We start from the raw sequence: 55,525 nt of genomic DNA, 5'->3' as shown, positions 1-55,525 counted from the left end.
GGCTGGCTCAGCAGCTCTGGACTGATGCCCAGCTGCTGCAGAAGCGGCCCGTAATCGTAGCCGCGACGACGTGCACCGCCTAAGGCGGCACGGGCAAAGTGGCTGGCGATGGTGCGTTCGCGCATGAAGGCTGGTCCGTCCATTGAGTGGCGGATGTTAGCCAGCCCCCTATGAGGGAACAAGGCGGATATCCGCCAAATTGTAGGACGAGACTCGGTGAATGGGCGGAAATCCGCCAGTGGCGCCGGGTGCAGTGGAAGCCAATATCGGCCTGTCCCCCTGATGTCTAAAGGCCTGTAGGGCTTTTTTACAAGGTGGCACGGGCTTTGCGATAGAGCCGGAAGATCTGCCAGCACGCAGTTCGACACAACAAATCCCTCCAGCGCAGGAGGGTTCGCACTTTAGGCACCGCATGCATCGACGGAAGCTGTATGCCGGGGCTCTTGAGGAACTTTGCAATGACGACTCGTCAGCCACTGTATAAATCCCTGTATTTCCAGGTGATCGTTGCCATCGCCATCGGCATCCTGCTCGGTCACTTCTATCCTCAGACCGGCGTGGCCCTCAAGCCCCTGGGTGATGGGTTCATCAAACTGATCAAGATGGTCATTGCGCCGATCATTTTCTGCACCGTGGTGAGTGGTATCGCCGGCATGCAGAACATGAAATCGGTGGGCAAGACTGGCGGCTACGCGCTGCTGTACTTCGAAATCGTTTCCACCATTGCCCTGCTGATCGGCCTGATCGTGGTCAATGTGGTGCAGCCGGGTGCTGGCATGCACATCGACGCCTCGACCCTGGATGCTTCAAAAGTCGCAGCCTATGTGACTGCGGGCAATGACCAGAGCATTGTCGGCTTTATCCTCAACGTGATCCCGTCGACCATCGTGGGTGCCTTCGCCAACGGCGACATCCTGCAAGTGCTGATGTTCTCGGTGATCTTCGGTTTCGCCCTGCATCGCCTGGGTGCCTACGGCAAGCCGGTGCTGGACTTCATCGACCGCTTCGCCCACGTGATGTTCAACATCATCAACATGATCATGAAGCTGGCGCCCCTGGGTGCGCTGGGTGCCATGGCCTTCACCATCGGTGCCTACGGCGTCGGCTCCCTGGTGCAACTGGGCCAGTTGATGATCTGCTTCTACATCACTTGCGTGGTATTCGTGCTGGTGATCCTGGGGGGCATCTGCCGCGCCCACGGCTTCAGCGTGATCAAGCTGATCCGCTACATCCGCGAAGAGCTGCTGATCGTGCTGGGTACCTCGTCCTCGGAATCGGCCCTGCCACGCATGCTGATCAAGATGGAGCGCCTGGGTGCCAAGAAGTCGGTGGTCGGCCTGGTGATTCCTACCGGTTACTCCTTCAACCTGGACGGCACCTCGATCTACCTGACCATGGCGGCGGTGTTCATTGCCCAGGCAACTGACACCCACATGGACATCACTCACCAGATCACCCTGCTGCTGGTGCTGCTGCTGTCCTCCAAAGGTGCTGCTGGTGTGACTGGCAGTGGCTTCATCGTTCTGGCCGCCACCCTGTCGGCTGTGGGTCACCTGCCGGTGGCCGGTCTGGCGCTGATTCTGGGTATCGACCGCTTCATGTCCGAAGCCCGTGCCCTGACCAACCTGGTGGGCAACGCCGTGGCTACCCTGGTCGTTGCCAAGTGGGTCAAGGAACTGGATGAAGACAAACTGCAGGTCGAGCTGGCGTCTGGTGGTCGTGCGATCATCGACACCCGTGAAACCGACGATCTGGGTGTGGCTGAAGGCCCGGCACCGAGCATCAAGTAAGTCTTGCTGAATATAAGAAACCCGCTACGGCGGGTTTTTTATTGCCTGGAGATTGAGCACAACGGTCAGTCCGGCTGACCGTTGTGGTAATTGTTGCGCTGCTCGCGGCTGCCTACTCTGAAGCAATCGATCAAGAGGAGAGGGCACATGCAAGGGCCGTTGGCGTCACTCAAGGTACTGGATTTCTCCACCCTGTTGCCGGGGCCGTTCGCCTCGCTGCTGCTGGCGGACATGGGGGCCGAGGTATTGCGCATCGAGTCGCCAACCCGCATGGACCTGCTGCGGGTGCTGCCACCCCACGACCACGGTGTGTCCGCCAGTCACGCCTATCTCAACCGCAACAAGCGCAGCCTGGCCCTGGACCTCAAGCGGCCCGAGGCGCTGGAGGTGATCCGGCAACTGCTGCAGGACCACGACATCGTTCTCGAACAGTTTCGACCGGGCGTGATGGAGCGCCTGGGGTTGGGGTACGAGGCCTTGAAGGCGATCAACCCGCGGCTGATCTACGTCTCCATTACCGGTTATGGCCAGACCGGACCCTACAAGGACCGCGCCGGGCACGATATCAACTACCTGGCCCTGGCCGGGCTCGCCAGCCAGACCGGACGCCGCGACCAGGGGCCGTTGCCTCTGGGCATCCAGGCGGCGGATATTGCCGGGGGCTCGCTGCACGGTGTGATCGGCCTGCTGGCGGCAGTGATCGCCCGGCAGCATAGCGGCCAGGGCCAGCACCTGGATATCAGCATGACCGATTGCGTGTTCAGCCTGAACGCCATGGCCGGAGCCGGTTACCTGGCCTGCGGGGTAGAGCCGGGGATGGAACAGCAGGTGCTCAATGGCGGGAGCTTCTACGACTACTACCGCAGCCGTGATGGTCGTTGGCTATCGGTGGGCAGCCTGGAACCGGTGTTCATGCAGCAGCTGTGTCAGGCCCTGGGGCGGCCAGAACTGGCGGCCCAGAGTTTGTCCCCCTTGCCCGAGCAGCAAAGGGCCCTCAAGCAGGCCTTGCAGATCGAGTTCGAGAAACATGACTTTGCCCAGCTGTGCCAGTTGTTCGCCGGGCTCGACGCTTGTGTCGAACCAGTGCTCAGCCTGGCCGAGGCGGTGGAGCACCCCCAATTGCAGGCTCGGCAACTGCTGAGCCAGGTCCCCCGGGAAGACGGTAGCCTCCAGACCCAGATGGCATGTCCGCTGAAATTCTCCGACGGTTTGCCCGAACCGCGGCATATCGGCGCCAGGCTGGGCGCCCATTCCGATCAGGTGCTGGCGGAGCTTGGCTACAGCGCTGAACGTATCGAGGAACTGCGACGCAGCCAGGTCATTGCCTAGGCGTCGGCCTGCCGGCGAAGCGCGTTGACGCCATCACTCGACCCGGGTTTCGCCGCTGTACACCAGGGTGTGCCGACAGCGTCGGCACAGGTAGCGACGTCCCTGGGCCACCAGCTTGTGGCGTTGCGCTGAAAACGGAAAATCGCTCTCGGCGCAGGGGCAGCGGTAGATGTAGCGGGTCACGCTGCGGCGTTTGACTTCATAAGTGTGGCAACGATTGGGCGGCAGTTCATACACCCCGCGCATGATCAGTTGCCACTCCTCGCCGTGGGGCTGAATGCGTTCGCCAAACAACTGATGAGCGATCAGGTGCGCGACTTCGTGGGCCACGGTCTGCTTGAGAAAGTCTTCGCTGTTTTCCCGGTACAGCTGGGGATTGAAGCGCAGCAGGTTTTCGTGCAAGTGGGCAACGCCGGCTTTCTGGCCTCGTAATTTGAGGCTGACCACCGGGCGTTTGAAAGGACGTTTGAAAAAGGATTCAGCGAGTAGGAAACAGTCTTCGACGCGGGTATTGAGTTGCTCGGGCATGCTTAACGGCTCTCCAGAGCGGCTGAGTATGCCGCAAAGAGCGGCTAATCCGAATCGCCCAGGCGCCGAATGGTCGCAGGAGCGCCCATTAAGAAGGCCGCCTTGCGGCGGCCTGTGTTGGCAGATGGAGGATTATTATTGGTGCGGCGTCAGTTGGTGTACACGGGGCCGACGCCCAGGCCCCAGACAATCACGGTGAAGGCCATGATCGCTACCAGCACCACCAGTCCTACCGCCAGGACCGAGCTGGAAAACAGGAATCCTTCGTCCGATGGGATGTTCATGAAGGTCGGTAGCCCGACGTAGAGCAGGTACACCGTGTAGCAGATCGCCGCCGTGCCGACGATCATCCCCAGCCACATATGCGGATACAGCGCCGCCAGGCCGCCGACGAACAGCGGTGTTGCGGTGTAGGTGGCAAAGGCGACGCAGCGCGCCAGGCTCGGGTTGGCGTCATAGGTCCGGGCCATCCAGTGGATGAAAGCACCCATCACCGCCACGCCGCCAAGCATGGCCAGGTAAGACATGATGGTCATCCACAGGGCGCTTTCCATGGTCAGCATCACCGGCGCGCGGTTGCCAATGACCCAGCCGACCTGGGTGGTGCCGATAAAGGCCGAGATAGCGGGGATCGCCGCCAGAATCAGCGTGTGGGTCAGGTACATGTGGCTGATGCTTTCTTCTGCATCGCCACGGATTTCTCGCCATTCCTGATCGGGGTGGGTGAAGAGTCCTACGACATGATGAATCATGGTCAGTCACTCCTTTCATTGTTGCCATCGCCCCCCAACGGAGCGCTTACAGCCAAGTGGCACAGTCAGTATAGGTCTATATATGCATGCGACCTTATGTCGCAGTATAGGGAGGAGTTTTCGTCAGATGTGCGCACCTTTAGAGCAAATCGCGCTGTAAAACCCCAGGGTAATCGCTGTCCTGTCTGTCAGCGCGGCCCCGGGGGGCGCTACGTTTCGACGCTTTCAAGGGGACGGGGTTTTTGCGTAAAATATTCGGCTTTTCGTCACATACCTCGCGGATTCCAAGCGCCATGGGCACTCTTACGGTCAACCAGAACAAACTGCAGAAACGCCTTCGCCGACTGGCGGGCGAAGCGGTCGCCGATTTCAACATGATCGAAGAGGGCGACAAGGTCATGGTCTGCCTGTCCGGCGGCAAGGACAGCTACACCATGCTCGACGTGCTGTTGCACCTGCAGAAGGTGGCGCCGATCAAGTTCGAGATCGTCGCGGTGAACATGGACCAGAAGCAACCCGGTTTTCCCGAGCATGTACTGCCGGCCTACCTCAAGGAATTGGGGATCGAGTACCACATCGTCGAGAAGGACACTTACTCGGTGGTCAAGGAGCTGATCCCGGAAGGCAAGACCACCTGCTCGCTGTGCTCGCGCCTGCGTCGTGGCACCCTGTACACCTTCGCCGACGAGATCGGCGCCACCAAGATGGCCCTCGGTCACCATCGTGACGACATCGTCGAGACCTTCTTCCTCAACATGTTCTACAACGGTTCGCTCAAGGCCATGCCGCCCAAGCTGCTGGCCGATGACGGGCGCAATGTGGTGATCCGCCCGCTGGCCTACTGCAGCGAGAAGGACATTCAGGCCTACTCCGATCTCAAGCAATTCCCGATCATTCCCTGCAACCTCTGTGGTTCCCAGGAGAACCTGCAGCGTCAGGTGGTCAAGGAGATGCTCCAGGACTGGGAGCGCAAGAGCCCGGGGCGTACTGAGAGCATTTTCCGCGGCCTGCAGAACGTGATCCCTTCGCAACTGGCGGATCGCAATCTGTTCGACTTCGCCAGCCTGCGCATTGACGACAGCGCCACGCCGCGTTTCGTCAACGTGGTCAATCTCTGATCCGCACTCGCTGAGTCTTTATCGTCATGCCGGTTGCTATCCGGCGTGGCGAGGGGGGCTTCAGTCCCCGAGAGCCTGAGGAATGAAAGCAACACTGCCCTCGGCTTTTCTTTTCGCCAGCCGTTCACCGTTGGTCGGCAGTGTGCGCACCAGTTGATGATCCTTGCCCAGGTAGCCGAGCATCAACGGTTCATTCTCACGCTGTTGCACCAGGATCAGCGTGCGCTGGGGGTCCCAATGCTGGCCGCTGGTCCTGTCCAGCCAGGCCATGAAGTCTGCGCTGGTGCCAGAGCGCGGGAAGTCCTGGGTTTCGGCGACGTAGTAGAAGGGCGCTCCCTGATTCTGCAGGTACAGCGGCACTTTGTTATCCACCTCGACCATCACCATCCGCCATTGATGCCAGGGGGCAATCCGGCTTGCTTCGGCCCTGACCTGCGTGCCGAACTGGATGACACCGCCTCCGCCGTTGCTCCAGGGGTAGGCCACCCCCAGCACCAGCAGCAGAACCACCGCTGCGCTGGCAAAGCCTATGGCCCAGCCGCGTTCGCTGGGCTTGCCGCTGGCGCGTCGTTGGAGCAGGTGGCGGTTCAGCCACCAGGCCCCTAACAGCTGGGCGAACGGCACCAGAGGCAGGACGTAATAGCTGCGCCGACTGCCACTGGCAGTGAAGAACAGGAACAACAAACCCAGGGCCCAGACCAGCCAGCGCTCATTGGGTTGTAGCTGGCGCCAGTGACGCGCCGCTACCCAGAGGCCGAGTACCCAGCAGGGCGCCCAGGGCAAGGTGTAGGCCGGCAGGTAGATCAGGTAGGTATAGATCGGTCCGATATGGTCGAAAGGATCGAAGAAGCGTTGCACATTCTCCCGGAATACCAGGCTCAGCCCGCTTTCAGCGTAGGTCGGGGCGCCATACAGGTGCGAGAGCACGAACGGCACCATGTACAGCAGGGCAGCCATCAGCAACGCCAGGCACAGGCGCGGATTGAGGTGACGCTTCCAGCGTCCCTGGCTCAGCAAGTGTGGCAGCAGGATCAGCCCCGGCAGGACGAAACCGATCAGTCCCTTGAGCAGCGAAGTCGCCGCCAACAGCAGGAAGAACAGGCAATAGCGACTCAAGCGAGTGTCTTCTGGCCCTCGCCAGTACCACCACACTGCTGCCAAGACCCCGCAGACGGTGAGAATGTCCGCGGTGGCCACCCGGGCCCAGAATGCAAAGTAGAAGGTGGTGGCCAGCATCCAGCCGGCGATCAGCCCGGTGCCCTTGTGAAACAATTGCTCGCCAAGCAGGTATACCAGCCAGATGCTCAGCCACCCGGCGAGCACCGAGGACAGCCGCAGCGACCAGTGCCCCAGGCCCCCGGTCAGCCAGGCGCTGGCGGTGATCAACCAGTAGGACGGCAGGGGTTTGTCGTAATAGGGGGCGCCCTTGAGATAGGGGTCGAAGTAGTCGCCACTCTGCAGCATCTGCAAGGCAATGTTGGCCCAGCGGGTTTCCGCCCCCCACAGCTCACGGGAGCCCAGGCCGAGCAGCAGGATCAGGGCGCTGACGCCCAGAAGCAGGATCAGATCCTTGCGTTCGCTATTGCAGATTTTCATGGGTGGTTTGGCGCAGGCCGGGTGGTGGAAGGAAAGGACCAGGAATGCCAGCGCCGATGGTGGTCGACGCTGACGCTCTCAGGCAGGCGTTTGGGCAGCTTGGTCAGGGTTGAGTGGCCGGCAGGATCAGGATCAGCATGTTGCCTTGCTCGTAGCGCTTGCCGCCCGGCGGCAGCAGGGCGACTTCTTCGTTCTCCAGTACGTCCTTGACCCGCATCACCACACCCACCGATCCCTGTTTGCGCGCGTCGCTGATCCATTGGCCAACGTCGGCCATGCTGACCTTGCGCTGGGTCGATTCAGGGTAGGCCAGGCCGTATTTCAATTCGCCCTCGGTGTTGTACAGCGCCACGTCCGGGCGTTGCAGGCGCCAGGCCAGTGCTGAGGCCGCTCCCAGGTCATTGCTCAACAGGCTGTGGGTCTGCTGGAGTTGCGCAAGGTGCTCCTTGATGAACTGGTCCGGCATCTTGTTGTGCACGATCAAACCAGGCATTCCCGCAGGCAGCAGCGCCACCAGCAGCCAGATGCCCAGGGCCGGTGCTGCCCAGTAGTTGAGCGGCCTGGAGGCCGGCAGCAGGTTGGCGATGATCCAGCCCATGAGCATGATGAACACCAGGGACAGGCTGAGCATTTCGTCGTGGTCGTACACCGGGCGGGTGATCTGGATCACCACCAGCGCCACTAATGCAGCGACGCCGATCAGTAGGTTGAGCAGACTGTTGAGGCGAACAGTTCGGGCCTTGCCTGCACTGATCCACTGGATCAGTGCATGGCCCATGAGCACGGCCAAGGGCAGCAGGCAGGGCATGATGTAGGTCGGCAGCTTGCCGCGGCTCAGGCTGAAGAACGCCAGCGGCAGCAGCAACCACAACAGCAGGTAACCGGTGGCCGCCTGGTGCTTGTCCTTCCAGGCCTGAATCAGGGTGCCTGGCAGCAAGGCCGCCCAGGGCAGGCTCGAAACCACCAGCAACGGCAGGTAGAACCACCAGGGGCGAGTGTGCTGCGCATTGTCGGCGGCAAAGCGGCGGATATGCTCATGCCAGAAGAAAAACCGCCAGAAATCGGGTTCATGGGCATGAATGCTCAAGACCCAGGGCAGGCTGATGGCAATCGCCACCAGCACGGCCACCAGGCCAAAGCGCAGCAACTCGCCGAAACGTCGTTGCCAGAGCATGTAGGGCAGGGCGATCAGTACCGGCAGCAGCCAGGCCAGGAAGCCCTTGGTCATGAAACCCATGCCGCAGGCGGCGCCCAAGGTGCCCCAGGCCAGCAAGCGGCCGCGTGGTGTCTGGCTGTCCAGGGCGAACCAGAGCGCCACCAGACTGAGGTTGACCCATAAGGTGAATTGGGGATCGAGATTGGAGTACCCGGCTTGCCCGGCGATCAGACCGAAGCTCATGTAAAGCAGGGCGGCGGCAAAACTCTTGCGCGGGTCGTTCCAGATCCGGCGAGTGATCAGGTAAGCCAGCAGTACGCTCAGGCCGGTGCTCAGGGCCGAGGCAACACGCACGCCGAACAGGTTGTCACCGAACAGTGCCTGGCCGATGGCGATCATCCAGTAGCCGGCAATGGGTTTTTCGAAGTAACGGATGCCCATGAAGTGCGGAGACACCCAATCCCCGCGAAGCAGCATCTCCTGGCTGATCTGTGCATAGCGGGTTTCATCCGGAATCCACAGGCCGTGGCTGGTCAGCGGCAGCAGGTAGAACAGGGCGAAGGCCAGCAGCAAGGAGGCTAGTGCCCAGCGCTGGATGCCGCTGGTTGTACTCCCGCCCACGGTATAGCCGGAAGGCGTGATGCTTGTTCCATTAGCCTGCGGCGGTAAAGTGCGCTGCATTTGTGTCCTCTGAGTCATGTGTTGAAAACGGTGCTTCGCTACATTCATCAGGTATGAGTGATGAACTGTAAAATGTTGTCGAGTGCCCGGGGTTCTCAAGGTTTAAAAAATATACTTGGCTTCGCCTGTTTGATAGACCTTGTTGTAAGTGAGAGGGGCGCTCTCTTGGTTCAAGGGTTTATAAGCTCAATTAGTTGGCGAGTGAGTGTGTCTGCTTTTCGAGTGAAGTCTGTTGGGAAGTTGTTAAAAATAGTTGAAAGTTACTCGAGAGGGCCCTTAAGAGTTTGTCGCCAGCTTTCAGCATTGATAATGCCCAGTACTTCCATGGTTCCGTTTACGTTCAGGGTGACAAATAGCGAACTGGCGTAATGACTGGCCAGTGCATGTTCAAAGCCCAGCTGGCTTTCCAGGTCACTGATGCAATCGCTGTGGGTAACCAGGATCAGGTTGCGCTTGAACAACTTGTGCGTCTTGATCTGGTTTTCGAAGTGTTTGCCGCAGTTGCTCAGCCAGTCCTGGGTCTGCACCGGCCGCTTGAACATGAATTCCGAGGTTTGCCGGGTACGGGTTGCCGGGCTGCTGATGACGTCGGTGGAGGCCATGCCCAGAGTGCGGAATGCCTGGCCCACGTCGCTTGCTATGCGGCTTCCTGGCAGGGTGATGCCATCGGCAGGCCCCAGGCAGGGATTGGCGGAGCGGTCGCAGCGCTCGGCATGTCGCACCAGGGCAATCACCTCGCCGTCTTGCCAGTGGCGATAGAAGCCGGCTTGCTGCATCTGGTTGTCGACACCCAGGTCCAGTGGTGTGGCTGGCCACAGGACAAAGCCGCAGACGAGGATCGCCAGGGCTGCCCCACAGACGCCAGCCAGGATGCGCACGCTGCGGATTGTCTTGCCGCCAGTACCGGATTCAGCAGTATTGACCACGTCGTTTACCTGATTAGGTTTTTGCCAGGAGTTCTGAAAAGAACGGCATGCGCTCACCGCTGCCCTCGCCGCAACTGGGGCCAATTTAGGTCGGGCCAGGTGGGCGGAGAGTGAAAGCAATGTGAAAAAAACGAATGAATGGCGACAGTTCTTTTAAACCTGACAGCCTGGGTTCAGGTTGTTGGCCTGATCAGTGCTTTGTTGTCGGGCCTTATTCATCTATTGGCCCGCAGAATGTGGCTGCAGTTAACTGTCTATCTATCGCTCTTATCGTTGCGGCAAGTGCGAAGTGAACTTTATCCGATAATAAACAGCGGAAGAAAAAACCCACGTTTAGTTCAGCTTATTGTCAGCTTGAGCTGGAGGAGGAGTTTGAGAACGGATGTTTCCCTGCCCGTTGTGCCGGGCAGAGAGCCATGTTGGTGACGGGGGATCAGTGATTGACGGTGTAGGCCAGCATCGCCGACAGCTGGCACAGTGGTCGACCACTTTCTTGCTGCCACTGGTTGAACACTTCCTGGACCAGGGCCTGGTCACGCTTGCTGCTGGGCACCTTGTCGATGATGTTCTGGGCATTGAGTGCCGCCACGACGTCCCACGTGGGGATGAACGTGTCCTTGCCCACCATGCGCAGGAAACGTGGGGCGGAAAGCCCCCCCATCTGGTTGCCGTGCTTGGCCAGGTATTGCCAGAGCCCAGTGATGTCCTGGACCGGCCAGTCGGCAATGAAGGCGCCGAAACTGCCGTGCTGCTTTTCTACATCAAGGATCATCTGGGCATTGCGCGGCACACTCTTGAGCTTGCCCAGATGGCGAATGATCCGTGTGTCCTGCATCAGTCGCTCCAGATGCTCGGCGCCCATGAGCACCACTTTGTCTGGATCGAAGCCAAAGAACACTTGTTCGAACGCCGGCCATTTGGCGTCCACCAGGCTGTGTTTCAACCCGGCGCGAAAAACCCGCAACGCCAGGGTCGACAAGTAGCGATCAGCGCTCAATGAACGCAGGTAGTCGTTGTTCGCTGGCGTCGGCAACTGGGCTTCCAGGGCTGCGGCGGAACCGAAGCGATTAAGACAGTATTCGTTCAACCATTTGTAATCGTGCATGCCTGCTCCGGGTTGGTTCGGGAGTATGGGTCAAGAAGTCTGCTGACCAAGGTGGGGGCGCCGAAACGGCGATGCAAGGTTCCCGGGCGATGTCATGCCCGGGGGAACCAGAGGGTTGCGGGGCGTCAGGCCGGGTTGGCACCTTCGCCGGCGAGCCGGCGATTGAGCTGGAAGCGCCAGCGTACGTAGAGCAGTGCCGAGGTGAATACCGCCAGGCTGGCGAACATTTCCAGCAGGCCGAACAGTTGGCGATTCGGGTCGTAGGCCGCCAGAGCCCCCTTGATGAAGTACAGGTTGACCACAAAGCACATCCACGCGTGTCCGCGAGCACTGCCGCTGAGCATGCCCGGTGCCATCAACAGCAGGGGCACCAGTTCGATCAGCAGGATCACCCAGGGCCGGGCGCCGTGGAGGTCGGCTAGCAGCAGGTAGTAAACGCAGAGCAGGCCTATCAGGCCGAAAAAACAGATCAGGCTGAGGATCCGGGCTATCCGGACCCGAGGTTCCAGCCATTCCACCGCGGGCAGGATCTTCGGCTTTTTAGCCACGGCCGTTCTCCAATTGCTGAGCGGTTTTCGCCAGGCGCAGGCCCAAGGCCCGGCACAGGGCGATTTCATGTTCGTCCAGCGGGCTCTTGCCGTCCGCCCCGGCATGATGGCTTGCGCCATAAGGCGTACCACCGCCACGGGTTTCCAGCAACGCCGACTCGCTGTAGGGCAGGCCGGTGATCAGCATGCCGTGATGCAACAGCGGCAGCATCATCGACAGCAGGGTGGCTTCCTGGCCGCCATGCAGGCTGGCGGTGGAGGTGAAAACGCCGGCGGGCTTGCCCACCAGGGCGCCGGTCAGCCAGAGGTTGCTGGTGCCGTCTAGAAAGTACTTCAGCGGGGCTGCCATGTTGCCGAAGCGAGTTGGGCTGCCCAGGGCCAGGCCCGAGCAGTGCTTCAGGTCGTCGAGGCTGGCGTACAGCGCGCCGCTTTCGGGAATGCTCGGTGCCACGGCTTCGCACTCGGTGGAAACTCCCGGCACGGTGCGCAGGCGCGCTTCCAGGCCGGCCTGTTCGACGCCTCGGGCGATCTGCCGGGCCATCTCGTTGGTCGAACCGTTGCGGCTGTAGTAGAGGATCAGGATGTACGGCGCGCTCACGGCAGGATCTCCAGCACATTTTCCGGTGGGCGCCCGATGATGGCCTTGTCGGCGGTTTCGAGAATCGGCCGCTCCATGAGTTTCGGGTGTTGGGCGATAGCAGCGATCAGTTGTTCTTCGCTGAGGTGGGTGTCCGCCAGGTTGAGCTCTTTGTACTCATCCTCGCCGGTGCGCAACAGTTGGCGCGCACTGAGGCCGAGCTTGCCCAGCAGGCGGTGCAACTGGGTGGCGTCCAGTGGGGTTTCCAGGTAGCGGACCACGGTCGGCGCCAGGCCACGTTGTTCCAGGAGTTCCAGCGCACCGCGGGATTTCGAGCAGCGCGGGTTGTGATAAAGCGTCAGATCGGTCATGTGCGGGTCGCATCTTGCGTAAGGTGGCGGCTATTCTACCCGCGCGACGGACTCTCCTGAACCTTGGGAGTCGATAGGTCGCAGCGATTATCGGTCATCGATCATTTTTCAAGGCACCCTTCAATACAGGAAGCACGGCATGGCAAGGCAATTGGCAGCAGCATTGGCGATATTCACCACCCTATTGCTGGGCGGCTGCGGGAATGACTACGGGGTCGACCAATACGGCCAGAAAGTCGCCGCCGAGCGCCTCGACAAGCAATGGCTGGTGCTCAACTACTGGGCGGAGTGGTGCGGGCCTTGCCGCACAGAAGTGCCGGAATTGAATGCCCTGAACGAGCAGCTCAAAGGGCAGTCGGCCACCGTGCTGGGGGTCAATTTTGACAATGTGCAGGGCGAGGAGCTCAAGAGCGCCAGTGAGAAGCTGGGGATCAAGTTCACGGTGCTGGCGCAGAATCCCGAGCAACTCTTCGATTTGCCACGCAGCGAGGCGCTGCCGGTGACCTACATCATTGACGACAAGGGCAAGGTGCGTGAGCAACTGCTGGGCGAGCAGACCGCCGCGGGTGTACTGGCAAAATTGCAGGCCCTGCGCGGTCATTGATGGGTGACTGCCTGCAGCCGCTGATAGCGTCGGCGGCCGCAGGCGTTGGGGTCAACCTGCCCCGGTTCGGATCAGCCTTCTTCCAGCCACCAGCGCAGCGGCTTGCCTTCGGCAGGCCAGAAGCGTACTTGCTCGATCGGCGAAACATCCCAGCGCTCCACGCTTTCCAGGGCCTGGAGGAAGCGCCGTTCCTGCTCCATCAAGGCTGGAGCACAGAGTTTGCGGGTGCTGCCTACCTTGCCGAAACGAAGCTTTTCGCCGTCCAGAGTGTAAGGCGCGAACCAGTGGTTGCAGCCGCCATTGCCATAGGCGCGACCGTCTTCACCCAAGGTAATGGTCAGGTGGCTGTAATCGATCAGTGGCCGTTCGCCGATCCATTCCAGGACGTAACTGCGATCCTGCTGCAGCTTCAGCGGCTCGGCGGCGCAGCCCATCAGGCCGGCCCCCAGTGCCGCAGTCAGCGCCAGGCGTTTCATTGGCCGGCCTGCTGGCATTTCGGGCAGAGGTGGCGTTCACCCTCACTGGCCCAGCCCAGCTCGGCAATTCGTGCGCTGGCGGCAGGCTTCTGGGCCTTGGTGCCGAGCTTGGCGTCCACTGCGAACTCGAAGTTCAGTTCTGCTGTGCAGCTGTCGCAGTTGACTTGCCATTGATGAATTGCCAGTTCGCCGAATACCGGGCCACGGGCCACGGCGACCCATTGGCCAACCGGATTGATCAGGTGGCGGACGGTGTCGACTGTCAGGCGCATGGACAGGTCCTTGCTGCCCTTGAGTGTGACCAGCAGCACGTCGTCGGTACGGATCGAACCACCGTTGCCGGTGACTTGATAACGACCCGGTACCAGGGCGCGGCATTCGATCAGGGTGTGTTGCGGGTTCATCAGGTTGTAGCGGAAATCGTGTTCGACCATGGGTCCTCCAAATCTGCCGCGTATGCTAGCACGGGCCCCTGCGCCGCAGGTTGCGGGCAGGCGACCTTCGATCAGGCCGTGACCGGGATTTCAGCCACGGACCTGATTTTGCGGCTGGCCCGCAGCCCAGCTGGCGATGTTGTGCAACGTGGTGTCGGCGATGGCCGCCAGGGCCTCATGGGTCAGGAAGGCCTGGTGCGCGGTGACTATCACATTGGGGAAGGTCAGCAGCCGGGCCAGCACGTCATCCTGCAGGGGCAGGTCGGAACGGTCCTCGAAGAACAGCTGGGCTTCCTCTTCATAGACGTCCAGCCCCAGGTAACCCAGTTGGCCGCTCTTGAGCGCGTCGATCAGCGCCGGTGTATCCACCAGGCCGCCCCGCCCGGTATTGATCAGCATGGCCCCGGGCTGCATGTGCGCCAGGCTGTCCTGGTTGATCAGGTAGCGACTGTCGTTGGTGAGTGGGCAGTGCAGGCTGATGATCTGCGCCTGGGCCAGTAGCTCCGGCAGGCTCAGGTAGCGGGCCCCCAGGGCCTCGACGGCAGGGTTGGGGAAGGGGTCGTAAGCCAGCAATTGGCAGCCGAAGCCGGCCATGATGCGAGCGAAGGTGGCGCCGATCTGCCCGGTGCCGACAATGCCCACGGTCTTGCCCACCAGGTCGAAGCCGGTCAGGCCGTGAAGGGTGAAGTCGCCTTCACGGGTGCGATTGTAGGCTCGATGCAGGCGTCGGTTCAGCGCCAGGATCAGGGCCACCGCATGTTCCGCCACGGCATGGGGCGAGTAGGCCGGGACCCGGACCACATCCAGGCCCAGGCGCTTGGCGGCGGGCAGGTCGACATGGTTGTAGCCGGCTGAGCGCAGGGCGATCAGCCGGGTACCGCCGGCGGCCAGTTGCTCCAGCACCGGAGCGCTCAGGTCGTCGTTGATAAAGGCGCAGACCACTTCATGGCGCTCGGCCAGGGCCGCGGTGTCCAGGCTCAGGCGGGCGGCCTGGAATTGCAGTTCGATACCCGTGGGCAGGCGGGCGCCGAGAAAACTTTCACGGTCGTAGGTCTGGCTGCTGAAAAGAATCGTACGCATGCTTGCATCCTTGGTCGGTGCACCCAGCATGCAGGCCGGGCGCCGGGCAGGTCTTGTCCTGGATCAGGCGTTGATCCGCGCTTCGGCGGCGAGACGGCTGATGGCGTGGTCCAGCTCATCCAGAGCGGCAAAGGCTTTGACGTCTTCCTGCTTGAGCAGGGTTTCGCTGCGCTGGCAGGCGGCGCGCAACTGCGGCACTCCGCAATATCGGGTGGCTCCGTGCAGGCGGTGGACCCGTTCGATCAGGGCGCTGTGGTCGTTGGCTGCACGAGCGGCGTTGATCGCCTCGCGATCGGCCTCCAGTGAGGCCAGCAACATGGCCAGCATGTCCGCCGCCAGATCAGCCTTGCCGGCCGCCAGGCGCAGGCCTTCGTCCTGATCCAGCACTTGCAGCTCCAGGTTCAGTTCCGAGCGTTCATTGGCTCGCTCCGGGCCCTGATTGCGCAAGGCCAGCCCGGTCCATTTCAGTACCACCTGGGCCAGCTGCCGTTCACTGATGGGCTTGGTCAGGTAATCGTCCATGCCGCTTTGCAGCAGGGCGCGTTTTTCGTTGGCCATGGCATGGGCGGTCAGGGCCACGATGGGCAGTGGCGTGCCATGGCGCTCGCTTTCCCATTGGCGGATCGCCTCGGTACTTTGTCGGCCGTCCATGCCCGGCATTTGCACGTCCATCATCACCAGGTCGAAAGGTTCGTTCTGGATCGCGTTCAGGGCAGCGTAACCGTTGTCCACCGCCAGCACCTTGGCGCCCATGTCCTCCAGCAAGGTCTGGATCAGCAGCAGGTTGGCCGGGTTGTCGTCGACACACAGGACCCGTGGCGCACGGCTGGAGAGGCTTTCCTCCGGCTCGCTGCGGGCCCGGCGCGGGGTGACCAGGTCAGACAGGGCACGACGCAGTTTGCGGGTGCAGGCCGGCTTGGCCTGCAACTGGCTGTGGGGGTTGGGGACCGACAGGTGGAACAGCGTCTGTTCGGTGGTCGGGCACAGCACCAGGACTTTGCAGCCCAGGTGTTCCAGGTCCCAGATGTGCTGGCTCAGGCGTTCGGGAGACATGTCGTTGGTGGTGATGCCGAGCACCGCCAGGTCAATGGCCTGGTCGCTTTGGTGTACGCCAGTAATGCCATTGGTCAGGGCGTCCAGGGTGTTGAACGGGGTCACTTCCAGGCCGCAGTCTTCCAGTTGATGCTGCAGGGCCTGACGGGCCAGTTCGTGATTCTCCAGCACCGCTACGCGTCGCCCCAGCAATGGCGGACCCGGCAGGTCCTCGGCGTCATCGCGGGTTTTCGGCAGGTTCAGGCTGATCCAGAATTCCGAGCCTTCGCCCGGGGTGCTGTCGACTCCGATTTCGCCACCCATCTGTTCGATCAGGCGCTTGGAGATCACCAGCCCCAGCCCGGTGCCGCCGGGTTGCCGCGACAGCGAGTTGTCGGCCTGGCTGAAGGCCTGGAACAGAGCGCGAACATCCTGGTTGGACAGGCCGATGCCGGTGTCTTGAATGCTGATGCGCAGTTGCACGCTGTCTTCGTGTTCTTCTTCCAGCATCGCCCGGGCGACGATGGTGCCTTCGCGGGTGAACTTGATGGCGTTGCTCACCAGATTGGTGAGGATCTGCTTGAGCCGCAGTGGATCGCCCACCAGGGACAAAGGCGTATCCCGATAGACCAGGCTCACCAGTTCCAGCTGCTTGGCGTGGGCTGCCGGGGCGAGGATGGTCAGGGTGTCCTGCAGCAAGTCCCGCAGGTTGAAGGGAATGCTGTCGAGCACCAGCTTGCCGGCTTCGATTTTCGAGAAGTCGAGGATCTCGTTGATGATCCCCAACAGGCTGTCGGCGGACTTTTCGATGGTGCCCAGGTAGTCCAGCTGGCGCGGCGTCAGCTCGCTTTTCTGCAGCAGGTGGGTGAAACCGAGAATACCGTTGAGGGGCGTGCGGATCTCATGGCTCATGTTGGCCAGGAATTCCGACTTGATCCGGCTGGCCTCCAGGGCCTCCTTGCGCGCCAGATCCAGCTCGATGTTCTGGATCTCGATGGTTTCCAGGTTCTGGCGCACGTCTTCGGTGGCCTGATCGATGCTGTGTTGCAATTCTTCCTGGGCATTTTGCAGGGTGCTGGCCATGCGATTGATGCCCGAGGCCAGTTCATCCAGTTCGTGGCTGCCCAGGGGTGGCAAGCGGGTTTCCAGGTTGCCGTCCTTGAGTTGCGCCACGGCCTGCTTGATCTGGGTCAGCGGGTTGTTGATGGTCCGCCCCATGCGCACTGCCAGCAGGGCTGCACCGGCCAGGCCGGCGGCAATCAACAGCAGACTGGCGAACAGGCTGCGGTAACCGCGCAACAGCATGCCGCTGTGGGACAGCTCCAATTCCACCCAGCCCAGCAAACGGTCTGATTCATCGGGGATCAGATCACCGGCCAGATTGCGGTGGCGGCCGAAGACCGGCAGTTGGTAGCGGGTCGCGTCATTACCACTGCGTTGCATGATGTGGGTGCTGTTATCGCTGGGCGGTGGATTGAGCATGCTGGGGCCGGCGTGGGCCATGAGCGTGCGATCGGGGGCAAGGAATGACACCGCGCGTACGTCCTGCTGTTCCAGGGCTTGGGTGGCGATGCGTTCGAGCATCGGCGAGTTGCGGTTGCCCATCGCCGGCGCCACCAGGGAGGCCAGTTGTTCGGCGATCATTTCGCCGCGCTGCAGCAGTTGGGTCTGCAGGTCGGAGAGCTGCATCCAGGTGAAGTAGCCGCCCAGTACCAAAGCCATCAGGCTGGTGGGCAGTAAGGTCAGCAACAGTACGCGGCCTTTGATTCCCAGTTTCTTGAGCACGCAACTCTCCTGCTTCCACGCTGTTTTGAAAGGTCGACGGGCACGTCCGTGATGCGCCACCTGCGCAGTGTAACGATTTGCCAGGGGCTGATCTTGGCAAATTGCAGACCGTTAGCCGACAGCCGGAGGGCGGATAGGGGGCTACGACCAAGGCGCTGGTTGCCGCAATCCGGGCAATCTTGAATAATCGCCCAACTGAGAATGACTTGCAGAAGCTAATGACTCCCGTAGCTGTTGAGCCTCCCCGTATCCTGGCAATTGAAGACGACCCGGTGCTCGGTGCCTATGTGCATGAGCAACTGGGGCGCTGCGGCTTTGCCGTGACCTGGTGCCAGAATGGCCAGGAAGGTCTGGGTATCGCGCGTCGGCAAGCCTTCGATGTGGTGTTGATGGACATCCTGTTACCGGGCATGGACGGTCTGGAGGTGCTGACCCACTTTCGCCAGAGTCACTCCACGCCGGTGCTGCTGATGTCGGCCCTGGGAGCAGAGGCCGATCGCATCAGTGGATTCCGCCTGGGCGCCGACGACTACTTGCCCAAGCCCTTCAGCATGGCCGAGCTGCGGGTACGCATCGAAGCCATCCTGCGGCGAGTGGCCCTGGACCGGCGGCCGACACCACCGAAACTCAGCAGCAACGTGCAGAGTCTGCGTTTTGATGACGAGCTGTGTGAAGTGTTCTTTGCCGAGCGCCCGGCCGGCCTTACCCGTAGCGAATACCGCCTGCTGGAAACCCTGCACCGCAACGTCGATGAGGTGCTGAGCAAGGCCTTCCTTTATCAGCATGTCCTGCAACGTGGGTATGCGGCCCACGATCGCAGTCTGGACATGCATGTCAGTCAGATACGTCGCAAGCTCAAGGCGCTGGGCTACAGCGAACGTGAAGTGCGTACGGTGTGGGGCAAGGGCTATGTGCTGAGTGCCTTCGATGAACTGGTCTGATCTGCCGGGCCGGCACTCGCTGTTCTGGAAGCTGGCATGCCTGCTGGTGGCGTTCTGTCTGTTGATGATCTGGTTGAGCTGGTCCTGGGGGCGCTATGTTGAGCAGAAGAACCTGTACCTCGCCGATGAAGCCCGGGCTACCTTGCGCAGTTACGCGCAGGAAGCAGAACAGGCCTGGAAGACCGGCCAGCATGCCGGCGTCGATGCCTGGATCCAGGAAATGGCCGGTCGTGAGAAAACCTGGGTCGGCGTCATCGGCAGTGATCTGCAAGCCCTGAGCAGCTACCCGCTGACAGCGGCCGAGGCTCAGCGCCTGACGTTCCTGCGGGGGGCGGATTGGCCGGTGAGCCGGCACAGCCGTGGGTTGCCCTGGCTGAAAATTCCGTTCCCCGATGATCCGTCTCTCGGCAGTCTGGTCATCGAGCTGCCGCAGCGTTTCATGCCCGGGCGATACCGGGTGTTCTGGCGCGTGATCACCAACGGCGTGATCCCCGGACTCTTCACGCTGCTGCTGTGCGTGGGCTTGTACCGCTTGTTGGTGGTGCCGCTCAATCAGTTGCGGGAGCAGGCCAATGCCTGGCGTGCGGAGCAGTTGAATGTGCGGCTGTGCACCGAGACCACTCAGCGCAAGGACGAGTTGGGGGAGTTGGGGCGAGCGTTCGATCAGATGTCCGAGCGGCTGCAAAGCACCGTGGCTGTGCAGCAGCAGTTGCTGCGGGACCTGTCCCACGAGTTGCGCACTCCCTTGAGTCGTCTGCGGGTGGCTTGCGACAGCGAGCAGAGCCTGGGGGCATTGCGTGAGCGCTTGTCCCGGGAAGTCGACGCTATGCAGCGCCTGGTGGAGGACAGCCTGCAACTGGCCTGGCTGGACACCGAGCGGGCACCGCTGCCAGAGGAGCAGATTCAGGTCCAGGCCTTGTGGGAAATGCTCAGCGAGAACGCCTGCTTCGAGAGCGGCTGGTCCCCAGCGCAGTTGCGCTGTGATCTGCCGGCGGATTGCTGGGTGCGCGGGCATCTCAATACCCTGGCCCAGGCTCTGGAAAACATCCTGCGCAATGCCATCCGGCATTCGCCCCCTGGGGCTCTGGTCATCCTCGATGGTCGACGTGACGCTGAATATTGGCATCTGTGGCTGGACGACCAAGGGCCGGGGGTAGCGGAAGAGGCGTTGGAACGGATGTTTGATCCGTTCATCCGTCTGGACGGTTCACGGCCGGGAGATGGAGGTTTCGGCCTCGGCCTGAGCATTGCGCGCAATGCGGTGGAGCGCCAGGGAGGTCGTTTGTGGGCGCAGAACACGGCCCATGGCTTGCGTGTTCACTTGCGCTTGCTGGCGGCTTGAGACGGCCCTGCGCCGCCTTATATCAATAAGCCATAAGCCCCGCACTTTGCGTGATATGGCGCTTGGGCGTTTGCCGGTATGATAGGCGCCCCCGCAGTCTGGATTGCGAATACGCCATGACCTTGCAGTACCCAACCATCGCCGATTGCGTCGGCAACACCCCGCTGGTTCGTTTGCAGCGCCTGCCTGGCGCCACCAGCAATACCCTGCTGCTCAAGCTCGAGGGCAATAACCCGGCGGGTTCGGTCAAGGACCGCCCGGCACTGTCGATGATCACCCGCGCCGAGTTGCGTGGGCAGATCCAGGCCGGGGATACCCTGATCGAAGCGACGTCGGGCAACACCGGGATCGCCCTGGCCATGGCTGCCGCGATCAAGGGTTACAAGATGATCCTGATCATGCCCGACAACTCCAGCGCCGAGCGTAAGGCGGCAATGACCGCCTATGGTGCCGAGCTGATCCTGGTGAGCCAGGAAGAGGGCATGGAAGGCGCCCGTGACCTGGCCGAGCGGATGCAGGCCGAAGGCCGTGGCAAGGTGCTCGATCAGTTCGCCAACGGCGACAACCCGGAGGCCCACTACACTGGGACCGGTCCCGAAATCTGGCGCCAGACCCAGGGCAGCATCACCCACTTCATCAGCTCGATGGGCACCACCGGCACCATCATGGGCACTTCGCGCTATCTCAAAGAACAGAATCCCCAGGTGCAGATCGTGGGTCTGCAGCCGATGGAAGGCTCGGCGATTCCCGGCATTCGCCGCTGGCCCGAGGAGTACCTGCCGAAGATCTATCAGGCCAGCCGGGTCGATCGCATCGTCGATATGGCCCAGAGCGAAGCTGAAGACGTGACCCGGCGCCTGGCTCGGGAAGAGGGCATCTTCTGCGGCGTGTCTTCCGGTGGTGCGGTGGCGGCGATGCTGCGCCTGTCCCGGGAAGTGGAAAACGCGGTCATGGTCGCGATCATCTGTGACCGTGGCGATCGTTACCTGTCGACCGGCATTTTCGATGCGCCCAACTGATGGCTAAGCACGAGAGAGGCCTGCGCTTCCAGCCTGCGGGCGGTAGCCGGGCCCCACAGATTCCGGTGGGCAAGAAGCAGCGGTTGACTATCCAGCGTCTGGCCAATGACGGCCGTGGCATTGCCTTTGTCGAAGGGCGTACCTGGTTCGTCAGCGGTGCCCTGGCCGGTGAAGAAGTCGAAGCTCGGGTGTTGGGCAGCCACGGCAAAGTGGTGGAGGCCCGTGCCGAGCGCATCTTCAACGCCAGTGATCTGCGTCGCCCGGCGGCCTGCGCCCACGCCGGGCGTTGCGGCGGTTGCAGTGTCCAGCACCTGCCCCATGCCGAACAGCTTGCCCTGAAACAGCGCATGCTCGCCGAGCAGTTGTCCAAGGTCGCGGGTGTCGAGCCCGAGGCCTGGGCCGCTCCCTTGAGCGGTCCCGAGTTCGGCTATCGGCGTCGCGCCCGGGTGGCGGTGCGCTGGGACGCCAAGGGCAAGCAACTTGAGGTGGGTTTCCGTGCTGCCGGTAGCCAGGACATTGTCGCAATCGACGATTGCCCGGTGCTGGTACAGGCTTTGCAACCTGTCATGAACCGTTTGCCCGCTATGCTGCGACGCTTGAGCAAGCCTCAGGCACTGGGGCATGTGGAGTTGTTCAGTGGTTCGGCGCTAGCGGTGCTGTTGCGCCATATGGCGCCGTTGTCCGAGAGCGACCTGAGGATCCTCAAGGACTTCTGCGATTTCCATCAGGCGCAATTGTGGCTGCACGGTGAAGGCGAGCCGCACCCCTTTGATCCATCGCAGTCACTGGGTTATCGCCTGGAGACCTGGGATCTGCACCTGGCGTATCGGCCGGGTGACTTCGTCCAGGTCAATGCGGGGATCAATGAAGCGATGGTGGCCCAGGCTCTGGAGTGGCTCGCGCCGCAAGCTCAGGAGCGGGTGCTGGATCTGTTCTGTGGCTTAGGCAACTTCGCCTTGCCGCTGGCTCTGCAGGTGCGGGAAGTGGTGGCAGTGGAAGGCGTGGCGACCATGGTGGCGCGGGCCGCTGAAAATGCTGCCAGCAACAATTTGCATAACACGCGCTTTTTTCAAGCCGATTTATCCCAACCTCTGAGTGCTGCCGAGTGGGCTGATGAAGGCTTTTCTGCGGTACTCTTGGACCCACCCCGCGACGGTGCTTTCGAGGTGGTCCGCCACTTGGCGAGCCTGGGTGCCAAGCGGTTGGTGTACGTGTCATGCAATCCGGCAACTTTGGCTCGTGACACGGTCGAACTGATCAAGCAGGGCTATAGGTTAAAACGTGCCGGGATCCTCGATATGTTTCCTCAGACGGCGCATGTCGAGGCCATGGCGTTATTCGAAGCGAGCTAGGATGGCTTGTCTAATCCGACTGATCTTTCTGGTGTGGTTCGCTGGCCCTGCGAGCTGTGCCCGAGCGTTGAAGATCAGCGATTTGACGCATTGAATGTGCGTCGTAGGGAAGGTAAAGCAAGATGGTACAGGTGAGAGCGCACCAGCCGATCAACACCGACGGCAGTATCAATCTCGAGGCATGGCTTGATCATACGGTCAGCGTCGACATGGTACTGGACCGTGAAGCCTTGAAAGAGGCCTGCGAGTTCGCTCGTGAGGCCGAGCTACAACACATTGCCGCCAAAGGCCTGAGCTCCGAGGACGTGTCGAGTTTCAGCACGGGCCTGGAGATCGCCGAGATCCTTGCTGATCTCAAGCTGGACCAGGATTCCCTGGTCGCCGCGGTACTGTACCGCGGCGTCCGCGAGGGCCAGATTCAGTTGCCAGCGGTCAGCCAGCGTTTTGGTCCGGTGGTGGCCAAGCTGATCGATGGTGTGCTGCGCATGGCTGCCATCACCGCCAGTCTCAGTCCTCGCCAGTCCCTGGTACTCGGCACTCAGGCCCAGGTTGAGAACCTGCGCAAGATGCTGGTGGCCATGGTCGATGACGTGCGGGTGGCGCTGATCAAGCTGGCGGAGCGGACCTGTGCCATTCGTGCGGTGAAAAGCGCCGACGAAGAGAAGCGCAATCGAGTGGCCCGGGAAGTCTTCGACATCTACGCGCCCCTGGCTCATCGCCTGGGCATCGGCCATATCAAGTGGGAGCTGGAGGACCTGTCCTTCCGGTACCTGGAGCCCGAGCAATACAAGCAGATCGCCAAGCTCCTGCATGAGCGGCGCCTGGATCGCGAGCGCTTCATCAGCGACGTGATGAACCAGCTGCAGAACGAACTGAAGGCCACTGGGGTCAACGCCGACATCAGCGGGCGGGCCAAACACATCTACTCCATCTGGCGCAAAATGCAGCGCAAGGGTCTGGAGTTCAGCCAGATCTACGATGTGCGCGCCGTGCGGGTGCTGGTGCCGGAAATGCGCGACTGCTACACCGCACTGGGCATCGTGCATACCTTGTGGCGGCATATCCCCAAGGAATTCGACGACTACATCGCCAACCCCAAGGAAAACGGCTATCGCTCGCTACACACCGCGGTGATCGGCCCTGAGGGCAAGGTGCTGGAAGTGCAGATCCGCACCCACGCGATGCACGAGGAAGCGGAGCTGGGGGTGTGCGCCCACTGGAAGTACAAGGGTACCGACGTCAAGTCCGGCTCCAACCATTACGAAGAGAAGATCTCCTGGCTGCGTCAGGTGCTGGAATGGCACGAGGAGCTGGGGGACATCGGTGGCCTGGCCGAACAGCTGCGGGTGGATATCGAGCCGGATCGGGTGTACATCTTCACCCCCGACGGCCACGCCATCGACCTGCCCAAGGGCGCCACGCCGCTGGACTTCGCTTATCGGGTGCACACCGAGATCGGCCACAACTGCCGTGGCGCCAAGATCAACGGGCGCATCGTGCCGCTCAACTACAGCCTGCAGACTGGCGAGCAGGTGGAGATCATCACCAGCAAGCACGGCACCCCGAGTCGCGATTGGCTGAACCCGAACCTGGGTTACGTCACCACTTCCCGGGCGCGGGCGAAGATCGTCCACTGGTTCAAGCTGCAGGCTCGCGATCAGAACGTCGCCGCCGGCAAGACCCTGCTGGAACGCGAGCTGAATCGTCTCGACCTGCCTCAGGTGGACTTCGACAAGTTGGCCGACAAGGCCAACATGAAGACTGCCGAGGACATGTTCGCGGCTCTGGGTGCGGGCGATTTGCGCCTGGCGCAACTGGTCAACCTGGCCCAGCAACTGGTGGAGCCCGAGCGCGGCAATGAACAGCTGGAACTGATCCCGCGCAAGGCCGCCGGCTACAAGCCGGGCAAGCGTGGCGACATCCAGATCCAGGGCGTGGGCAACCTGATGACCCAGATGGCGGGTTGCTGCCAGCCGCTGCCGGGGGATGCGATCGTCGGTTACATCACCCAGGGTCGTGGCGTGAGCATTCACCGCCAGGACTGTGCCTCGGTGCTGCAACTGGCCGGTCGCGAGCCGGAGCGGATCATCCAGGTCAGCTGGGGGCCGGTGCCGGTGCTCACCTATCCGGTGGACATCATCATTCGCGCCTACGACCGTTCCGGCCTGCTGCGTGACGTGTCCCAGGTGCTGCTCAACGAGCGGATCAACGTACTGGCAGTCAATACGCGCTCGAACAAGGAGGACAACACGGCGTTGATGTCCTTGACCATCGAAATTCCGGGCCTGGATGCATTGGGACGTTTGCTGGGGCGCATCTCCCAGCTGCCGAACATCATCGAGACCCGGCGCAATCGAACCCCGTGATGCCCGCATGAAATGGATGAACTGATGTACAGCCTTGAAGACCTGCTCCACCTGATGGCGCGCCTGCGGGACCCGCAATACGGTTGCCCGTGGGACATCAAGCAGAACTACGCCAGCATCGTTCCCCATACCTTGGAGGAGGCCTATGAGGTCGCCGACGCCATCGAGCGCGGCGACTTCGACCACTTGCAGGGTGAGCTGGGCGATCTGCTGTTCCAGGTGGTGTATTACAGCCAGCTGGCCCGGGAGGAGGGGCGCTTCGAATTCGATGGGGTGGTGGACAGCATCACCCGCAAGCTGATTCGCCGGCATCCCCATGTATTCCCTACTGGCGACTTGTACGCGCCGCTGGATATCCCGCGGCTCGATGAGGAGCAGGTCAAGGAGCGCTGGGAGCAGATCAAGGCCGAGGAGCGGGCAGAGAAGTCCGACGCTCCGCAGCAGTTGTCCCTGCTCGATGATGTGCCGGTGGCCCTGCCGGCCCTGTCCCGCGCGGCCAAGTTGCAAAAGCGCGCGGCGCAGGTCGGCTTCGACTGGCCGGACGCCCTGCCGGTGGTGGACAAGGTTCGTGAAGAACTGGACGAGGTGCTGGAGGCCATGGCCGACAACGACCCAGCGGCCATCACCGATGAAATCGGTGACTTGCTGTTTGTCGTGGTCAACCTGGCCAGGCACCTGAAGGTCGACCCGGAAACCGCCTTGCGCGGTGCCAATGCCAAGTTCGATCGGCGCTTCCGATTTATCGAGCAGGCATTGCGCGACACCGGTCGTCCCGTGGAAGATTGCACCCTCGAAGACTTGGATGCCCTGTGGGGTGAAGCCAAGCGTCAGGAAAAGAATTTGCCCAGCTGTGGCTGAGGCCGTTGCCTAAGTGAGTAAGCACCATGAGCCTTTCCCTTCGCGACCAGTTGCTCAAAGCAGGGCTGGTCAACCAAAAGCAGGCCAAGCAGGTCAGCAAAGACAAGCAGAAGCAGCAGCGCCTGGCCCATAAAGGCCAGATCGAACTCGATGACTCCCAGCAGCGCGCAGCCCAGGAAGCCATGGCCGAGAAGGTCAAGCGTGACCAGGAGCTCAATCGTCAGCAGCAGGAGAAGGCCGAGCAGAAGGCCCGTGCAGCGCAGATCAAGCAACTGATCGAAGTCTCGCGTCTGCCCAAGCTGAACACCGAGGATTACTACAACTTCGTCGACGACAAGAAGGTCAAGCGTCTGTCGGTGAACACCCTGATGCGCAACAAGCTCAGCAGTGGCTCCCTGGCCATCGTTCACCACGGTGGTGGTTACGAGGTGATTCCGCGGGAGGCGGCGCTGAAGATTCAGGAGCGCGATCCGCGGCGTATCGTACAGCTCAATACTCCCACCGAGGCGCCGGACGAGGATGATCCATACGCGGCCTATCAGATCCCTGATGATCTGATGTGGTAAGCATCTTGTAACGACCAACCCCGCTCATGGCGGGGTTGGTCGTTTATGGGGGGCGGGTGGGAATCCGCGTGGAGATCCCGGCGCTCCTGCGCTGACGTTGAGTCAGGAACTCTGAGGCGCGCGGTTCTGCTCGAGTTTTTCCAGTTCAGCCTTGTAGCTGTGGGCGTCGCTCTCGGAATGGAACATGCCCACCAGCATGTCTTGTTGATGTACATCCCAGATCCGTACACCCGCGGCTACGCCTTCATGGGACATATGTGAATCGTCGCGTTCAGTTACTTTTACAGTCATCTGCTAGCTCCAATCTCGGTTGATCTGCAGCAAGGCGTGTGCAGGGCTCTTTTATATATTTTGTTAGCTTGCTAAGTAAATTGTCTGAATCTGCAACAGACCTTTGCAGGATCGGCGACAATCCCGCAGCCCGCGAAAACCGTGACATTTCGCCGCAGTCGGCGAAGTTTCATGACAAAAGTTTCATCTTGGAGGGCTTGCCCCGGCGTCTGGCAGGCGGACATGGAGTGACATTTCACGCAAAAAAAAGCCCCGCTTTCGCGAGGCTTTGATCGTGCTGCGGCTTAACTGCCTTTGACTGTCTTGCCGTTGACGGTGCCGTTGAGGAGCATGATGTTGTACTCCTTGCCGTCGGTTTCCACCTGTTGCAGGCGTACCAGCAGGTAATCCCAGTCCTTGGCGAACCACATCACGGTGATGCGTTTGCTCTGTGTCGGGTCGCGCACGCGCTCGACCTTGATCGCATCGATCTGGCCGGCCTTGGTGTCGACCTTCTCCGAGCCCAGGACGCGGAAGTCATAGGTGTCGACTTCACCGCCATCGACCACTTGATAGCTCATGGTCTTCTTGCCGGCGGCTACGTCATGCTGCAGGGCCAGCTGGTAGGTGGATTTGTCCACCATGCCGGTATTCAGAGGCAGCTTGACCGCATCGCCGCGGTCGGTGCCGGTGACCATCTTCGCGCTCCAGTCGAAGTCCAGGTCGGCTTTCTTGGCCTTGCCCAGACCACCGCGTTCGAAGTGATAGGACTGGGGCACCAGGGTGTCCTTGTCCAGGGTCAGGGTGCTTTCTTCACTCAGGCTGGCGATCATCATCGATGCCTTGAAGCTGAGTTTCCACGTGCCGTTGGCGGTTTTTTCCAGGCTGCGTTCAGCTGTGCCGCTCATGGGCAACTGCTTCCAGTCGGCGGTATAGCTGGCGGAGAACGGTTGAAGGTCTGCCGCCTGCACAACCGGCAGGGCGAACAGAGCACAAGCGAAGAGCAGGGCGCGACGCATAAAATCTCCTAGGTTCGAATCAAATAGCCGCTGGCGGCCAGTAATTGACCATCCAGTAAAGCACCCTGATCGCCGAGCGTCAGCCGACCTTCGGCAAACCAGCGTACGGCCATGGGGTAAATCCGGTGTTCCTGGACGTGCACTCGCTGCGCCAGGCTTTGCGGCGAGTCGTGCAACTCTACCGGGATCACAGCCTGTACGACCAGAGGCCCGCCATCGAGTTCCTCGGTGACGAAGTGCACACTGCAACCGTGCTCGGTATCTCCGGCCTCCAGCGCCCGCTGATGAGTGTGTAACCCTTTATATTTGGGTAGCAGCGAGGGATGGATATTCAACAGGCGGCCCTGGTAGTGGCGGACGAATCCAGCGCTGAGAATGCGCATGAACCCGGCCAGTACCACCAGTTTTGGTTGGAAGGTATCGATCAGCTCGATCAACCCCTGGTCGAAGGCCTCGCGGCCTTCGAAGGTGGTGTGATCAAGGAAGCGGGTAGCGATACCCGCTTCCTTGGCGCGCTGCAGGCCATAGGCGTCAGCGCGGTTGGAGATCACGGCAGCGATGCGAAACGGACTGTCGTCGGTCCGCGCGTTGTCGATCAGGGCTTGCAGGTTACTGCCGGTGCCGGACAGCAGCACCACAACATCACAGGTCGGCGACATCCGCTCTTGCATCAGTGGGCCTTGAGGTTCTTCAGCTCAACCTGGGCCGCGCCTTCGGCTGCGGTGGCGATTTGGCCAATGACCCAAGGCTGCTCGCCAGCTTCACGCAGAACGTTCAGGGCGTTTTCGACCTGGTCCTGGGCGACGCAGATGACCATGCCCACGCCACAGTTCAGTACGCGGTGCATTTCGTGTTCGTCGACGTTGCCTTGCTCTTGCAGCCAGTCGAAGACCGCCGGACGTTTCCAGCTCGCCACATCGACCACCGCCTGGGCGCCTTTTGGCAGCACGCGCGGGATGTTGTCCAGCAGGCCGCCGCCGGTAATGTGGGCCATGGCCTTGACCGCGCCGGTGTCCTTGATCAGCTTGAGCAGCGGCTTGACGTAGATGCGGGTCGGGGCCATCAGCAGGTCGGTCAGTGGCTTGCCGTCCAGCTGGATGCTTTCGATGTCGGCACCGGATACTTCGATGATCTTGCGGATCAGCGAATAGCCGTTGGAGTGCGGGCCGGAAGAAGGCAGGGCCAGCAGGGCGTCACCGGCGGCGACTTTCGAGCCGTCGATGATTTCGGCTTTTTCCACCACGCCGACGCAGAAACCGGCCAGGTCGTAGTCTTCGCCCTCGTACATGCCTGGCATTTCAGCGGTTTCGCCGCCTACCAGGGAGCAGCCGGACAGTTCGCAGCCGGCGCCGATGCCGGTCACTACCTGGGCTGCGGTGTCGACGTTGAGCTTGCCGGTGGCGTAGTAGTCGAGGAAGAACAGCGGTTCGGCGCCGCAGACCACCAGATCGTTGACACACATGGCCACCAGGTCGATGCCGATGCTGTCGTGCTTGTTCAGGTTCAGGGCCAGGCGCAGCTTGGTGCCGACGCCGTCAGTACCGGAAACCAGTACTGGTTGTTTGTAGCCGGCCGGGATTTCGCAGAGGGCGCCGAAACCGCCCAGGCCGCCCATGACTTCCGGGCGCGCAGTGCGCTTGGCGACGCTCTTGATGCGTTCGACCAATGCTTCACCGGCGTCGATGTCTACACCGGCGTCTTTGTAGCTCAGGGAGGGTTGCTTGCTCATGATCCAGGCCTTTAGGGGGGATTCAGGGGTATCGACCGAACCAGAGAGCCTGCTGAAACACTGCAAAAGGTTTTCAGGGTGCCCAGCTGATGCCGGTCTGCGAAGGCGCGCGATTTTATCAGGCTTGAGGGGCAGCGGCCATCCTCGGGCCGACGGGTAGAGGCATATCCGGTTAAAAAAACTGCGATTGGCCGTGTTGGTGCCCCTGCCCATGCCTGTATAAGGTATAGCGCTCAAGTGGCTATCGTTATGACAGTGCGAAAACAATCGGGCGACGGGTGAATGTTTTGCCGGGGCTTGTGGTCACAGCCTTGCTCGCAGCGGTTCATGGGTACTGTTTCAATCGTTTTTTGTCGTCGGGAATCTTCCATGCGTCTGGGTAAATTTCTATTTGTGGGCTGTTTGTCATTGGTCAGCCTGGCGAGTCATGCCGAAACCCTCAATGGCTTGTATCAGGTGCGTGAGCCGGTGAGCAGCCAGTCGCCCGAAGAGCGCAACCAGGCCACCCAGCGAGCACTGGAAACCCTGGTGCTGCGTCTCACTGGTGACGCCAAGGCTGCGCAGGGTCCCGGTCTGGCAGCGATCCGCAAGGATCCGCAGCAGATCATCAGCCAGTACGGTTATGACGCCGGGCCGCCGGAAAGCTTGCAGGTGGACTTCGATCCGGTCAGTACCGATCGTGCCCTGCGTCAGGCGGGGCTGCCGTTGTGGGGGAGCAACCGGCCGTCGATCCTCGGTTGGTGGCTGAGTGACTCAACCGAGGGCTCGAGCCTGGTCGGGGATGGCCAGGCCAGTGCCGTGCCCCTGCGGCGAGCCGCTCAGCATCGTGGCTTGCCTTTGCGTTTGCCTCTTGGCGACCTGGATGAGCAGATTGTCGCGACGGCGCCGAATCTTGAAGGCGCCGATCCAGCTCCGCTGCGTGAAGCTTCTGAGCGCTATGGCGCAGATGCGCTGTTGGCGGTACATGCTCGTGAAGAGGGCGGCCAATGGCAGGCCAAGTGGCGGTTGTGGCTCGGCGATCAGAAAGAGCAGGGCACTGTTCAGGGGGCTGATACCGCCGCCCTGGCAGATGGCGTATTGCTTGCGGTGAGTCAGCGTCTGGCGCCGCGTTTCGTTACCCGTCCCGGTGTTTCCAGCGAGCAGTTGCTGGAAGTGCAGGGCATGACCCTGGAGCACTATGCCGCCTTGGGGCACCTTTTGGAGCCTTTCGGTGCGCAGTTGCAGAGTATCGACGGTGACCGGGTCGTCTATCGGGTCAATGGCAGCGCGGAGCAACTGCGGGCGCAGTTGTCCCTGGCCAAGCTGCAAGAGATCCCGGCTGATGAGATGCCGGCTCCCCAGGTGTCTGTGCAAGGCGGGCAAGGCACCGCGCCGGTCGCAGCGCCTGCGACACCGGCACAGTTGCGTTTTCGTTGGTAGCAGGTTGATTTCCTTCTATATAGAAGCAGGAGTGGTTTATGGCTGATACGCGTCGTTGGGTCTGGTTGGGTGGAGTGCTCCTGGTTTGTGGGTTGGTTTACCTGCTGCACCCGATCCTGAGTCCGTTCCTGGTGGCGCTGTTGCTGGCCTATCTGTTCGACCCCTTGGTGGATCGCCTGGAAAAATGGGGGCTGTCCCGTACCTGGGGTGTGGTGGCTGTGTTTGCGCTGTTCACCCTGATCGTGATGACGCTGCTGCTGGTACTGGTGCCGATGCTGGCCAAGCAGTTGCTGCGATTGTATGAATTGGCGCCGCAAATGCTCGACTGGATGCAGCACTCGGCAATGCCCTGGGTGCAGTCCCGGCTGGGGCTGGCGGATGGCTTCTGGAAGTTCGACAAGGTCAAGGCTGCCATCAGCGAGCATATGGGGCAGACCACGGACATCGTGGGAGTGGTGCTGAGCCAGGCGACTGCTTCGGGGTTGGCGCTGATCGGCTGGTTGGCCAACCTGGTGCTGATCCCGGTGGTCAGCTTCTACCTGCTGCGGGACTGGGATCTGATGATGGCCAAGATCCGTAGCCTGTTGCCGCGCAATCGCGAGGAGCGGGTGATGTCCCTGGCGGGTGAGTGTCATGAGGTGCTGGGGGCATTTGTCCGCGGGCAATTGCTGGTGATGCTGGCTCTGGGGGTGATCTATGCGGCAGGGCTGATGTTGGTAGGGCTCGAGCTGGGCTTGTTGATCGGCCTGATTGCCGGTTTGGCAGCGATCGTGCCGTACATGGGTTTTGTCATAGGCATTGGAGCTGCGCTGATTGCTGGTCTGTTCCAGTTTGGTGGCGACCTGTACCCGATGCTCGGCATCGTTGCGGTATTCATGGTCGGGCAGGCGCTGGAGGGGATGGTGCTGACGCCGTTGCTGGTAGGTGATCGCATTGGTCTGCATCCGGTGGCGGTAATCTTTGCCATTCTCGCGGGTGGTGAGCTGTTCGGGTTTACCGGGGTGCTGCTGGCTCTGCCGGTGGCGGCGGTGATCATGGTGCTCGTACGCCATGTGCATGACCTGTACAAGGACTCGGACATCTACAGTGGTGCTGAAGACCCCGAACTGTAGGCGGGCAAAAGGCTCGACGAGCAGGGGCGCCCCGGGCGGGCGCCCATCCATGACTGTCCATCTGCTGCTGTCCGGGTTGTCAAAGAATCCCCTTTGCCCCGTTTCGGCTGACGCAAACCTTTGATTTTGCTTGTGGTCTGCTGCATTGTGCGCTCGGCGTCACGGGTATAAACTTTGCAAACTTTACACAGAGGCCACTAACGGTTCCTTTGGAACTGTTCAGTCAGCATGAAACCGATTCAGCTGCCCCTAGGTGTGCGTCTGCGTGATGACGCCACCTTCATCAACTACTACCCAGGCGCCAATGCCGCTGCACTCGGCTACGTCGAGCGCCTATGCGAAGCCGACGCCGGTTGGACCGAAAGCCTGATCTACCTCTGGGGCAAGGACGGCGTAGGCCGTACGCACTTGCTGCAGGCGGCGTGTTTGCGTTTCGAGCAGTTGGGGGAGCCTGCGGTTTACCTGCCGCTGGCAGAGTTGCTGGATCGTGGTATCGAGATTCTCGACAATCTTGAGCAGTACGAATTGGTTTGCCTGGATGATCTGCAGGCGGTGGCCGGCAAGGCCGATTGGGAAGAGGCACTGTTCCATCTGTTCAATCGCTTGCGCGACAGTGGCCGACGCTTGCTGATCGCGGCCTCGACCTCACCTCGAGAGTTGCCGGTGAAACTGGCGGACTTGAAGTCCCGTCTGACCCTGGCGCTGATATTCCAGATGCGGCCGCTCTCTGATGAAGATAAATTGCGTGCCCTGCAACTGCGTGCGTCCCGTCGTGGGCTGCATCTGACCGATGAAGTCGGGCATTTTATTCTGACTCGCGGGACTCGCAGCATGAGTGCACTTTTCGAGTTGCTCGAGCGTCTTGATCAGGCCTCATTGCAAGCTCAGCGCAAGCTGACTATTCCTTTCCTGAAAGAGACTCTGGGCTGGTAAAACCAAGGCCTGCAGCGCTTCGCTGGAAGGCGTTCGGCATATTTCAGGCGTCAGAAAACGCACCTTTGGAAGGGTTTCCAGAGGCGGGCGGACTTAAAATGGGCTTAAAGCCTTAGATGTACGTAAGAAACTCATAAGTCACATTCTGATCGATTGAATTTGCAAATGAGGGCGATAGAAGGCATAGTCGCGTCTTCTTTTATTTCAAGCCACGGTCGTGCCCATGCTAAATCGCTTCGCACCCCTCGTGCCTCTCGCACTCGTTACCCTGTTGTTTGGTTGCGCTTCTCACACCCCTGTGTCTCAGCAGCAACCCGTGCAACAGGCTCAAGTCTCCGCAAAAAACCAGTCTTCCGCTGTTTACCAGGAAGAGCTGGCAACTGAAAAGGAACTGGCAGAGTTCTCTGACAGCAAGCCTTACCAGTTGCCAGTTCTGGCTGACAGCATCCTTGAGCGCGGCATGTCCCTGATCGGTACCCGTTACCGTTTCGGCGGTACCTCGGAAGCCGGCTTCGATTGCAGCGGTTTCATTGGTTATCTGTTTCGCGAAGAGGCGGGCATGAACCTGCCGCGCTCCACTCGCGAAATGATCAACGTCAAAGCTCCTCTGGTAGCGCGTAACAACCTCAAGCCGGGCGATCTGCTGTTCTTCAGCACCAACGGTCGCGGGCGCGTCAGTCACGCCGGTATCTATCTGGGGGATGATCAGTTCATCCACTCCAGCAGCCGTCGCAGTGGCGGCGTGCGAGTAGACAGCCTGGGTGACAGCTATTGGAGCAAGACCTTCATCGAAGCTAAGCGAGCCCTCGCCATGGCACCGACCGTGGTCACTGCACGTAAATAAGCAGACTGTTTGTAGGGCGAAGTTAAAGTCTTACTTGAAGTTTGGCGTGTAGGCGCTAGAATCCTGATCTATTGTTGAAACTAACCGCGTAAGCCCTGCTTACGCGGTTTTGTTTTCAGTACCACGGCAGAGAAAGCCGCATCCCGATCAGGATTGTTCAGCTTATGTCGACCTCGGCCCGTTTCGCGCTTATTGCCCTCGCTGCACTGCTCAGTGCTTGCGCCAGTCGTACACCGCCTCCGGCGCCTGTGGTACGTGCTCCGGTATTCAATTCCTCCCAGGCCTTTTCTCCGGTTGCCGAAGACGTGCTGTTTCGCGCCTTGGGTCTGGTAGGTACGCCCTATCGCTGGGGTGGCAATACACCGGACTCCGGATTCGATTGCAGCGGTTTGATTGGTTATGTCTACCGTGATGCGGCGGGTATTTCCTTGCCGCGCTCGACTCGGGAAATGATCGGCATGCAGGCGCCGGATGTGGGCAAGAATGCCTTGCAGACCGGTGACCTGATCTTCTTCGCCACCAATGGCGGTTCTCAGGTCAGCCATGCCGGGATCTATGTTGGCGAAGGGCGTTTCGTGCACGCCCCGGCCACAGGTGGCACCGTGAAGCTCGACAGTCTGTCCAAAGCCTATTGGCAGAAGGCCTACCTGAGCGCCAAGCGTGTACTGCAGCCGGAACATCTGGCGCACAATCCATAACACTTCTCCGGTCGAGGTGCTCGTGACTGCTCGTACCCTCAACCTCGACGATGCCCTTTATCAGTACCTGCTGGACGTTTCACTGCGTGAGACGCCCTTATTGCGTCGTTTGCGTGACGAAACCCAGGCGCTGCCCAATGCGCGCTGGCAGGTGGCGCCGGAGCAGGGGCAGTTCCTCGCGCTGCTGATCAAGCTGATCGGTGCTCGCCGCATCCTTGAGGTCGGGACCTTCACCGGCTATAGCGCCTTGTGCATGGCCCAGGCGCTGCCCAACGATGGTCTGTTGATCTGTTGCGATATTCCCGGCGATTACAATGCCACCGCCTGTCGCTACTGGAAGGACGCGGGAGTCGACCAGCGTATTGACCTGCGCCTGGCGCCCGCGCTGCAGACCCTGGTTGGCCTGGAGCAGGCGGGCCAGCTTGAGTCTTTCGATCTGATCTTTATCGATGCGGACAAGGCCAATTATCCGGCCTATCTGGAGTTTGCCCTGCGTTTGCTGCGAGTTGGGGGCCTGGCGGTGTTCGACAACACGCTATGGAGCGGGCGAGTGCTGGAGGCGAATGCCGCCAGTGAGGATACCCGAGCCATCCAGGCGCTCAATCGCGCCTTGAAGGATGACTCGCGCATCGATTTGTCACTGCTGCCCCTGGGGGATGGCCTGACCCTGTGCCGCAAGCGCTGAACTCAGGGCGCTTTGGCGGCGGATACCCGCCAGATCTTGTTGCCGACGTCATCGGCGACCAATAGCCCCCCTTGCTGATCGATGACTACCCCGACCGGGCGTCCCAGGGCTTTTTCATCGGCATTGAGAAAGCCGCTGAGTACGTCGATCGGTTGTCCTTGGGGTTTGCCTGCACGGAAAGGCACGAATATCACCTTGTAGCCGCTGTGGGGCTTGCGGTTCCAGGAGCCGTGCTGGCCGATGAAGGCACCTTCGGTAAAGGGCGCGGGAAGTTTGCTGCCTTCGGCGAAGGTCAGGCCCAGTGAAGCCGTATGTGGGCCCACGGCATAATCCGGGGCGATTGCCTTGCTCACCTGTTCGAGGTTTTGTGGCTTGACCCGCACGTCCACGTGTTGCCCGTAGTAACTGAAGGGCCAGCCATAAAAAGCCCCGTCCTTGACCGAGGTGATGTAGTCCGGAACCAGATCGCTGCCAATCTCGTCGCGCTCATTGACAGCGGTCCATAGCGCTCCACTGACCGGCTCCCAGGCCAGGCCGTTGGGGTTGCGCAGGCCGGTGGCGAACAGGCGATGCTTGCCGCTGGCTCGATCCACTTCCCAGATGGCTGCACGGCCCTCTTCTTTATCCAGGCCATTTTCCCCAACGTTACTGTTCGAGCCGACGGTGACATACAGCTTGCTTGCGTCCTTGCTGGCGATGACGTTCTTGGTCCAGTGGTGGTTGAGTGTGCCGCCGGGGAGGTCAAGCACCTTGGTGGGGGCTGCGCTGATGTGGGTGTCACCGGCCTGATAGGGGAAGCGCAGCAGCTTGTCGGTGTCCGCTACATACAGATCATTGCCCACCAGAGTCATGCCGAAGGGGGAGTTGAGGTTCTCCAGGAACAGGCTGCGGGTTTCCGCCACGCCGTCGTGATCCTGGTCCCGCAACAGGGTAATGCGGTTGGCGCTGGGGACGGTTGCGCCGGCACGGCCCATCACTTTTCCGGCGATCCAGCCGCGAATGCCCTGGCTGTCATCCGGCTTGGGCGGTGCATTGGTTTCAGCTACCAATACATCGCCATTGGGTAATACATACAGCCAGCGTGGGTGGTCGAGGTTTTCGGCGAAGGCGGCAACCTGTGTGCCGGCTGCTGCTGTTGGTTTTGCGCCCTGTGGCCAGCCGATGGCGGGGGCAATATTGACCGTGGGGATCAGCGTGGGATTGGGCTGCGGCAGTTTGGGGTTCGGTCCGGTGCCGTCCGAGACTTGCAGGCTTGAGGTTTCGCCGCAGGCGGTGAGGCCGGCGGCGATAGCGATAAGCAAGGTGTGTTGAAGCTTGAGCATGCTGATTTCCCTATGAGTGCACGAACGTCGTAGTCATAGAGGAGCATAGCCATTCGATGGTTCCGCCTGATCAGCGGGCCTCTTTGAACAGTACGGCAATCCCAGGATGGTAGTGGCCGCTTTCGTTATGCAGCTTGCGGTAGGCGTAGGGGAAGTACCAGGCTACGGCGCAGCAGTGCTCCTTTTGCAGTTCGTCCAGCATGTCCTGAAGTTCTTCGGGAGAGGCGCTGTGCTGGGCTTTTTGCGGGGCGACAAACAGGCAGCCAAGCCTCAGGTCGCTGGGGTAGCTGATCTTTCTGGCATCACTGGCAATGTCCAGCAATGGCTGGGTCAGGTGCAGGCTGTTGACCCGCGGCCAGCGCTGGGTGGTCTGGATATAGGCGCGTTCGTCCTTGGTGGCCAGGTACAGGTCGGTACGAGCGTTGCGGGCGCCGTCTTCCTGTTGCTTCTTGCTGGGGCTGTGTTCCAGGCTGATCATCTCCGCCATCCAGGCAGCCGCGGAAAGTAATCCCAGGTTGGCCTTTTCATCGAACCAGTACGGGGTTTCGCTATCGCCGCGGACTGCGTTGTAGCGGTCAATGCAATCGAACCAGCGTTCCAGCATCGGGCGCAGGAATTCCAGCTTTGGATTGCTGATGATCATGCCTTGCATCGAGCTCACTCCTTATTGTTGTGCGGCAGGACCTTGGGTCCTGAATTGTGGCTTTTTGATATCACCGCTCTGAGTGTGGCACAAGATTGGCGTCAGTTTGTTGATGCAGTGCAGTTTTGTGTGGTGTGCGACGGCTGGCTTTAATTGACGCTCCACCCCCAACCCTCTAACCTTCGCGACTTGTTTCAGGTGCTCTGTGGCCCACGGTCGACAGAGTGAAACAGGGAAGCCGGTCAGGGCCTGTTCCAGCGATGGACACGGCAACGATTCCGGCGCTGCCCCCGCAACGGTAGATGAGTCAAGGCTGTGCCACATGCCACTGTGTCGATGACATGGGAAGGCGCGCAGCCCGGCAGCGATGCCCCTCATGAGCCCGGAGACCGGCCTGATCCATCCAACGGCATCACGGTGGGCGATGCCAGGCTAGCGCCGTCTCTTTCTTTTCCTGCCCGCCGTTCCCCAGCCCCAACGGAGAGCTGCCCCATGAGTGAATCCCCCGATCGTGACGAGCGCCATCTGGCGCGCATGTTGCGCAAGAAAGCCGTGATCGACGAGCGCATCGCCAACTCGCCCAACGAATGTGGTCTGTTGCTGGTGCTGACTGGCAATGGCAAGGGCAAGAGCAGTTCGGCCTTCGGCATGCTGGCGCGGTCCATGGGCCACGGTATGCAGTGTGGTGTGGTGCAGTTCATCAAGGGCCGTAACAGCACCGGGGAAGAGTTGTTCTTCCGGCGTTTTCCAGAGCAGGTGCGGTTTCACGTGATGGGTGAGGGCTTCACCTGGGAGACCCAGGATCGCCAGCGCGACATTGCTGCGGCCGAAGCGGCCTGGGCCGTATCCAGGGAGCTGTTGAGCGACCCGGAGATTGGTCTTGTAGTACTCGACGAGTTGAACATCGCCCTCAAGCACGGCTACCTGGATCTGGACCAGGTGCTCAGTGATCTGCAGGCTCGGCCACCCATGCAGCATGTGGTGGTGACCGGCCGCGGCGCCAAGCCGGAGATGATCGAGCTGGCAGATACCGTCACTGAAATGGGCATGGTCAAGCATGCGTTCCAGGCCGGTATCAAGGCGCAGAAAGGTGTTGAACTGTGAGTGTGAATTCATGACCGATGTTCGTCATTGCCCGGCGGTATTGATCGCCGCACCGGCTTCCGGCCAGGGCAAGACCACCGTGACCGCGGCACTGGCCCGCCTGCACCGCAACCAGGGACGCAAGGTGCGGGTATTCAAGTGCGGTCCGGATTTTCTCGACCCAATGATTCTTGAGCGAGCCAGCGGTGCTCCGGTGTACCAGCTGGATATGTGGATGGTCGGGGAACAGGAAAGCCGTCGCTTGCTGTGGGATGCTGCGGGCGAAGCAGACCTGATCCTGATCGAAGGGGTCATGGGGCTGTTCGATGGCACGCCCTCCAGTGCCGATCTGGCGCGGCATTTCGGCGTCCCGGTGCTGGGGGTGATCGATGGCACCGCCATGGCCCAGACCTTTGGTGCACTGGCTCTGGGACTGGCCCGCTATCAGCCGGACCTGCCGTTCGCCGGGGTGCTGGCCAATCGGGTAGGCACCTTGCGTCACGCGCAGTTGCTCGAAGGAAGCCTCACCGAGGGGTTGCGCTGGTACGGTGCCTTGTCCCGGGAGACTGACATCGAGTTGCCCAGCCGCCACTTGGGGCTGGTACAGGCCAGCGAGCTGAATGATCTGGACCTGCGTCTTGATGCTGCCGCTGAAGCCCTGGCCAGCAGTTGCCAAGTGGCACTGCCGCCGGCAGTGAGCTTTGCCGCACCAACGCCGGTACCCTGCGAGCCTTTGCTTGCCGGTGTGCGAATCGCTGTGGCGCGGGATGAGGCGTTTGCCTTTACCTACGGTGCCAGCCTGGATCTGTTGCGGGCCATGGGCGCGCAGTTGAGCTTCTTCTCGCCGATTCATGACACTGAGCTGCCGGAGGCGGACAGTCTGTATCTACCCGGTGGATACCCTGAATTGCACCACCAGGCACTGGCGCAAAACACCGCGATGCTGGGTGCCATTCGTGCCCATCATGGTGCGGGCAAGCCGTTGCTCGCGGAGTGTGGCGGCATGTTGTACTTGCTGGACTCCCTGACCGACGTCGAAGGGCAGCGTGCCAATCTCTTGGGGCTGCTGCCCGGTGATGCCGTGATGCAAAAGCGCCTCGCGGCCCTGGCCTTGCAAGCGGTGGAGTTACCGGAAGGCAGCTTGCGTGGTCACACTTATCATCATTCCCTGACCAGTACGCAACTCGAGCCGATTGCCCGCGGCATCAGCCCCAATGGTGGCCGTGGTGCGGAAGCGGTGTATCGCGATGGGCGGATGACTGCCTCCTATGTGCACTTTTATTTTCCGTCCAACCCGGCGGCGGTGGCGGCTTTGTTCGTGCCAGCTCCTATAGAGGATGCGGTAGGTGAGTGAGCAGGATTTTTCTACGGCGGAGCGTGAGGCGGTTTATCGCGCCATTGCCGAGCGCCGGGATATGCGTCACTTCGCCGGTGGCAGTGTCGCGCCCGAGCTGCTGCGGCGTTTGCTGGAGGCGGCGCATCAGGCACCCAGCGTGGGGTTGATGCAACCCTGGCGTTTTATCCGTATCAGCGATCGCCCGTTACGTGGACGAATCCAGCAGTTGGTGGAGGAGGAGCGGGTGCGCACTGCCGAGGCCTTGGGAGAGCGTTCCGACGAGTTCATGAAACTCAAGGTTGAAGGCATCAATGACTGTGCCGAGGTGCTGGTGGCGGCGTTGATGGATGGGCGTGAGCGGCATGTCTTTGGTCGGCGCACTCTGCCGGAAATGGACCTGGCTTCGCTGTCCTGTGCCATTCAGAACCTCTGGCTGGCGGCGCGCAGCGAAGGCCTGGGCATGGGCTGGGTTTCGCTGTTCGAGCCCCAGGCCCTGGCCGACCTGCTGGGATTGCCCGCCGGTGCCAAACCCTTGGCCGTGTTGTGCCTGGGCCCGGTTACCGAGTTCTATCCGGCGCCGATGCTGGCGCTGCAGGGTTGGGCGCAACCCCGGCCATTGAGTGAGTTGCTGTATGAGAATTACTGGGGAGTGAGTCAATGAGTGTGGCGTTGCTGAGTGTCGCCGGGGTGGCGCTGGATGCGCTGCTGGGCGAACCCAAGCGCAGGCATCCGCTGGTAGCTTTTGGCCGTATGGCGGATCGTATCGAGCAACGTTTCAACGCCGCCGGCCGAGGCTGGCGCAGTCATGGGGTCACCGCCTGGGTACTGGCGGTGCTGCCCTTGACCCTGTTGGCCACGGCCCTGTCCTGGCTGCCCTACATTGGTTGGGTGGTGGAGATCATTGCACTGTATTGCGCCCTGGGCCTGCGCAGCCTCGGCGAGCACGTTGCGCCGGTGGCTCAGGCTTTGCGCAGTGAAGACCTGGATGAAGCCCGGCGTCGGGTCGGTTTTCTGGTGAGCCGTCAGACCAGTGAACTGGACGCCACCGAAGTGGCGCGGGCAGCCACTGAATCGGTGCTGGAAAACGGCAGCGATGCCGTGTTCGCCGCCTTGTTCTGGTTTGCCGTGGCCGGTGCGCCGGGGGTGGTGCTCTATCGCCTGAGCAACACCCTGGATGCAATGTGGGGCTATCGCAACGAGCGTTTTGAGCGTTTCGGCTGGGCGGCGGCGCGAATCGACGACCTGCTCAACTATATTCCTGCGCGTCTGGTGGCCCTGACCTATGCCTTGCTGGGCAAGACCCGCCTGGCGCTCAAATGCTGGTGGCGCCAGGGACCGACCTGGGACAGCCCCAATGCCGGTCCGGTGATGGCGGCTGGAGCGGGCGCCCTGGGGGTCGAGTTGGGCGGCGCAGCGATTTATCACGGTGAGTTGCACCAGCGTCCGCAACTGGGCGAAGGCGAGCCGGCGAGTGCCGACTCCATCGATCGCGGTTGGCAGTTGGTGCAGCGGGGTGTCTGGCTGTGGTTGTTGATTTTGTGCCTGGGGGCTGAATTCTATGCTTGAGCACGGCGGAAGGTTGCGCAAGGCGGCCCAGGAACACGGGATCGCCGAAGAGGCCTGGCTGGATCTGTCCAGCGGATTGGCGCCCTGGCCATTTCCCTTGCCGACCATTCCCCTGCGTGCCTGGGCACGTCTGCCGGAAACCGATGATGGCCTGGAACAGGCGGCCTGCGCCTACTACGGCGCGACTGAGGTGCTGCCGGTGGCCGGTTCCCAGGCGGCAATCCAATTGCTGCCGCGGCTGCGGCGGGCGGGCAAGGTCGGGGTCTTGTCACCCTGTTATGCCGAACACGCCGAGGCCTGGCGGCGCAGTGGCTACCGGGTGCGTGAGGTACTGGAGCAGGAAGTGGATTTCTTTCTCGACAGCCTCGATGTGCTGGTGGTGGTCAACCCCAACAACCCCACCGGTTTGAGCCTCACGCCCGAGCGCCTGCTGGATTGGCATGCCCGCTTGGCCCAGCGCGGTGGTTGGTTGGTGGTGGATGAAGCCTTCATGGATAACACCCCGCAACTGAGTCTGGCCCGGCATGCCCATCAGGTGGGGCTGATTGTCCTGCGTTCATTCGGCAAGTTCTTCGGGCTGGCTGGCGTACGCCTGGGCTTTGTCCTGGCCGAGCGCCGGTTGCTCAGGTTGTTGGCGGAGCAGGTTGGCCCTTGGGCGGTCAGCGGGCCGACCCGGGTGCTGGGGCAGGCTTGCCTGCGGGATGTCGAGGGGCATGCCCGGCAACGTCTGCGCAGTGAAGTGGCCAGCGAGCGCTTGAGTGAAGTTCTTGCGCGCTACGGCTTCAAGCCTCAGGGCGGCTGTGCGCTGTTCCAGTGGCTGATCACCGCCGAGGCCGAGCGGCTTTATCAATTCATGGCGCGGCGCGGCATTCTCCTGCGGCTGTTCGCCCACAACAGCAGTCTGCGCTTCGGCCTGCCCGCCGACGATGCCGATTGGGCGCGCCTGGAACAGGCGCTGCAGGCTTATCGCAAGGACTATCCATGAGCACGCTGATGGTACAGGGCACCACTTCGGATGCCGGCAAGAGCACGCTGGTGACCGCGCTGTGTCGCTGGTTGCTGCGCCGGGGCGTCAGCGTGGTGCCGTTCAAGCCGCAGAACATGGCGCTCAACAGTGCGGTGACCGCCGACGGTGGTGAGATCGGACGGGCCCAGGCGGTCCAGGCCCAGGCGGCCAACCTGGCACCCCACACCGATATGAACCCGGTGCTGCTCAAGCCCAACAGCGACACCGGCTCCCAGGTGATCATTCACGGCCGGGCCGTCACCACCATGAATGCCGTGGCCTATCACGACTACAAGGCCATCGCCATGCAGGCGGTTCTGGCTTCTCATGAGCGTCTGCGAGGCGCTTATGACGTGGTGATGGTGGAAGGGGCCGGCTCTCCTGCCGAGATCAATCTACGGGCTGGCGACATCGCCAACATGGGGTTTGCCGAAGCGGTGGACTGTCCGGTGCTGCTGATTGCCGATATCAATCGTGGCGGGGTGTTCGCCCATCTGGTGGGGACTCTGGAGCTGCTTTCGCCCAGCGAGCAGGCGCGGGTCAAGGGCTTCATCATCAATCGTTTCCGCGGTGACCTGGCGCTTTTGCAGCCGGGCCTGGACTGGCTGGAGGCCCGTACCGGCAAGCCGGTGATTGGCGTGCTGCCCTATGTCATGGACCTGCATCTGGAGGCGGAGGACGGCATCGACCAGCGCCAGGCCGGCAAGGTCGAGCAAGTGCTGAAGGTGGTGGTGCCGGTGCTGCCGCGCATCAGCAATCACACGGATTTCGATCCGTTGCGCCTGCATCCTCAGGTGGACTTGCAGTTCATCGGCCCCGGGCAGGTGATTCCCGCCGCCGACCTGATCATTCTTCCCGGCTCGAAAAGCGTACGCGGCGATCTGGCCTATCTGCGAGCCAACGGCTGGGATCGGGCCATCGACCGGCACCTGCGTTATGGCGGCAAGCTGCTGGGTATCTGTGGTGGTCTGCAGATGCTCGGCAAGCAGTTGCACGACCCACTGGGTCTGGAGGGCGCGGCGGGCTCCAGCCCGGGCCTGGGCTTGCTGGATTTTGAGACCGTGCTCGAAGCAGAGAAGCAGCTGCGTAACGTCAGCGGCAACCTGACCCTGGAGAATGCGCCGGTCAGTGGTTATGAAATTCACGCCGGCGTCACTCGCGGCCCGGCCCTGGAGCAGCCTGCGGTGCAGTTGGAGGGCGGGCGCAGCGATGGTGCTTGCAGCGTCGATGGGCAGATCCTCGGCACCTATCTGCATGGTCTGTTCGAGACTCCGGCAGCCTGTGGTGCGCTGTTGCGCTGGGCGGGGCTGCAGGATGTGCAGGAGGTGGATTATCACGCCTTGCGCGAACGCGATATCGAGCGTCTGGCGGATCTGGTGGAGCGTCATCTGGATACCGCCGCGCTGCTCAAGCTCTGTGGCCTGTAAGCCGCGGTGGACTCACTTTTCAAAGGTGCTCAAGCATGCTGCAACTGATTCTCGGCGGTGCCCGTTCCGGCAAGAGTCGCCTGGCGGAAAAACTGGCCACCGACAGCGCCCTTGAGGTGACCTACATCGCCACCAGCCAGCCACTGGATGGCGAGATAAATCAACGTATTGCCCATCATCGTCAGCGCCGCCCGTCCCATTGGGGGTTGATCGAAGAACCGCTGGAGCTGGCCCGGGTGCTGCAGCAGGCCGCTGGCACCGGGCGTTGTCTGCTGGTGGATTGCCTGACCCTGTGGTTGACCAATCTGCTGATGCTTGAGGACGAGCAGCGCCTGGTGCTCGAGCGTGAGGCCTTGTTGCAGTGTGTGGCGACGCTGCCGGGGGAGATCATCTTTGTCAGCAACGAAACTGGAATGGGTGTCGTGCCCCTGGGCGAATTGACTCGCCGCTACGTGGATGAAGCCGGTTGGCTGCATCAAGCCCTGGCCGAACGTTGTCAGCGTGTGGTGCTGGCGGTGGCCGGCCTGCCCCTGACTTTGAAAGGAACTGCGTTATGAGTAACTCCTGGTGGCTGAACCCGTGCAAGGCGGTCGATGCGCGGATGGTTGAGCAAGCCCTGGCGCGTCAACAGCAATTGACCAAGCCGGCCGGGTCCCTTGGCCAACTGGAGCCCTTGGCGGTACGTCTGGCCGGTCTGCAAGGTCAGCTCAAGCCAGGCCTTGAGCGGTTATGGATTTCGATTTTCGCCGGGGATCACGGGGTGGTCGCCGAGGGCGTATCCGCCTACCCGCAGGAAGTGACTGGGCAGATGCTGCTGAACTTTGTCAGCGGCGGCGCGGCTATCAGCGTGCTGGCACGGCAACTGGGTGCGCAACTGGAGGTGGTGGACCTGGGCACAGTGGCCCCTGGATTGAGCCTGCCGGGTGTGCGCCACCTTAACCTGGGTGCCGGTACGCAGAACTTTGTCCAGGGGCCGGCCATGACCCCGGCTCAGGGTGAGCTGGCCCTGCAAGCAGGCCGCGACAGTGCGTTGCGCGCCCGAGCCGAGGGTGCCCAACTGTTTATCGGCGGTGAGATGGGCATTGGCAACACCACTGCCGCCAGTGCCATTGCCTGTGCCTTGCTGGACATTCCGGTGGCGCAGTTGGCCGGACCGGGCACCGGCTTGAATGCCGAAGGGGTCAATCACAAGGCCCAGGTCATCGAGCGGGCCTTGGCCCTGCATGCGCGGTCCCGCGACGATGCCTTGCAGACGCTGTTCAATCTCGGTGGTTTTGAAGTGGCTGCGTTGGTGGGAGCCTATCTGGCCTGCGCTCAGGAAGGAGTCGCAGTACTGGTTGATGGGTTTATCTGCAGTGTCGCGGCCCTGGTGGCGGTGCGCCTGAATCCGGCGTGCCGTCCATGGCTGCTGTTTGCGCATCAAGGGGCCGAGCCGGGGCACCGGCATGTGCTGGGCGCTCTGCAAGCCGACCCGTTGCTGGATCTGGGCTTGCGTCTGGGGGAGGGCAGCGGTGCCGCGCTGGCGGTGCCATTGCTGCGCCTGGCCTGTGATCTGCACGGGCAGATGGCGACCTTCGCCGAGGCGGCCGTGGCGGACCGCCCGGCATGACCCTGTATCTGGACCTGTTGCGCCACGGTGAAACCGAACTGGGCGGTGGTTTGCGTGGCAGTCTGGACGACGCCCTGACAGAGCGGGGCTGGCAACAGATGCGTGACGGGGTTCAGGGGCGCGGTCGTTGGGATCTGATCGTCAGTTCACCCTTGCAGCGGTGCTCGCGTTTTGCCGAGCAACTGGCTGCGCAGTTGCAGTTGCCCCTGCTGCTGCAGCCTGATGTGCAGGAGTTGCATTTTGGGGCCTGGGAGGGGCAGAGCGCAGCGGCGCTGATGGAAACCAATGCCGATGACCTGGGCCGATTCTGGGCCGATCCCTATAGCTTTACTCCGCCCCAGGGAGAGCCCGTGGCGGACTTTTCCCAGCGGGTGCTGGGGGCGATCGAGGGCTTGTACCGGGACTGTGCCGGGCAGCGGGTGTTGTTGATCAGTCATGGTGGGGTGATGCGCCTGTTGCTGGCCCGGGCGCGGGGGCTGCCTCGGGAGCAGTTGCTGAATGTGGAAGTCAGCCACGGTGCGTTGTTCAGCTTGAAAGTCGCCTCTACGGGGCAATTGAGCGAGGAGGGCTGAGATGCTGCCATTCTGGATTGCTCTGCAGTTTCTCAGCAGCCTGCCCATTCGCCTGCCGGGCATGCCTCAGCCTGAAGAGCTGGGGCGCTCATTGCTGTTCTATCCGCTGGTGGGGCTGTTGTTCGGTGTGCTGTTGTGGTTGCTGGACGCCGTGCTAGCGGGCACCCCCTTGCTGCTACACGCGGCGTTGCTGCTGAGCGCCTGGGTCTTGCTCAGCGGGGGATTGCACCTGGATGGTTTGGCAGACAGTGCCGATGCCTGGCTGGGGGGCTTCGGTGATCGAGAGCGCACCTTGAGCATCATGAAAGACCCCCGGAGCGGGCCCATCGCTGTGGTGACGCTGTTGCTGGTGCTGTTGCTCAAGTTCGCTGCACTGGTAGCGCTGATCGAACAGCAGCAGGGCGTTGCCTTGTTGCTGGCACCTCTGATTGGGCGTGCCTCATTGCTGGGATTGTTCCTCTGTACGCCATATGTGCGTGCGGGTGGCCTGGGTCAGGCGCTGGCCGATCATCTGCCACCACTGGCAGGGCGACAGGTGCTGGGCTTGAGTGTCCTGGTCTGTTTGCTGCTGGGAGGCTACAGCGGACTCTGGGTGGTGCTGCTGGCGGTGTTGCTGTTCTTCTGGTTGCGCCAGTTGATGATTCGGCGCTTGGGCGGCACTACCGGCGATACGGCGGGGGCTCTGCTGGAGTTGCTGGAGACGGCGGTATTGCTGGTGATGGTGCTTCTTTGAGCAAGGTCTGCAGTAGCTGCTTTTTCTGAAATTTCTTGCCTTGGATTAATAGCGGGTATATACACGCATCATGCTTCCCTCTCAATGTTTGTGCACCAACCTGCGTCGTGCCGCTCGTGGCGTCAGCAGGTATTACGACGGCGCCCTCGACGGCTTCGGGATTAACGTTGCCCAGTATTCTTTGCTGAACAATCTGCTGCGTCTCGATCAGCCGAGCATTTCCAGCCTGGCGGACGCCATGGGCCTGGACCGCAGTACGCTGGGGCGTAATGTGCGGGTCCTGGAGGCTGCGGGCCTGGTCCGGTTGATGGAAGGTGACGACCAGCGCAACCGCCTGGTGCAACTGACCGAGGCGGGGCATGAGCGCTTGGTGGCAGCCTTGCCGGCCTGGGAAGCAGCCCAGCAGCGGCTGATCGATCGGCTTGGGGTGGAAAAGCGTGAAACCTTGTTGGCCTTGCTGAACGAACTCGCCTGAAGGCGCTTCGTTCGACTACAAGCGGGTATATACCCGTAACTGGAGAATAAAAATGTCATCGATGTGGCGCACCTGCGGCTGGGTACTTCTCGGCAGCGCATTGATCCTGGCGCTGTCGCTGGGAGTTAGGCATGGTTTCGGCCTGTTTCTGCCACCCATGAGCGCGCAGTTCGGCTGGGGCCGTGAAGTCTTCGCCTTTGCCATTGCCTTGCAGAACCTGATCTGGGGCCTGGCACAGCCGTTTACCGGGGCCCTGGCCGACCGTTTTGGTGCGGCCAAGGTGGTGCTGGTCGGTGGCGTGTTGTACGCGGTCGGGCTGGTGTTCATGGGGCTTTCGGATTCGGCGCTGAGCCTGTCCCTGAGTGCCGGGTTGCTGATTGGCATCGGTTTGTCCGGAACTTCCTTCTCGGTGATTCTCGGGGTGGTCGGTCGTGCCTTGCCGCCGGAAAAGCGCAGCATGGGCATGGGGATCGCCAGTGCCGCAGGCTCCTTCGGCCAATTCGCCATGCTCCCGGGAACCTTGGGGCTGATCGGCTGGCTGGGCTGGTCGACGGCATTGCTGGTGCTGGGCCTGCTGGTGGCGCTGATCGTGCCGCTGGTCAGCATGCTCAAGGACAAGCCGCTGCCGGTGCTGGGGCATGAACAGAGCCTGGGCGAGGCCCTGCGTGAAGCCTGTTCTCACTCGGGGTTCTGGTTGCTGGCGTTCGGCTTCTTTGTCTGTGGTTTCCAGGTGGTGTTCATCGGCGTGCATCTGCCGGCCTATCTGGTGGATCAGCATCTACCGGCGACAGTCGGAACCACGGTGCTGGCGCTGATCGGCTTATTCAACATCTTTGGCACTTACACAGCGGGCTGGTTGGGTGGGCGGATGTCCAAGCCACGGCTGTTGACCGGTCTGTACCTGTTGCGTGCGGTGGTGATCGGCCTGTTCCTGTGGCTGCCGGTGACCCAGACCAGTGCCTACCTGTTCGGCATGGCCATGGGCTTTCTCTGGCTGTCCACCGTGCCCTTGACCAACGGCACGGTCGCGACCTTGTTCGGGGTCAGGAACCTGTCCATGCTTGGCGGCATTGTGTTTCTGTTCCATCAGTTGGGCTCGTTCCTAGGCGGTTGGCTGGGGGGCGTGGTGTATGACCGTACCGGGAGTTATGACTTGATCTGGCAGGTGGCGATTCTTCTCAGTCTGTTGGCCGCGGCTCTCAATTGGCCGGTGCGCGAGCGGCCGGTGGCGCGCTTGCAGGCGAGTGCAGCGTGAAGTCATGGCTGGGTTGGAGTGCCGGCCTGGGCGTCGGCATTGTGCTGTTGTGGCTGGCCTGGTGGGGATGGCATCGCGGCGGGCTGGCGCTGATGCAGTTGGGCATGGGTGCTTGCTAGGTGGGCAGAGGGGCGAGTAACGTCGATATCCGATGACTATTGAAGGACGCTGAACATGGCTAAGCGCTGGTTTGTGGTTCCGGCATTACTCACATTGTTTGCAGGTTCGGTCTGGGCGGCGGATTGTCCGGCGTTACTGCAGGGGTCTGTACCCAAGTTGCACGCCAAGGAATCCATCGATCTGTGCCAGCGCTTTGCCGGCAAGCCACTGGTGGTGGTCAATACCGCGAGCTTCTGTGGGTTTGCTCCGCAATTCAAAGGCCTTGAGGCGCTGTATCAGCGTTACAAGGAACAGGGGTTGGAAGTGGTGGGTGTTCCGTCCAATGACTTCAAGCAGGAGTCCAAGGATGGCGCTGAGACTGCCAAGGTTTGTTACGTCAACTACGGCGTGACGTTCACCATGACCGAGCCGCAAAAGGTTCGAGGGGCAGATGCGGTGCATCTGTTCAAGGTCCTGGCGCAGCAGAGCAATGCGCCGAAGTGGAATTTCTACAAGTACGTGGTGGATCGCCAGGGCAATGTGATTGCCAGCTTTTCCAGCCTGACCAAGCCAGATAACCCGGAATTCATTGAGGCGGTGGAGAAGGCGTTGGCGTCCAAATCCTGAGTTTTGCGGATCAGCACATGAAAAAGCCCTGCCTCTTGAGAGGCGGGGCTTTTTCTTTCGGCTCTAGAGGCACAGGCCTCTTAACGATTTAGAAGCGGTAGGTTGCACCTACGCCGAAACCGTTCGCGCTGTTGTCGTACTGGGCGTTGTAAGTCTGGCCAAGGGCATTGCTGCGGTTGACGTTGACTTTCTCTTCCTTGAGGTAGGAGTAGGCAACGTCGATGGTCAGGTCTTCGGTTGGGCTCCAGCCGGCACCCAGGCTGAAGATGGTCCGGTCGCCGGTAGGAATGCGTGGTGAACGGTCAGTGTTGTTGGTTGGCGCCTGGTCAAAGGTCAGGCCAGTACGCAAGACCCACTGTTTGTTCAACTGGTAGGACGTACCGATGGCGTAAGCCCAGGTGTCATGCCAGTTCTGCTCTTCCTGGATGCTGCCCAGTTTCAGCGTCGGGGCCAGTGCGCCACCTGTTGCAGCGGTGACACCCTCGTTGTTGACGGTGATGTCTTTCAGGCGGCTCCAGCGGGTCCAGGTGGCACCGGCATAGAGTTTCCAGGCATCGTTCAGTTCCTGGGTGACCGAGAGGTCGTAGGACTCTGGAGTGTCGATTTTCAGGGAGGCGTCGTAGCGGTTGCTTTTCAGGATGCCTGGGTTGGTGCCGGCACCGGCGGTGACATCAGTGTGGCCTTCCAGTTTGTATTTCACTTTCGAGTGGTAGGTCAGGCCCACGCGGGTGGTGTCGGTAGCCTGGACCAGCACGCCGATGTTGTAGCCATAACCAACGTCGTCACCCTTGATTTTGACTTTGCCGTCATTGGGCGAAAAAGGGGTAGTCAAGGCTGATTCCAATACACCGGAAATACGGTTGATGGTCGGGCCAAAACCGATCGAAACCTTATCGTTGAAGGCGTAGCTTACGGTTGGCTGGAACGTTACGACCTTGACTTCGCTTTTGCTGCCGAAGTTACGTCCCTGGAAGCTGCTTTCATAGTCGGTGACCAAACCAAATGGAGCATAGACCCCCAGGCCGAACGCCCATTGGTCATCGATTGGTTTGACGTAGAAGCCCATAGGCACGGCAGTTAAGGGCACCATATCGCCCTTGTTGGTGCCCTGGCGGCTGCCACTGGTGTTCCTGAGGTCGGTGGACGCATCGATAGCCGCCATACCGCCAGTGACTTGCTGGCGTTTCAGGCGCGACATACCGGCAGGGTTACCAAATACAGTACTTGCATCATCGGCAGCGGAAGAGCGGCCAGCAAAGCCAGTACCCATGCCGCTGATGCTTTGTTCGTTAAGAGCAAAACCGCTGGCGAAGAGTTGGGTAGAGGCAAGTGCAACCGCGAGACTGATGGTGGATTTGAGCATGAATTTTTTCATTATTAGAACTCCTGGTGATCACCGAGGCGAAAACTACCAACATTTCGGCTACGGCGCTATAGGCTGTAACAGTTGATTTAGAGCGGTTTTGTAGGACAATCCGACCAGAATCGGGGTTTTTCTCCGATTTTGTGAAGGTCGGTGTCAGCAGGCGAGCAGGCTCAACGGTGAAACGCAGGTTTGCCAGGCGCAGGCGAAATCTCTCAAACGTCCTTGTGGTTGAAAGGTCTTCCTCCAGATACGGGCCATGCCGAGCAGATCGTCGGCTGCGGGGAGTGGAGTGTGCTGTTGTTCCACCAGCAACCAGGCGATGGCGGTGGCATAACGCAGATTGACGGTCAGTTCCAGGTGCGGTCCGGCGAGGAACGCATGTTGGCTGGCCAGTCCTCTCACCAGGCTGGCCCGTTCCGGGTCCAGCGCCAGGTAGTGATCCCAGAGGTCCTGGTGGCGCACTTCAGTGATGCGGTACAGGCCGTGGCCGCGGCGATCGTGCAGTGCCGAGCCCAGCGCCGACTGACTGGCGGCAATGCCCAGCAACAAGGCTTCAGCGGTTTTGCTATGACTGCCCAGGTACATCAGCGTCGGGCGAATGACATAGCGGCACAACTCGCTGGCGGCGATACCCATAATGCCCTCGTGGGGGGGGAGGTGGCCGGCGAAACCCGAAGGTGCTTGGCAGCAATGAAAGGATCAGGTTTGCCGGAAGCGGCGCGGGCCGCCTGACTTGAAGTGTAGTGTCATATCTATGTTGTAAAGGCCTGTTTTTAAAACATTTCCGAGCTCTTGTTATAAGCCTTATACCTATTGGTACTTTGGTTGGAGGAGTGGATTGGTAAATCACAGGCAATAAAAAGCCCCGCGATCAGGCGAGGCTCTTGGGTTTTCAGCACTCTGGCGTATCAGGCCACCAAGGCCTGGCGTGTACGCTCGATCACTGCCTGCAGCGGTTCGGCGCTGGAGTATTGATCGGGATACAGGCGTTCGCTGTGACGGGCGATGCCGTGTTCATTGACCAGGGTGAAGCTGAAGCAGCCTTTGCGAGTGGCCATGATCAGGCAGTTCAACGGCGCAAAAGCGTGGGTTAGGGTGCGAATGGCATCCTGAGTCTGGATTTGAGTAGACATAATTATTAGGTGTTCCTACAAATGACACGGTTAAGAACCGTGCAACGTTAAAACGTTCCAGTAACGTCGACCACTATTGGTCAGACGAAGAACCCGACTGGAACAAAGCAGCCAGTTGCAGCGCTTTAATAAGGTTGCGCTAGGGGCTGGCAGGTAGGTACTTAGGAGGGCAGGCAACACAGCAAGGGCAAAGGTTCTGGGCCCAGGGTGGAGATCCTGATCAATTTGCAGGTTGGTTCGGTCAGAGTAAGTAACTTGGGCACGGCCTTTGATTTCGTTTCAAGGGCTGTGTCAGTTTGAGAATTACCTGGAAACCAGCGAGGTGGTCGGTCCTTGATGTTCGACGTTGTTCTCGTTAGGAGAGGTGTCGGCGGGACTTGTTCGACCAGAATTGACTTTCAGCTTGGTACTAACGGGGCGGAGTCTATCGGGTTGAAGGTAGGAATGCAAGTGTGCTAGGAAAAATGTTCCCTGGGCAACGACGTCACGGGGTGACGATTGTGTCACCTCCGACACGGCGGGGTGTACGAAAGTGGTGCATTGCCGACGTCAATTTCCGCCCAGTTGTGCACACTTGTTGTGCCACATGTCACCGGGTTGTCACCTTCCCCAAGGCTTGCTCCATAGCCTGTCTCGAGAATTTAAGTCAATGATAAACATCGTCTTTTTTTACTGGTGAAAAAATCGTCAGTTTGACTGCAGAGCCCGTCTCATGGGGCTTTGAGAGGGTTGTAGAGGGGTTGTCCACTGACTTATCCACAGCTTCTGTGGATTGTCCCAAGCGCTTGCTCTAGGACGGGCGTGCTGGCTCTTTTTTGACTTTACCCGAGCGAAAAAAGGAGTAGAGTGGCGCGCCTTCCGATCTGCCCCACAGTGCTTTATGAAGTTTCGCTCAGTATCACCTTCTGTTACCGCCCTCCCTGACAGTGTTACCGAACCCAAGCGTTTCTCCTTGCGTGTGGCTTTGTGGTTGCTGGACAGCCCGCGCCTGGGACACAACCCTAACGTCAAGCACTTTGCCGGACGTTTACTCAAGCAGCCGGCCCGGGAAGGCGTGGTCGCGGCGCAAAGTCGCCTGGGTCAGTTGATGTGCCGCGAGTGTGGCAACGCCCGGGACCGCCGTATCGGTCACGACCTGTTGCGCCAGGCAGCCCGCGCCGGTGACCGTCGTGCTCAACTGGAGCTGGGCCGTATCGAAGACTGAGGCTGTCCAACGCCCGGTGGCTTGGTTAACCTTCGTTCCTTATTTCGCTGACAGGAATTGCTATGGCTATGGACTTGACCAGCCTGCTGCTCGGCCTGGCGGGAGCGGCGCTGCCGTTACTGGTGCTGGCCTGGCAACTGCAGCGTCGCGCCAGTTCCAGCCAGTCCGAGCTATCACTGCTGGAAGAGCGTCTGGCTACGGCCCTATTGGCCCAGGAAGGACTCATGGCACAACTGGATGCCAGTCGTGATGAAGTCAGTGACCTGAGTCAGGCCAATGCTTTGAAGCAGGCGGACCTGGCGGCTGTGCGTCGAGAGGTCGAGTTGCTGCAGATTGAACGGGACAACGCCCGTGACGCTGCTCACGCCTGGAACCTGGAGCGTGCTGCCAAAGAGAACGAGTTGCGACGTCTGGATGCCCAGGCTGCCTCGTTACAGGCTGAGCTACGAGAGCAGCAGGAAAGCCACCAGCAGCGCCTTACCGATCTGCAAGGGTCCAGGGACGAGCTTCGGGCCCAGTTCGCCGAGCTGGCGGGCAAGATCTTCGATGAGCGCGAACAGCGTTTCGCCGAGACCAGCCAGCAGCGACTTGGGCAGTTGCTGGACCCGCTCAAGGAACGCATCCAGTCGTTCGAAAAAAGGGTCGAAGAGAGTTATCAGGCCGAGGCCCGCGAGCGTTTTTCCCTGGCCAAGGAGCTGGAGCGTTTGCAGCAACTGAATCTGCGCTTGAGTGATGAAGCCACTAACCTGACCCGCGCCCTCAAGGGGCAGAAGACCCAGGGCAATTGGGGGGAGCTGATTCTTGAGCGGGTACTGGAGCACGCAGGCCTGGAGAAGGGACGCGAATACCAGACCCAGGTCAGCCTCAAAGGGCCGGACGGTGAGCGCTTCCAGCCCGATGTTCTGATCATGCTGCCGGGTGACAAGCAGGTGGTGGTGGACTCCAAGGTCAGCCTCACGGCCTACCAGCAGTATGTCGGAAGCGACGATCCACAGATTGCCCAGGCGGCGCTGAAGCAACATGTGCTGTCCCTGCGCAATCACGTCAAAGGCTTGGCCGGCAAGGATTACAAACGTCTGGAAGGTTTGCACAGCCTCGACTTCGTACTGCTGTTCGTGCCCATCGAAGCCGCATTCTCGGCAGCCCTGCAAGCCGAGCCCAACCTGTTTCAGGAAGCGTTCGACCGGCATATCGTCATTGTCAGCCCAACCACCTTGCTCGCTACTTTGCGGGTAATCGACAGCCTGTGGAAGCAGGAGCGCCAGAGTCAGAATGCCCGGGAAATCGCCGAACGGGCGGGCTGGCTCTATGACAAGTTCGTGCTGTTTATCCAGGATCTGGATGAAGTCGGCAACCGCTTGCAGCAACTGGACAAGGCATATGCCGCCGCGCGCAACAAGCTCACCGAAGGTCGGGGCAATCTGGTCAGCCGCAGTGAGCAGCTCAAGTTGCTGGGGGCCCGGGCCAGCAAGAGTTTGCCGGCAGATTTGCTGGAGCGGGCCATGACCGATGCCGACGGGCGAGAGTTGGAGTTGCCGGAGTAGCCCGGCACTGGCTCAGCCCAGAGGCAGATGACGACTCAATAGGGCGCGCAAGGCTGCCGGTTTTACGGGCTTGGCCAGATAGTCCAACCCTGCCGCGTGCACCTGGGCGATCATCTCCGGACGCCCATCAGCACTGATCACCACGCCAGGCACCGGCTCCCCCAACTGAGTGCGTAGCCAGGCCATGACGTCGGTGCCGGTTTCGCCATCGTCCAGGTGGTAGTCCACCAGCGCCAATTGCGGGCGGATGCCTTCCTTGAGCAGCGCCGCGCACTCTTCGCGGTTCCGGGCAGTCCAGACTTGGCAACCCCAGCGTGTCAGCAGGCTGTTCATGCCGATCAGGATGCTGTCTTCATTGTCCACACAGAGCACCTGCCCGCCGTTGAGGGACTGCCCGTTGAGTTCCACCGCTTTGCCCGGCGCGACCACGCTACTGCGGGCCAAGGGGACGTTGACACTGAAAACGCTGCCCTTGCCGGGCCAGGAGCGTACCTGCAACGGATGGCCGAGGACCCGGCACAGGCCGTCGGCGATGGCCAGGCCCAGTCCCAGGCCTTTTTCGGCGCGGGTCTGGTGGCTGTCCAGGCGCTTGAACTCTTCGAAGATCACCTGCTGCTTGTCCCGGGGGATGCCCGGTCCCCGATCCCAGACTTCAAGGCTCAATGAGTCGCCCCGACGACGCACTCCCAGCAAGACCGGGCCCTTGGCATAGCGGAAGGCGTTAGTCAGGAAATTCTGCAGTACCCGCCGCAGTAACTTGCTGTCACTGTCGACCCGCAGACGGCTGCCGCGCACCCGGAATTGCAGGCCCTGCTCATGGGCCAGGGCCTTGAATTCCGCCCCCAGGGTGTCGAATAGCTCGTTGAGGGCAAAGGGTTTGCGATCGGGGGTGATCTTGCCGTTTTCCAGGCGCGAGATATCCAGCAGGTCGCTGATCAGGTCTTCGGCAGAGCGCAGTGAGCTGTCCAAGTGCTGCACCAGCTGCTGGGCTTCGACAGAGAGTCCGTCATTCTGGTGTGAAAGGGCGGCGGAGAACAGCCGTGCAGCGTTCAGGGGTTGCATCAGGTCGTGACTGACGGCCGCTAGAAAGCGCGTCTTGGATTGGTTGGCCGCTTCCGCCGTGCCCTTGGCTTCGGTCAGCGCAGCATTGAGTTGCGACAGTTCATGGGTGCGTTCCGCCACCCGTTGTTCCAGGCCCTCGTTGGCCTCGGTCAGGGCCTGCTCGGCTTCGCGGAACGGGGTGATGTCGGTGAAGCTCATGACGAAGCCGCCACCGGGCATCGGGTTGCCGATCAGTTCGATGACCCGGCCGTTGGGGAACAGCCGCTCGGAAGTATGGGCTCGTCCCTGGCGCATCCAGTGCAGGCGTCGGGCGACGTGGACCTCCGCTTCGCCGGGGCCGCACAGGCCGCGCTCGGCGTTGTGGCGAATGATGTCGGCAATCGGCCGGCCAACGCTGATCAGGCCTTCGGGGTAATTGAACA

Annotated in this window: 57 protein-coding genes and 1 riboswitch (2 of these 58 only partly in view); of the genes, 33 read left to right on the top strand and 24 right to left on the bottom strand. The window is 61.2% G+C overall.

The genetic code is table 11. From position 1 onward, the window contains the following. Positions 1–125, bottom strand: the beginning of a protein-coding gene (locus tag PFZ56_RS27705) for an AraC family transcriptional regulator (protein ID WP_110651464.1). The gene continues 874 nt to the left of window position 1, outside the view; the window shows 125 of its 999 coding nt (coding positions 1–125); it begins with the start codon at positions 123–125; the stop codon falls past the left edge of the window. Between the two features lie 333 nt (positions 126–458). Between PFZ56_RS27705 and PFZ56_RS27700 the strand changes: the two genes are divergently transcribed. Together PFZ56_RS27700 and PFZ56_RS27695 are read left to right on the top strand one after the other, a co-directional pair. Next, complete coding sequence (locus PFZ56_RS27700; RefSeq protein ID WP_102880574.1) at positions 459–1,790, top strand: dicarboxylate/amino acid:cation symporter; 1,332 nt, start codon at positions 459–461, stop codon at positions 1,788–1,790. A 147-nt stretch (positions 1,791–1,937) separates the two neighbouring features. Next, positions 1,938–3,119, top strand: a complete 1,182-nt coding sequence (locus PFZ56_RS27695; protein ID WP_170001929.1) for a CaiB/BaiF CoA-transferase family protein — start codon at positions 1,938–1,940, stop codon at positions 3,117–3,119. Positions 3,120–3,152: 33 nt separating this feature from the next. Here PFZ56_RS27695 and PFZ56_RS27690 read toward each other — a convergent pair whose 3' ends face one another. Both PFZ56_RS27690 and PFZ56_RS27685 read right to left on the bottom strand, forming a co-directional pair. Further along, the gene (locus PFZ56_RS27690) at positions 3,153–3,647 is read right to left on the bottom strand and encodes a SprT family zinc-dependent metalloprotease (protein WP_102880572.1); all 495 of its coding nucleotides are present in this window, start codon (positions 3,645–3,647) and stop codon (positions 3,153–3,155) included. 149 nt (positions 3,648–3,796) lie between these two features. After that, entirely contained in the window at positions 3,797–4,399 is a 603-nt protein-coding gene (locus PFZ56_RS27685; RefSeq protein WP_102860723.1) for a Yip1 family protein, read from the bottom strand. A 293-nt stretch (positions 4,400–4,692) separates the two neighbouring features. On the opposite strand from PFZ56_RS27685, the gene ttcA reads away from it, so the two are divergent. Further along, a complete protein-coding gene (gene ttcA / locus PFZ56_RS27680; RefSeq protein WP_110651466.1) occupies positions 4,693–5,517 on the top strand; it encodes a tRNA 2-thiocytidine(32) synthetase TtcA in 825 nt (274 codons plus the stop codon). A 60-nt stretch (positions 5,518–5,577) separates the two neighbouring features. Here the strand turns inward: ttcA and PFZ56_RS27675 are convergent, their stop codons facing one another. The 7 genes from PFZ56_RS27675 to arsC form a co-directional block, all read right to left on the bottom strand. After that, entirely contained in the window at positions 5,578–7,113 is a 1,536-nt protein-coding gene (locus tag PFZ56_RS27675; protein ID WP_123394136.1) for a glycosyltransferase family 39 protein, read from the bottom strand. Between the two features lie 103 nt (positions 7,114–7,216). Next, entirely contained in the window at positions 7,217–8,968 is a 1,752-nt protein-coding gene (arnT, locus tag PFZ56_RS27670) for a lipid IV(A) 4-amino-4-deoxy-L-arabinosyltransferase (RefSeq protein WP_170001927.1), read from the bottom strand. Positions 8,969–9,210: 242 nt separating this feature from the next. Next, the gene (locus PFZ56_RS27665; protein ID WP_265073594.1) at positions 9,211–9,876 is read right to left on the bottom strand and encodes a histidine phosphatase family protein; all 666 of its coding nucleotides are present in this window, start codon (positions 9,874–9,876) and stop codon (positions 9,211–9,213) included. Positions 9,877–10,309: 433 nt separating this feature from the next. After that, the gene (locus PFZ56_RS27660) at positions 10,310–10,981 is read right to left on the bottom strand and encodes a DNA-3-methyladenine glycosylase I (protein WP_102880567.1); all 672 of its coding nucleotides are present in this window, start codon (positions 10,979–10,981) and stop codon (positions 10,310–10,312) included. A gap of 125 nt (positions 10,982–11,106) precedes the next feature. After that, positions 11,107–11,529 carry a DUF2069 domain-containing protein gene (locus PFZ56_RS27655; protein ID WP_110594719.1) on the bottom strand — a complete coding sequence of 141 codons (423 nt, stop codon included), beginning with the start codon at positions 11,527–11,529 and terminating at the stop codon, positions 11,107–11,109. Beyond that, positions 11,522–12,127 (bottom strand): NAD(P)H:quinone oxidoreductase, encoded by a 606-nt coding sequence (gene wrbA / locus PFZ56_RS27650; protein WP_102860730.1) that lies wholly within the window; start codon positions 12,125–12,127, stop codon positions 11,522–11,524. Before wrbA ends, PFZ56_RS27655 begins: the two co-directional genes overlap by 8 nt. Next, positions 12,124–12,477, bottom strand: a complete 354-nt coding sequence (arsC, locus tag PFZ56_RS27645) for an arsenate reductase (glutaredoxin) (protein WP_102880565.1) — start codon at positions 12,475–12,477, stop codon at positions 12,124–12,126. Before arsC ends, wrbA begins: the two co-directional genes overlap by 4 nt. A gap of 139 nt (positions 12,478–12,616) precedes the next feature. Between arsC and PFZ56_RS27640 the strand changes: the two genes are divergently transcribed. Further along, positions 12,617–13,081 carry a TlpA disulfide reductase family protein gene (locus PFZ56_RS27640; RefSeq protein WP_102880564.1) on the top strand — a complete coding sequence of 155 codons (465 nt, stop codon included), beginning with the start codon at positions 12,617–12,619 and terminating at the stop codon, positions 13,079–13,081. A gap of 71 nt (positions 13,082–13,152) precedes the next feature. Here the strand turns inward: PFZ56_RS27640 and PFZ56_RS27635 are convergent, their stop codons facing one another. From PFZ56_RS27635 to PFZ56_RS27620, 4 genes are all read right to left on the bottom strand, one after another. Beyond that, positions 13,153–13,557: an META domain-containing protein gene (locus PFZ56_RS27635; protein WP_102860733.1), complete on the bottom strand. Its 405-nt coding sequence runs from the start codon at positions 13,555–13,557 to the stop codon at positions 13,153–13,155. After that, complete coding sequence (locus tag PFZ56_RS27630; RefSeq protein ID WP_102860734.1) at positions 13,554–13,991, bottom strand: hypothetical protein; 438 nt, start codon at positions 13,989–13,991, stop codon at positions 13,554–13,556. The genes PFZ56_RS27635 and PFZ56_RS27630 overlap by 4 nt, the downstream gene beginning before the upstream one ends. Before the next feature lie 90 nt (positions 13,992–14,081). Continuing rightward, positions 14,082–15,071, bottom strand: a complete 990-nt coding sequence (locus PFZ56_RS27625) for a 2-hydroxyacid dehydrogenase (protein ID WP_102880563.1) — start codon at positions 15,069–15,071, stop codon at positions 14,082–14,084. Positions 15,072–15,134: 63 nt separating this feature from the next. After that, on the bottom strand, positions 15,135–17,888 hold the full coding sequence (locus PFZ56_RS27620) for a response regulator (protein WP_110594713.1): 2,754 nt from the start codon (positions 17,886–17,888) through the stop codon (positions 15,135–15,137). 218 nt (positions 17,889–18,106) lie between these two features. On the opposite strand from PFZ56_RS27620, the gene PFZ56_RS27615 reads away from it, so the two are divergent. The 7 genes from PFZ56_RS27615 to PFZ56_RS27585 all read left to right on the top strand — a co-directional run bounded on the left by PFZ56_RS27615 (position 18,107) and on the right by PFZ56_RS27585 (position 26,332). Next, positions 18,107–18,829 (top strand): response regulator transcription factor, encoded by a 723-nt coding sequence (locus PFZ56_RS27615; protein ID WP_170001922.1) that lies wholly within the window; start codon positions 18,107–18,109, stop codon positions 18,827–18,829. Further along, positions 18,816–20,171 carry a sensor histidine kinase gene (locus tag PFZ56_RS27610; RefSeq protein WP_170001920.1) on the top strand — a complete coding sequence of 452 codons (1,356 nt, stop codon included), beginning with the start codon at positions 18,816–18,818 and terminating at the stop codon, positions 20,169–20,171. The genes PFZ56_RS27615 and PFZ56_RS27610 overlap by 14 nt, the downstream gene beginning before the upstream one ends. A 116-nt stretch (positions 20,172–20,287) precedes the next feature. Further along, the gene (gene cysM, locus PFZ56_RS27605; RefSeq protein ID WP_102880559.1) at positions 20,288–21,190 is read left to right on the top strand and encodes a cysteine synthase CysM; all 903 of its coding nucleotides are present in this window, start codon (positions 20,288–20,290) and stop codon (positions 21,188–21,190) included. Further along, complete coding sequence (rlmD, locus tag PFZ56_RS27600; RefSeq protein ID WP_170001918.1) at positions 21,190–22,542, top strand: 23S rRNA (uracil(1939)-C(5))-methyltransferase RlmD; 1,353 nt, start codon at positions 21,190–21,192, stop codon at positions 22,540–22,542. The genes cysM and rlmD overlap by 1 nt, the downstream gene beginning before the upstream one ends. A 122-nt stretch (positions 22,543–22,664) precedes the next feature. Continuing rightward, positions 22,665–24,908: a GTP diphosphokinase gene (relA, locus tag PFZ56_RS27595; RefSeq protein WP_102880557.1), complete on the top strand. Its 2,244-nt coding sequence runs from the start codon at positions 22,665–22,667 to the stop codon at positions 24,906–24,908. A gap of 24 nt (positions 24,909–24,932) precedes the next feature. Then, positions 24,933–25,766: a nucleoside triphosphate pyrophosphohydrolase gene (gene mazG, locus PFZ56_RS27590; RefSeq protein ID WP_102880990.1), complete on the top strand. Its 834-nt coding sequence runs from the start codon at positions 24,933–24,935 to the stop codon at positions 25,764–25,766. A 26-nt stretch (positions 25,767–25,792) separates the two neighbouring features. Next, positions 25,793–26,332 carry a DUF2058 domain-containing protein gene (locus tag PFZ56_RS27585; protein WP_060840548.1) on the top strand — a complete coding sequence of 180 codons (540 nt, stop codon included), beginning with the start codon at positions 25,793–25,795 and terminating at the stop codon, positions 26,330–26,332. 102 nt (positions 26,333–26,434) lie between these two features. Here PFZ56_RS27585 and PFZ56_RS27580 read toward each other — a convergent pair whose 3' ends face one another. The 4 genes from PFZ56_RS27580 to purM all read right to left on the bottom strand — a co-directional run bounded on the left by PFZ56_RS27580 (position 26,435) and on the right by purM (position 29,350). Continuing rightward, on the bottom strand, positions 26,435–26,623 hold the full coding sequence (locus PFZ56_RS27580) for a hypothetical protein (protein ID WP_011062706.1): 189 nt from the start codon (positions 26,621–26,623) through the stop codon (positions 26,435–26,437). A 284-nt stretch (positions 26,624–26,907) separates the two neighbouring features. Further along, positions 26,908–27,621, bottom strand: a complete 714-nt coding sequence (locus PFZ56_RS27575; RefSeq protein WP_102860742.1) for a DUF3108 domain-containing protein — start codon at positions 27,619–27,621, stop codon at positions 26,908–26,910. Between the two features lie 8 nt (positions 27,622–27,629). Further along, positions 27,630–28,280, bottom strand: a complete 651-nt coding sequence (purN, locus tag PFZ56_RS27570) for a phosphoribosylglycinamide formyltransferase (protein ID WP_102861000.1) — start codon at positions 28,278–28,280, stop codon at positions 27,630–27,632. An 11-nt stretch (positions 28,281–28,291) separates the two neighbouring features. Beyond that, complete coding sequence (gene purM, locus PFZ56_RS27565) at positions 28,292–29,350, bottom strand: phosphoribosylformylglycinamidine cyclo-ligase (RefSeq protein WP_102860743.1); 1,059 nt, start codon at positions 29,348–29,350, stop codon at positions 28,292–28,294. Positions 29,351–29,719: 369 nt separating this feature from the next. Between purM and PFZ56_RS27560 the strand changes: the two genes are divergently transcribed. The 6 genes from PFZ56_RS27560 (at position 29,720) to PFZ56_RS27535 (ending at position 35,041) form a co-directional block, all read left to right on the top strand. Beyond that, positions 29,720–30,769 carry a DUF2066 domain-containing protein gene (locus PFZ56_RS27560; RefSeq protein WP_170001914.1) on the top strand — a complete coding sequence of 350 codons (1,050 nt, stop codon included), beginning with the start codon at positions 29,720–29,722 and terminating at the stop codon, positions 30,767–30,769. A gap of 38 nt (positions 30,770–30,807) precedes the next feature. Next, a complete protein-coding gene (locus tag PFZ56_RS27555; RefSeq protein WP_102860745.1) occupies positions 30,808–31,881 on the top strand; it encodes an AI-2E family transporter in 1,074 nt (357 codons plus the stop codon). Positions 31,882–32,109: 228 nt separating this feature from the next. Then, entirely contained in the window at positions 32,110–32,814 is a 705-nt protein-coding gene (gene hda, locus PFZ56_RS27550; protein ID WP_007898944.1) for a DnaA regulatory inactivator Hda, read from the top strand. Between the two features lie 223 nt (positions 32,815–33,037). Then, positions 33,038–33,658 (top strand): C40 family peptidase, encoded by a 621-nt coding sequence (locus PFZ56_RS27545; protein ID WP_102860746.1) that lies wholly within the window; start codon positions 33,038–33,040, stop codon positions 33,656–33,658. Between the two features lie 164 nt (positions 33,659–33,822). Next, positions 33,823–34,356, top strand: a complete 534-nt coding sequence (locus tag PFZ56_RS27540) for a C40 family peptidase (protein WP_092311761.1) — start codon at positions 33,823–33,825, stop codon at positions 34,354–34,356. A 22-nt stretch (positions 34,357–34,378) separates the two neighbouring features. Then, positions 34,379–35,041 (top strand): class I SAM-dependent methyltransferase, encoded by a 663-nt coding sequence (locus PFZ56_RS27535; protein ID WP_170001913.1) that lies wholly within the window; start codon positions 34,379–34,381, stop codon positions 35,039–35,041. Between the two features lie 2 nt (positions 35,042–35,043). Here PFZ56_RS27535 and PFZ56_RS27530 read toward each other — a convergent pair whose 3' ends face one another. Continuing rightward, on the bottom strand, positions 35,044–36,363 hold the full coding sequence (locus PFZ56_RS27530; protein ID WP_102880554.1) for a sorbosone dehydrogenase family protein: 1,320 nt from the start codon (positions 36,361–36,363) through the stop codon (positions 35,044–35,046). A gap of 70 nt (positions 36,364–36,433) precedes the next feature. Then, on the bottom strand, positions 36,434–37,015 hold the full coding sequence (locus PFZ56_RS27525; RefSeq protein WP_102880553.1) for a hypothetical protein: 582 nt from the start codon (positions 37,013–37,015) through the stop codon (positions 36,434–36,436). 170 nt (positions 37,016–37,185) lie between these two features. Further along, positions 37,186–37,419, top strand: a riboswitch (cobalamin riboswitch). Positions 37,420–37,498: 79 nt separating this feature from the next. On the opposite strand from PFZ56_RS27525, the gene cobO reads away from it, so the two are divergent. The 14 genes from cobO (at position 37,499) to PFZ56_RS27455 (ending at position 48,794) form a co-directional block, all read left to right on the top strand. After that, complete coding sequence (cobO, locus tag PFZ56_RS27520; protein WP_102860750.1) at positions 37,499–38,110, top strand: cob(I)yrinic acid a,c-diamide adenosyltransferase; 612 nt, start codon at positions 37,499–37,501, stop codon at positions 38,108–38,110. A 10-nt stretch (positions 38,111–38,120) separates the two neighbouring features. Further along, the gene (locus PFZ56_RS27515) at positions 38,121–39,443 is read left to right on the top strand and encodes a cobyrinate a,c-diamide synthase (protein ID WP_170001911.1); all 1,323 of its coding nucleotides are present in this window, start codon (positions 38,121–38,123) and stop codon (positions 39,441–39,443) included. Next, positions 39,436–40,086, top strand: a complete 651-nt coding sequence (gene bluB / locus PFZ56_RS27510; RefSeq protein WP_102880550.1) for a 5,6-dimethylbenzimidazole synthase — start codon at positions 39,436–39,438, stop codon at positions 40,084–40,086. The genes PFZ56_RS27515 and bluB overlap by 8 nt, the downstream gene beginning before the upstream one ends. Next, complete coding sequence (gene cbiB / locus PFZ56_RS27505) at positions 40,083–40,991, top strand: adenosylcobinamide-phosphate synthase CbiB (RefSeq protein ID WP_110594693.1); 909 nt, start codon at positions 40,083–40,085, stop codon at positions 40,989–40,991. The genes bluB and cbiB overlap by 4 nt, the downstream gene beginning before the upstream one ends. Then, on the top strand, positions 40,984–41,976 hold the full coding sequence (gene cobD, locus PFZ56_RS27500; RefSeq protein ID WP_110594692.1) for a threonine-phosphate decarboxylase CobD: 993 nt from the start codon (positions 40,984–40,986) through the stop codon (positions 41,974–41,976). The genes cbiB and cobD overlap by 8 nt, the downstream gene beginning before the upstream one ends. Further along, positions 41,973–43,424 carry a cobyric acid synthase gene (locus PFZ56_RS27495; protein WP_170001909.1) on the top strand — a complete coding sequence of 484 codons (1,452 nt, stop codon included), beginning with the start codon at positions 41,973–41,975 and terminating at the stop codon, positions 43,422–43,424. The genes cobD and PFZ56_RS27495 overlap by 4 nt, the downstream gene beginning before the upstream one ends. 35 nt (positions 43,425–43,459) lie before the next feature. After that, positions 43,460–43,981: a bifunctional adenosylcobinamide kinase/adenosylcobinamide-phosphate guanylyltransferase gene (cobU, locus tag PFZ56_RS27490; protein WP_170001907.1), complete on the top strand. Its 522-nt coding sequence runs from the start codon at positions 43,460–43,462 to the stop codon at positions 43,979–43,981. Then, positions 43,978–45,033 (top strand): nicotinate-nucleotide--dimethylbenzimidazole phosphoribosyltransferase, encoded by a 1,056-nt coding sequence (gene cobT, locus PFZ56_RS27485; protein WP_170001905.1) that lies wholly within the window; start codon positions 43,978–43,980, stop codon positions 45,031–45,033. Before cobU ends, cobT begins: the two co-directional genes overlap by 4 nt. Next, the gene (locus tag PFZ56_RS27480; RefSeq protein WP_102880544.1) at positions 45,030–45,605 is read left to right on the top strand and encodes a histidine phosphatase family protein; all 576 of its coding nucleotides are present in this window, start codon (positions 45,030–45,032) and stop codon (positions 45,603–45,605) included. Before cobT ends, PFZ56_RS27480 begins: the two co-directional genes overlap by 4 nt. A gap of 1 nt (position 45,606) precedes the next feature. Beyond that, positions 45,607–46,338, top strand: a complete 732-nt coding sequence (locus PFZ56_RS27475) for an adenosylcobinamide-GDP ribazoletransferase (RefSeq protein WP_170001903.1) — start codon at positions 45,607–45,609, stop codon at positions 46,336–46,338. Positions 46,339–46,408: 70 nt separating this feature from the next. Beyond that, positions 46,409–46,813 carry a MarR family winged helix-turn-helix transcriptional regulator gene (locus PFZ56_RS27470; protein ID WP_102880542.1) on the top strand — a complete coding sequence of 135 codons (405 nt, stop codon included), beginning with the start codon at positions 46,409–46,411 and terminating at the stop codon, positions 46,811–46,813. A 52-nt stretch (positions 46,814–46,865) separates the two neighbouring features. After that, positions 46,866–48,068, top strand: coding sequence for an MFS transporter (locus PFZ56_RS27465; RefSeq protein ID WP_123394150.1), 1,203 nt, complete (start codon positions 46,866–46,868; stop codon positions 48,066–48,068). After that, the gene (locus PFZ56_RS27460) at positions 48,065–48,187 is read left to right on the top strand and encodes a hypothetical protein (protein ID WP_258010341.1); all 123 of its coding nucleotides are present in this window, start codon (positions 48,065–48,067) and stop codon (positions 48,185–48,187) included. The genes PFZ56_RS27465 and PFZ56_RS27460 overlap by 4 nt, the downstream gene beginning before the upstream one ends. A gap of 55 nt (positions 48,188–48,242) precedes the next feature. Continuing rightward, positions 48,243–48,794, top strand: coding sequence for a glutathione peroxidase (locus tag PFZ56_RS27455; protein ID WP_102860762.1), 552 nt, complete (start codon positions 48,243–48,245; stop codon positions 48,792–48,794). 88 nt (positions 48,795–48,882) lie between these two features. Here PFZ56_RS27455 and PFZ56_RS27450 read toward each other — a convergent pair whose 3' ends face one another. The 3 genes from PFZ56_RS27450 to PFZ56_RS27440 all read right to left on the bottom strand — a co-directional run bounded on the left by PFZ56_RS27450 (position 48,883) and on the right by PFZ56_RS27440 (position 51,293). Further along, positions 48,883–50,169, bottom strand: coding sequence for an OmpP1/FadL family transporter (locus PFZ56_RS27450; protein ID WP_102880539.1), 1,287 nt, complete (start codon positions 50,167–50,169; stop codon positions 48,883–48,885). A gap of 144 nt (positions 50,170–50,313) precedes the next feature. Continuing rightward, positions 50,314–50,796, bottom strand: coding sequence for a hypothetical protein (locus tag PFZ56_RS27445; RefSeq protein ID WP_110651482.1), 483 nt, complete (start codon positions 50,794–50,796; stop codon positions 50,314–50,316). Between the two features lie 272 nt (positions 50,797–51,068). Then, the gene (locus PFZ56_RS27440) at positions 51,069–51,293 is read right to left on the bottom strand and encodes a hypothetical protein (RefSeq protein WP_025127035.1); all 225 of its coding nucleotides are present in this window, start codon (positions 51,291–51,293) and stop codon (positions 51,069–51,071) included. Positions 51,294–52,173: 880 nt separating this feature from the next. Between PFZ56_RS27440 and PFZ56_RS27435 the strand changes: the two genes are divergently transcribed. Continuing rightward, on the top strand, positions 52,174–52,497 hold the full coding sequence (locus PFZ56_RS27435; RefSeq protein WP_102880537.1) for a sel1 repeat family protein: 324 nt from the start codon (positions 52,174–52,176) through the stop codon (positions 52,495–52,497). Between the two features lie 176 nt (positions 52,498–52,673). Beyond that, a complete protein-coding gene (gene rmuC / locus PFZ56_RS27430) occupies positions 52,674–54,041 on the top strand; it encodes a DNA recombination protein RmuC (protein ID WP_170001972.1) in 1,368 nt (455 codons plus the stop codon). 12 nt (positions 54,042–54,053) lie between these two features. On the opposite strand, the gene PFZ56_RS27425 is transcribed toward rmuC, so the two are convergent. After that, a protein-coding gene (locus PFZ56_RS27425) for a PAS domain-containing hybrid sensor histidine kinase/response regulator (RefSeq protein WP_102860768.1) crosses the window boundary here: on the bottom strand, positions 54,054–55,525 show its final stretch. Its footprint extends 2,002 nt past the window's final position; only the last 1,472 of its 3,474 coding nucleotides appear in the window; the start codon falls outside the window, past its right edge; the stop codon is at positions 54,054–54,056.

The organism is Pseudomonas danubii (genome assembly GCF_042980055.1).
GTDB lineage: Bacteria > Pseudomonadota > Gammaproteobacteria > Pseudomonadales > Pseudomonadaceae > Aquipseudomonas > Aquipseudomonas danubii.
Note: the sequence above shows the minus strand (reverse complement) of the source record. Positions and strands in the feature narration are given on the sequence as shown.

Coding starts and splice junctions, on each gene's coding strand:
- PFZ56_RS27540 (WP_092311761.1), top strand. CDS start 33,823: ATGTCGACCTCGGCCCGTTTCGCGCTTATTGCCCTCGCTGCACTGCTC.
- PFZ56_RS27475 (WP_170001903.1), top strand. CDS start 45,607: ATGCTGCCATTCTGGATTGCTCTGCAGTTTCTCAGCAGCCTGCCCATT.
- cobT (WP_170001905.1), top strand. CDS start 43,978: ATGAGTAACTCCTGGTGGCTGAACCCGTGCAAGGCGGTCGATGCGCGG.
- PFZ56_RS27555 (WP_102860745.1), top strand. CDS start 30,808: ATGGCTGATACGCGTCGTTGGGTCTGGTTGGGTGGAGTGCTCCTGGTT.
- PFZ56_RS27515 (WP_170001911.1), top strand. CDS start 38,121: ATGACCGATGTTCGTCATTGCCCGGCGGTATTGATCGCCGCACCGGCT.
- PFZ56_RS27625 (WP_102880563.1), bottom strand. CDS start 15,071: ATGCGTACGATTCTTTTCAGCAGCCAGACCTACGACCGTGAAAGTTTT.
- cbiB (WP_110594693.1), top strand. CDS start 40,083: ATGAGTGTGGCGTTGCTGAGTGTCGCCGGGGTGGCGCTGGATGCGCTG.
- PFZ56_RS27560 (WP_170001914.1), top strand. CDS start 29,720: ATGCGTCTGGGTAAATTTCTATTTGTGGGCTGTTTGTCATTGGTCAGC.
- cobO (WP_102860750.1), top strand. CDS start 37,499: ATGAGTGAATCCCCCGATCGTGACGAGCGCCATCTGGCGCGCATGTTG.
- PFZ56_RS27545 (WP_102860746.1), top strand. CDS start 33,038: ATGCTAAATCGCTTCGCACCCCTCGTGCCTCTCGCACTCGTTACCCTG.
- PFZ56_RS27585 (WP_060840548.1), top strand. CDS start 25,793: ATGAGCCTTTCCCTTCGCGACCAGTTGCTCAAAGCAGGGCTGGTCAAC.
- PFZ56_RS27480 (WP_102880544.1), top strand. CDS start 45,030: ATGACCCTGTATCTGGACCTGTTGCGCCACGGTGAAACCGAACTGGGC.
- PFZ56_RS27635 (WP_102860733.1), bottom strand. CDS start 13,557: ATGAAACGCCTGGCGCTGACTGCGGCACTGGGGGCCGGCCTGATGGGC.
- PFZ56_RS27525 (WP_102880553.1), bottom strand. CDS start 37,015: ATGCAAGGCATGATCATCAGCAATCCAAAGCTGGAATTCCTGCGCCCG.
- PFZ56_RS27675 (WP_123394136.1), bottom strand. CDS start 7,113: ATGAAAATCTGCAATAGCGAACGCAAGGATCTGATCCTGCTTCTGGGC.
- PFZ56_RS27630 (WP_102860734.1), bottom strand. CDS start 13,991: ATGGTCGAACACGATTTCCGCTACAACCTGATGAACCCGCAACACACC.
- PFZ56_RS27700 (WP_102880574.1), top strand. CDS start 459: ATGACGACTCGTCAGCCACTGTATAAATCCCTGTATTTCCAGGTGATC.
- PFZ56_RS27530 (WP_102880554.1), bottom strand. CDS start 36,363: ATGCTCAAGCTTCAACACACCTTGCTTATCGCTATCGCCGCCGGCCTC.
- rlmD (WP_170001918.1), top strand. CDS start 21,190: ATGGCTAAGCACGAGAGAGGCCTGCGCTTCCAGCCTGCGGGCGGTAGC.
- purM (WP_102860743.1), bottom strand. CDS start 29,350: ATGAGCAAGCAACCCTCCCTGAGCTACAAAGACGCCGGTGTAGACATC.
- PFZ56_RS27450 (WP_102880539.1), bottom strand. CDS start 50,169: ATGAAAAAATTCATGCTCAAATCCACCATCAGTCTCGCGGTTGCACTT.
- relA (WP_102880557.1), top strand. CDS start 22,665: ATGGTACAGGTGAGAGCGCACCAGCCGATCAACACCGACGGCAGTATC.
- hda (WP_007898944.1), top strand. CDS start 32,110: ATGAAACCGATTCAGCTGCCCCTAGGTGTGCGTCTGCGTGATGACGCC.
- PFZ56_RS27685 (WP_102860723.1), bottom strand. CDS start 4,399: ATGATTCATCATGTCGTAGGACTCTTCACCCACCCCGATCAGGAATGG.
- PFZ56_RS27615 (WP_170001922.1), top strand. CDS start 18,107: ATGACTCCCGTAGCTGTTGAGCCTCCCCGTATCCTGGCAATTGAAGAC.
- PFZ56_RS27610 (WP_170001920.1), top strand. CDS start 18,816: ATGAACTGGTCTGATCTGCCGGGCCGGCACTCGCTGTTCTGGAAGCTG.
- PFZ56_RS27580 (WP_011062706.1), bottom strand. CDS start 26,623: ATGACTGTAAAAGTAACTGAACGCGACGATTCACATATGTCCCATGAA.
- PFZ56_RS27660 (WP_102880567.1), bottom strand. CDS start 10,981: ATGCACGATTACAAATGGTTGAACGAATACTGTCTTAATCGCTTCGGT.
- PFZ56_RS27575 (WP_102860742.1), bottom strand. CDS start 27,621: ATGCGTCGCGCCCTGCTCTTCGCTTGTGCTCTGTTCGCCCTGCCGGTT.
- purN (WP_102861000.1), bottom strand. CDS start 28,280: ATGTCGCCGACCTGTGATGTTGTGGTGCTGCTGTCCGGCACCGGCAGT.
- PFZ56_RS27455 (WP_102860762.1), top strand. CDS start 48,243: ATGGCTAAGCGCTGGTTTGTGGTTCCGGCATTACTCACATTGTTTGCA.
- PFZ56_RS27690 (WP_102880572.1), bottom strand. CDS start 3,647: ATGCCCGAGCAACTCAATACCCGCGTCGAAGACTGTTTCCTACTCGCT.
- PFZ56_RS27495 (WP_170001909.1), top strand. CDS start 41,973: ATGAGCACGCTGATGGTACAGGGCACCACTTCGGATGCCGGCAAGAGC.
- PFZ56_RS27465 (WP_123394150.1), top strand. CDS start 46,866: ATGTCATCGATGTGGCGCACCTGCGGCTGGGTACTTCTCGGCAGCGCA.
- PFZ56_RS27435 (WP_102880537.1), top strand. CDS start 52,174: ATGAAGTTTCGCTCAGTATCACCTTCTGTTACCGCCCTCCCTGACAGT.
- PFZ56_RS27440 (WP_025127035.1), bottom strand. CDS start 51,293: ATGTCTACTCAAATCCAGACTCAGGATGCCATTCGCACCCTAACCCAC.
- PFZ56_RS27445 (WP_110651482.1), bottom strand. CDS start 50,796: ATGGGTATCGCCGCCAGCGAGTTGTGCCGCTATGTCATTCGCCCGACG.
- cobD (WP_110594692.1), top strand. CDS start 40,984: ATGCTTGAGCACGGCGGAAGGTTGCGCAAGGCGGCCCAGGAACACGGG.
- arnT (WP_170001927.1), bottom strand. CDS start 8,968: ATGACTCAGAGGACACAAATGCAGCGCACTTTACCGCCGCAGGCTAAT.
- ttcA (WP_110651466.1), top strand. CDS start 4,693: ATGGGCACTCTTACGGTCAACCAGAACAAACTGCAGAAACGCCTTCGC.
- PFZ56_RS27695 (WP_170001929.1), top strand. CDS start 1,938: ATGCAAGGGCCGTTGGCGTCACTCAAGGTACTGGATTTCTCCACCCTG.
- PFZ56_RS27470 (WP_102880542.1), top strand. CDS start 46,409: ATGCTTCCCTCTCAATGTTTGTGCACCAACCTGCGTCGTGCCGCTCGT.
- cobU (WP_170001907.1), top strand. CDS start 43,460: ATGCTGCAACTGATTCTCGGCGGTGCCCGTTCCGGCAAGAGTCGCCTG.
- mazG (WP_102880990.1), top strand. CDS start 24,933: ATGTACAGCCTTGAAGACCTGCTCCACCTGATGGCGCGCCTGCGGGAC.
- cysM (WP_102880559.1), top strand. CDS start 20,288: ATGACCTTGCAGTACCCAACCATCGCCGATTGCGTCGGCAACACCCCG.
- arsC (WP_102880565.1), bottom strand. CDS start 12,477: ATGACCGATCTGACGCTTTATCACAACCCGCGCTGCTCGAAATCCCGC.
- PFZ56_RS27640 (WP_102880564.1), top strand. CDS start 12,617: ATGGCAAGGCAATTGGCAGCAGCATTGGCGATATTCACCACCCTATTG.